Here is a 55,780-nt window from a genome sequence, read left to right as displayed (position 1 = left end):
CTTGGCCGTATTTTCCTGGAGCCGCTTGGAGACCAGCGACAACGTCTTCGACTTTGAATGGCTGGACACCGTCATGGACCTGATGCATGAGCACGGGATCGGCGTGGACCTGGCTACGCCCGATGCCGTGCCACCGGCCTGGCTCATCGAGCAACACCCGGACATCATGCCGGAGCGCCCCGACGGCAGCGTCTTTGGATTCGGATCCCGTCAACACTTTGATGTCTCCCACCCGGCGTACAGGGCCAAGTCACTGGCCCTGGCCGAGAGGATGGGGGAGCGCTACGCAAAGCATCCGGCGCTTCGCATGTGGCACGTGGGCAACGAATACGGACCGGTGTCATACGGGCCGTGGGCCGAAAAAGCGTTCCGGGAATGGCTGCAGACGAAATACTCCTCCCTCGACGAACTCAACGAGGCGTGGAGCACTTCAGTCTGGGGCCAGATCTACTCTGACTGGAACCAGGTCCGCGTCCCGGCCCAACCCCGCACCTGGTCCAACCCATCCCGCCGCCTGGATTTCCATCGCTTCACCTCGGACAGCATGCTGGCGCACTTCAAGGGCGAACGTGATGTCCTGCGGCGACACAGCCCGGACCTGCCGATCGTCACCAACTTCATGCGTTTCTACAAGACCAACGACTACTGGGCATGGGCTGCCGAAGAGGACGCCGCCGCCCTGGATATCTACCCGGACCCGCGGGACGAGGACGCCCATATTGCCGCCGCGTTGAACTTCGACCTCATGCGCTCCCTCCGCCAGGGGCAGCCTTGGATGGTCATGGAACAGGCCACGGGCGCGGTGAGCCAATGGTCCATCAACGTCTCGAAGCTTCCCGGGAAGATGCGGCTGGGTTCATACCAAGCCATCGCCCAGGGAGCAGACTCCATCCTCTTCTTCCAGTGGCGCCAGGCCAAGGGCGGCACTGAGCGCTATCACTCGGCCATGGTGAACCATGCAGGCCCGAATACCCGGATCTTCCGGGAAGTCTGCGAGCTCGGCCAGGAGTTGAAGTCACTCGGAGGGCTGACCGGCACCCGCTCCACTGCGAAAGTTGCGATCGTTTTCGATTGGGATTGCTGGTGGGCACTGGAGTTGGGGAACTCGCCGCGCTCGGACCTGAACTACACGGAAGAAGTGCTGCGGTTCTATCGCCCGCTCTTCGAAGCCAACATCACAGTGGATTTCGTCAGTGCCAACTGTGACCTCTCCCCGTACAGCCTGGTGATCATGCCGGCGTCGTACCTGCTCACCGATGCCGCCGCCGCAAGGTTCGAAAACTACGTCTCGGAGGGCGGGCGCCTGGTGGTCTCGTACCTCTCGGGCATTGTTGACCAGGACAACACCATCCGCTTGGGAGGTTACCCGGGCGCATTGCGAAACGTCTTGGGCGCCTGGAGCGAGGAAATGCATCCGCTGGCCCACGATGGCGAACAGGTAAAGCTGACAACGGCCGACGGCGGTACCTCCTCAGCTGATTACTGGACTGAGCATCTGCACACCGAAACGGCGCACGTCGTGGCCAGCTACGCTTCAGGCCGGCTGGCCGGTTCGCCGGCCGTCACCCGCAACCCGTTCGGGGAGGGCACGGCGCTGTACCTGTCCGCCAGGGTTGAGCGCCGGCTCCTCCAGCAGCTGCTCGACGACGAACTTCTCTCCGCTGGGGTGAAACCGACACTGGAAGCGCCCGCGGGAGTCCAGGTCCGCCGTCGTTCCGGCAACGGGCTGAGCTTCCTGCTGATCCTCAACCACAACGACGCGCCGGCTCTGGTGGACGTTCGCGACGGCGGCACGGACCGGATCAGCGGACGCGTGGTTCAAGGGCGGACAGAGGTACCAGCCAATGGCGTCCTGGTTCTCGAAGAAGGAGAAGATTCATGGCACTGAGACTGGACTCCGCGCCAAAGGCAGTCCTCGGCGGGAAGCCCGACGACACCAAAAAGAGGCGCAACAAGCCAGGAAGTTGGAAGCTGGCCCTCAAACGCGACTGGCGTCTTTACACGCTCTTGGTGTTGCCTCTTCTTTACCTTCTGATCTTCAGATACCTGCCAATGGTGGGCAACGTGATTGCCTTCCGCCAGTTCCAGCCTGGCGGGAGCATTTTCGGTGAGAAGTGGGTGGGCCTCAAATACATCACCCTGTTCATCAACGACCCGAGTTTCTGGCAGGCCTTTCAAAACACGATCATCCTGGGCGTGTTGACCCTGATCTTCTGTTTTCCCATGCCGATCATTTTCGCCTTGATGCTCAATGAGTTGAGGTCACAGAAATTCAAGAAGTTCGTACAGACTGTGGCGTACCTTCCGCATTTCATGTCTGTCGTCATTATCGCGGGCATGATTCTGCAGAACTTTTCCTTGAACGGCACGGTGAACCAGATCGCGGAATCGCTGTTTGGAAGCACCGTGAACTTCACCCAGGATCCGAACTGGTTCCGGCCCATGTACATCAGTTCAGAGGTGTGGCAGACCATGGGGTGGGGAGCGATCCTTTACCTCGCGGCGCTGACGCGGGTGGACGAGTCGCTCTATGAGGCGGCCCGGATTGACGGGGCCAATCGTTGGCAGCAGACCTGGCATGTGACCCTGCCCGCCATTCGGCCGACAATCATCACCTTGCTGATCCTGAACATCGGTACGTTCATGGCGGTCGGCTTCGAGAAGATTCTGCTGATTTACAACCCTCTGAACTACCAAACCTCGGATGTCATCTCCACCTACCTGTACAGGGTGGGCCTGGAATCCAGCAACTTCAGCTACGCGGCCGCTATCGGAATGTTTGAATCCGTCATCGGCCTCACGCTGATCCTCTCAGCGAACGCGATCTCCAAGCGCCTCGCAGGAACGAGCCTGTGGTGAACAAATCTTCAATTGCTGATAGGGGTGTCCTGCTCAAGGACATGAAGATCTCCCGTGGAATGCGGGTTTTCCGGGCCTTCAATCTGGTGTTTCTCCTGGTGGTGGTTTTCCTCACCGTGTATCCGTTCCTGAACATCATTGCCCAGTCATTCTCCAGTGAGGGGTTCATCAACGCCGGGCAGGTCAACCTGTTCCCCATGGGTTTCAACACGGAGACCTACAAGGTGATCCTGGCGGACTCCGCGTTCTGGAGTAACTACGGAAATACGCTGCTCTACACGGTGGTGGCCACGGCAATCTCCATGGTCCTGACCACGTCCTTTGCGTATGCCATTGCGAAGAAGGACTTGAAAGGCCGCAGCATTTTCATTGGCCTGGCCGTCTTCACCATGTTCTTCAACGGCGGGCTGATCCCCAACTACGTCCTGATCAGCTCGTTGGGAATGAGGGACACGATCTGGGCCGTAGTGCTGCCGAACGCCATCAGTGTGTTCAACCTGCTCATCATGAAGTCCTTCTTCGAGAACATGCCGCGTGAACTCGAGGAAGCGGCATCCATCGACGGCCTCACCCAGTACGGAATCCTTTTCCGGGTGGTCTTGCCGCTGAGTAAGGCAATCGTGGCAACCATGGTCCTGTTCTACGCGGTGGCCAACTGGAACTCCTGGTTCCAGGCCTTCCTCTACCTCGATAACCCGGACCTGTTTCCGGTGACCATCTACCTGCGCAACATGATCGCCGGAGTGACCACGGCCGGATCGGCGGGTGGCACGGCAGAGAACGTTGGACAGATCGCGGCCAACATCCAGTCGGTCACCATCGTGCTCACCGTCATCCCCATCCTTTGCGTCTATCCCTTCGTCCAGAAGTACTTCTTCTCGGGCGTGATGCTCGGTTCCGTCAAGGAATAACCCTCATGAAAGGAAAAGCCAATGATCACCAAACGAGAGTTTCGCAGGCGAGACTTTTTGGGTCTCGCATCGGTAGTCACCATCGGGTTGATGATGACCAGCTGCGACTCGGACTCCGGCGAAAAAGTGGATACGTCCAAGTCGCGCAAAGGAGCAATGGACAGCTTTGGAGTAGGAGACAAGTTCAAGGCAACGGTGCCGCTGACGTTCAGCTTCTTGTTCTCGGACCAGCCCACCTACCCGTACAAGAAGGACTGGCTGCTGTTCACCAAGATGGCCAGCGACAACAACGTCACACTGGAACCGACCATCGTCCCCAACAGTGACTACGAGCAGAAGCGCAGTCTCCTCATCAGCTCCGGCAGCGCCCCTGAGATCATCGCCAAGACGTATCCGGGACAGGAGTCGGCGTTCGTCTCGGCCGGCGCAGTGCTTCCTGTCAGCGACTATGTGGACTTGATGCCGCATTTCCAGGACAAGGTCAAGAAGTGGAAGCTCGAACCGGAAATTGAAGCGTTGACCCAGGAAGACGGCAAGTATTACGTCCTCCCCGGACTGCATGAGGAACTGTGGCCGGACTACTCCCTGTGTTTCCGCAAGGACGTGCTGAAAAAGGAGGGCCTGTCCGAGCCCAAGACCTGGGACGAGTTTCGTGATGTGTTGCGCTCCTTGAAGAAGGCATATCCGGATGTTGTGCCGTTCTCCGATCGGTTCAAGGGCGACAGCGTCCTCAACATCGCCAGTGCTGCTTTCGGAACTGTGGCAGGTTGGGGCTTGGTGGACGGGCTGCAGTTCGACAAGGACAAGAAGGAGTTCGGCTTCGCGGCAGGTTCCTCCAAGTTCAAGGACCTGGTGACGTACTTCAACTCACTGGTGGCCGAAGGCCTGATGGATCCGGAGAGCTTCACCCAGACGGACGATTCCGCCATCCAGAAGTTTGTGTCAGGGAAGTCCTTCGTCATCAGCGCCAACTCGCAGAACGTTATTACCTACCGGACATCGATGGAACAGTCGCTAGGCAAGGGCAACTTCGAAATCGGCAAGATCATCGTTCCCGGAGGCCCTGCGGGCGACATCATCGGTGGCAGCCGCTTGGAGAATGGCATCATGTTGAACTCGTCCGTGAAGGACAAGGACAGCTTCGTGGCGCTCATCCAGTACATTGACTGGCTCTTCTACAGTGACGCCGGGCAGGAATTCAGCAAGTGGGGAGTCGAAGGAACCACCTTTACCAAGGAAGGCGGCAAGCGCAAGCTGGCGGCCGATATCAACTTCCAGGGGCTGAACCCGGCCGGTACCAAGGATCTTCGCGTGGACTACGGTTTCTCTGGTGGCAATTTCGCCTACGGCGGTACCACGGAACTCCTGCAGTCCACTTTCAACGAGGAAGAGCTCGCCTTCCAGGAAGCGATGAAGTCCAAGACACCGCGCCCGGTCGCACCGCCGGTTCCGTTCAACGACGTTGACCGCGAACAAGCTACGTTGGCGTTGACTCCGCTGAAGGACCACGTCAAGCAGAACACCCTCAAGTTCATTACCGGCCAACGTCCCCTCGGCGAGTTTGACGCCTACGTCAAGGAACTCGACAGCAAGGGCCAGACCAAGTACGTGGAGCTGGCGAACAAGGCCTACAAAGCGTACGCGGACAAGAAGTAGGTCCGATGGCAGGCAGGAAGCCGGAATTCGGGTCCGGCCCATTGTTCAAAGCCGCAGGCACGGTGTACGGAGTCATGATCGGCAGCGCTCTTCTGGTGGTGGCCAATTTGCCGGTGGTGCTCATGCCGTTGCTGGTCGCTGTGCTGGGGCCTTGGGCGCTCGTGGGGTTTGTCCTGCTTGGGCCCTCTGTTGTGGCTTCCTGCTGTGCCTTCAATCGACTTCTTGCAGGCGGGGACAATGGGGTTTTCCGTGACTTCCTGTCCTCGTACCAACTGAACTTCATGCAGGCACTGCTCGTGTGGCTGCCCTACATGCTGTTCCTGGGCGTCATCGCATTCAACCTGAGCGTTCTCCCTGGCTCACCGGACGCTGCCTCAGGATTCGGGATGCAGCTGGCTGCACGGATAGGTCTGGTGGGTCTCGCGCTCCTTGTCTGCACTGGTGCCATGAATGCGATGCTCATCCTTGCCCGATTCAGCTTCCGCACCAGGGACATCTACCGCTTGTCCCTCTACGCGGTGGGAGCGGAGAAGAGGGTGTCGTTGGGCACGGCCGGGATCCTCTTTGTGACCGCCTTCATTCTTGGAATGACCACTGTCTGGTTGATGCTTTTTACGGCCGGTTTGGTGCTGTACCTCGTCTGCCTTAATTCCCGGCCGTTGTTGACGTTCGTTGAAGCCAGGTTCACCTAAGGACTGCGCAGGATCCTGCTTGGCGGTTTCCTATCCGAACCGACAGAAATCAATCAGCACTCTTTCAAGAGATCTGCGTCACGTTCTGGAGGGCGGCCCCACAGAAAGAGTAGGGTACTCTTCGGCCACGATCCAAGGAGTCGCAGCTCACGAGCTGGGTCACGCTATCGGACTAGGCCACGCCGGCGGCTGCGTTCTCATGACTTCCTCCACCTCCACACGAAATAGCTGTGGGGTATTTGGGCCAACCAATGATGACAACAACGGCACTATTGCCCTGTACTGATTGCTCTGTTCAGAGAGGATGCTGAAATCATGAGGACACAATTCATAAAGAAGTCCGCATTTCCACTTATGGCTTCAATGACAATCGCCCTAGTAACTACTGCGGGTCTCTCGGGATGCGCAGGTTCGCCCGATGTGGCTAATTCCAGTAGCTCCGCCAATACCGTAGGCATGGACGCCAGTTGGGCGGAGAGTTACGACAATTTGACTGATCTAAAAGCGCACAGTGCCCTGGCTGTCGAGGGAAGCTTCACGCGAATCATAGACGAATCCAAAATTAAAACTGTCCCTATCACGGATTTTGAGTTCACCGTTGGCGAAGTAATCCATGATCCCGCGGGCAACTTGAAAGAGGCGACCCGCATAACCGTGCGACAGACGGGCGGGTCTGTTGACGGGGTTCTTCATCAGATCTCAGACGACCCGTTGTTCAAGATTTCTGAAAATGCCGTCCTGTTCCTCAAAGAGCCGGAGCCTGGCCTATTTTATGTAATCGGTGGACCGTCAGGGCGCTTTGAAGTCATCAACGGAAGGGTCACACCTTTCGACGCTGAGGGAACAAAGTTTGAGGGCACCCTGGAAGACTTCATCGCAGCGGTGAAGGGTTCCTAGGTCGTCAAAACTCAGAGGGGGCATGTCGCCGAGAACTGCTTTCCTATCCAGTTTTTGGGTAAGCAGTCTTGGTGGCAGCTCCCTCAATCTTCTGTGATCTGTTCCCGCAGGATATCCGCGTGCCCGCAATGCTGGGCCAGTTCACGCAGCATGTGCAGGTACACCCAGCGTAGCGGGAGCGGTCCACGGCGGTTACCGTGCAAAAGATCGTCCAGCCCGAGACCCGACGTGGCTTTCCGCGAAGCTTCGCAGGCGGCCGAGTAGTCCGCTCGGACGCTGGCGATCGTGTCGTCTTCACCGAGGATAAAGGACTCATCCGGTGTGGCCGGAATGCCAATCTCGGCCCGGGACCTGCAGGTGATGGCTTCGTCGAACCACACCTTTTCCACGAAAGTCGCGTGTTTCACCAGGCCCAGAAGCGTCGTGCGCGACGCGACCAGCCGCCGTCGTGCTTGTTCTTCGGTGAGTCCGTCCAAACTTGCTTCCAAGGCCCGGCGGTGCTCATCCAGAAACGCCTCGAATTGCGTCCGGATGTCCTTGTGCGTGACGTCCTGCGTGGAAGCGCTCATGCGAAAACCACCGTACCGTCCTCGTCGATCCGCCAGCCGGGGTTGTACGCGATCTCCCAGACGATGCCGTTGGGATCCTTGACGTGCCCGTGGAAGATGCCGCCGAAAGCGCCTGCCTGTGCGGGTTTGACCAGCGTGGCGCCGGCAGCAACGAGTGCGTCGATAGTGCGGGAAACCTCCGCTGCGCTGCCGACGTTGTGCGAGAGTGTCACGCCGCTGACACCAACGGTTTGCGTGCCGCTGGCCAGATCCTGGTCGAACTTTTCGGCCTCGAACAGGCCGAGCATCAAACCCGGCGCAACCTGGAAGAAGAGGATTTCGCCGGGCACGTCCATAAGCGGCTCCCAACCGAGCCCGTCCTTGTAAAAGGCGCGGGCCCGGTCGAGATCAGGCGTGGCGAACGTGATGAAGTGCAGTCGCTGGTCCATACGGACATGCTAGCGACAGAGTACGACGCCGGGACTTAGGCAAGGTGCTGACGGGTACCGTTCAGGTGGGAAGCCGGGGCGTCAAAGAGTGCGGCGATGTGTTCGGCAAGTTCGTTGACGTGCGTGTAGCCGGGGAACTTGCGGTGCGGGGCGGCCTCCTTCATGGCGTCGTCCAAGAGGGCTTTCACAACGAAAACCACGGCGGCCGAGGTCTGTTCCTTGGGCTCGGTCTTGTGGCCGGATTGTGCTGCTTTGAAGCCGTCCGCGACGCCGAGGACCCATGCTTCAGAGGCGGCCTTGATGGCCGAGTAGCTCGCACCACCGGCGGTCGGGTTCGCCGCGGCCGTGGCGGAAACAATAGCCAAGCGACCGCGCGGTGATGCCTCCAAATCCGGGTAGAAGACGCGGGAGGTGTTTCGGAGCGTGGTCATGATGCTGGTGTGCAGGACGTCCCAATCGTCATCTTTCTGACCCGTGATTCCGTCGCCTCCGCGCCAACCGCCGACCAGGTGGATGAGTCCGTCCACTGGTCCCAGGTCGCTTCGAACTGCGGCCGCCAGCTTCTCCACCGACTCAAGGTTCGCCAGGTTGCACGTGTAGGGGAGGACGCCGTCGTGGTTCCGGGCGAGCTCTTCCAGGCGGGCGGCGTCGAGGTCGACGGCGGCAACGCGGGCGCCTGCAGCGAGAAGCGCGGTGACAACCGCCTGGCCGGCGGCGCTCGTGGATCCTGCCACCACGACATTCGGGCCCGGGGTGGATGCCACGTCGTTGTGGTCATTCGTAGTCGGCAAGGTGTGTCCTTCCATAGGGTGTTGAGGGTTGGAAGGAGCATACCGGCTCAACAAGTGAAACTAATGTTTTATAGGCATTAGGGCAAGAAAATCTAATGCTTCTGCGGTGCACGATACCGTTAGGCCGCTGGTGGGTGGCGCTCCTTGAAATGGGACTGTTGAGGGGTAGTCAGCGGCGGTGGGAGGATGGAGCAGTGGAACCCCTCTTCGACTTCCTTGGCAGTTACTGGTGGCTCATCTTTCCCATCGGCGGGATGGCTGGCGGGTGGGCCAGGTCATGGTCCAAAGCCAGCGAAGAGCGGCACCGTCGCAAGGTGGAACTGTTGAAGCTGCGAAACCAGTTGGCCGTTCACGAGGAAGCGAACCAGGCTGAGGTGGTTTCCCTGATGGCCGCGCACGATTCCGTGAATCACAGATGGCTGGACTACGAGCTCGACGTCGGGAACCTCATCGATTTCCCTCTCATGACAGACGTTCGTGAGCCCCTGACCGTCGCTTTCCTGCGCGCCAAGAAGGAAGCCGACGGCTTGCGTCCCGGAGTGCCGGAAGAAATTTCGACGCCGGCCCGGCTCGCCGAGTACCGCGCGGCAGTCCACAGCTACGAACTGGCATTCGACGTTGCCGAGCGGGAAGCCCGGCGTATCAAGGACGGCAACTTCTCAGGCCCCGAGCGGCAACGGCTGGCGACGGCACGGAAGTTGCTGCGCATCGCCGAGGACACCGCCGCCACCCCGGCCGAACGTCAAACGGCGTACAAGCGGGCCCGGAAGGAACTCGATGGTTTGATCGTCCTGCCGGAGGCGACGGTTGCCGCATTGGAAGGCAAAATCGCGGGGATGCTGGACGAACGGAGAGACCCGGACACGGACGCCCGGTTGGCGTAACAGGTGCGCTAGATGGACGAACCTAACTCCACGCCCATCACTGTCCGCACCGTGGAACCTTCAAGGTCATCCTCCAGGTGCCGCATCCCCAGATGCTCTGCTACGCGCCGCGAAGCCATGTTGTCTGGGTGAATGATGGCTACCAGGCGACCCGCCCCCACCACATCCCGGGCGTACTCCAGGCAGGCCAAAGCCGCTTCCGTGGCATATCCGCGACCCTGAAGCTCCACGCGCACGTGATAACCGACCTCCAGCTCCGACCGGCCATTGACGTTCTGCCACGTTAGCCCGCAGTCTCCCACGAAACCGCCGTCGTGCGTCTCGACGAGCCACAACCCGTATCCGTGGCGGGCATAGTTCCCCTGGTTCCAGGCGATCCAGGCCGCTGCTTCGTCGCGGGATTTGGGTGCCGGGTAGAACGTCATGACCTTGGGATCTCCGAGCAAAGCGCTCATCGCATCGAGATCAGGGAGCGTCATCTCGCGGAAGCGCAATCGGGCGGTCGGATGGGGGAGCATCTCCGAAGCCTACCTGCCGCTGAGCTGTGCCTTCACCACCTTCTTTGAACCTTGTGGGGCCACCTAGCAACCAAAACAGGTTTACTTTGGGCCTTGCGGAGTCCAAAGCAGGTGGGGGCGGCACGGGCCGGTGGCTACCCCAAGCGGCGCACCCGCACCGGCGTCAGCATTTCGCGATCGAAGCCCACCACGCGGCGCGGTCCGTGCAGGATCACCTCGTGGGTGGCGGCATCGAAGGTGCTGGAGGTTGACACGTGCAGCTTCACCAGCCCCGGCGTCACCACCCGCTGCAGATCCAGGCCAGTGAAGGAGGTGCGGTCTGCATGGACCGTGAACTCCACCTCAGCCGAGGCCCCCGCTGACAGCTCAACCCGTGCGTAGCCGATGAGCTCGCGGACTGGACGCACTACTTCGCCCACCGGATCCTCCAGGTAGAGCTGCACGATCTCGGCGCCACTGCGGGACCCCGTGTTCGTGACTGTACAGCTGACGGTGACGGCCTCCGACGTCGTCATTGCCGGCGAGCTGCTTTGGTGCCCTGACAGCTCAAAGCTGGTGTAGGACAAGCCGTGCCCGAAGCTGAACAGCGCCGAGGGGTCCAGCGCGCTGACTTCAGTGTGTCCCGCGAGCCGCGAGTGCAGGTAAGTTCCGGGCTGACCGCCGGACGAGCCGGGTATGGAGACCGGCAGTTTGCCGGAGGGATTTACGACGCCGGTCAGCACGTCCCAAAGCGCCTCACCGCCCGCTTCGCCCGGGAAGAAACCCTGAACGATTGCGTGGGCACGGTCAACGAAGTCGCCCAACGCATAGGGGCGCCCGCTGAGAACCACTACTACGGCCCGCGATCCGGAGTCAGCACAGGCAGCGAGGACCCGGTCCAGCATACTGTGCTGGTCCCCGGGCAGGCGGAGATCGGCGGCGTCGTTCCCTTCGCCCGAGGTGCCTCGACCGAACAGTCCGGCGTTGTCTCCGACCACCACCACGCAGGTGTCCACGGAAGCAGCCACCCGGCATGCCTCGGCGATCTGCTCCTCCGTGGCTGACTCGCAATTACCCGTCACGGACGTTGCAACGGACCCAAATCGTGCAGCCGCGACTGCCGCAACAGAGGGAACGGAGATGCCCATCGGGACATGGGGATGCGAAGCCCCGACGTGCGCATCAAAAGAGTAGCAGCCCAGCATCGCAAAGGGATCATCTGCCAGCGGCCCCACGACCCCGATCGGCCCGGCAGGCGGTAAGGGGAGCGCGGGCGTGCCGTCAAAGGATCGGTTGCTCAACAAGACCAGTGATTGCGCGGCCAATTCACGCGCCAAGGCGCGGTCCTCCACTGGATCGAGGTCAATGGAAGCGCCCAGGGCCGGCGGGGCGGCAGAAAAATCGGGGGACAGGAGCCCCAGCTCGGCCTTCTGCGTCAGCACCCGCCGCAGAGCCCGGTCCACCAAGGATTCGTCGACGGCGCCGTCGCGGACGCGCGCAAGCAACGGCGTACCGAAGCAATTTACGGTAGGCAACTCCACGTCCACGCCAGCGGTCAGAGCGAGGACCGCGGCATCCCCGGAATCGGCGGCCACCCCGTGCGTGACATCAAGGAACGCGACTCCGAAGTAGTCGGCAACCACTGTTCCGGTGAAGCCCCAGTCCTGGCGAAGCAGTCCGGTCAAGAGGGCGCGGTTCGCGGCGGCGGGTACGCCGTCGACGTCGGTATAGGCGTGCATCACCGACCGTGCGCCACCGTGCCGCAGCGCCATTTCAAAAGGCGGCAGCATGACGTCGGCGAGCTCGCGCGGGCCCATGGAGACAGGTGCGTGGTTGCGGCCGGCGCGCGACGCCGCGTAGCCAACAAAATGCTTGAGGGTGGAAACAATCCCGGTCGACTCCAAGCCCTGAACGTAAGCCGTGGCGACGGTTCCCACCAGGTACGGGTCCTCGCCGATGGTTTCTTCAACGCGGCCCCAGCGGAGATCACGGACAACGTCGAGCACCGGAGCCAACCCTTGATGCACCCCAAGGGACCTCATGCTCCGGCCGATCCGGGTGGCCATCTGCTCCACCAAAGCCGGGTTGAATGTGGCACCCCACGCCAAGGGGACCGGAAAGGCGGTCGCTTTCCAGGCTGCAAGGCCAGCCAGGCACTCTTCGTGAACCTGGGCCGGAATGCCGAAACGCGAGGCTGCCATGATCTGCTCCTGGGCGGCCGCCAACCGGCGTGCTCCTTCTTCAGGTTCAAGGGGCACCGTGCCGTACATGCGGGTGATCTGACCCAGACCTTGGGAGATGATGTCGTCCCACGCGCGGGAATCTCCGGCCATTTGGCTCTGCAGCGGAGCGACGGAATCGCCGTCCGTGGAAGCGTTGACCCACACCCCCGCCAATTGGGCCAGCTTTTCCTCCAGCGTCATTTCGCTGATGAGGTGCTCCACCACATCGGAGGCTGGAACACGGCTAAGTGCGTGCTGATCGGCGGCGCCGGTGCTCACAAGGTTCTCCTTGGTAACGGGGATGTTTCTAAGAAAGTATCAGAAACTTTAATCAAGTTACTAGGGTGATTTTTTGTTGATTTATGAGGAAATTCTCCCTAGCGTTGGTATATCTACAGACTGGATGCGTACATCGGTCCAGATAAAAATCAGAAACTTTCGGACACACTTTTACGCTCAACGGAGAGACCCTATGCAGACTTACAGAGTGGCCATCGTCGGTACGGGCGGAATCGCAGCAGTCCATGCCTCGAACCTGGCCCGCACCGACAACCGGGCTGAATTGGTGGCCGCGTGCGACGTCGACGAAGCCCGCCTCCAGGCCTTTGCTGAGGAGCACGCAATCGCAGGCCGCTACCGGAGCCTCACGGAGCTGCTCTCGGAAGCCAAGCCGGACATCGTCCATCTCTGCACTCCGCCCATGATGCACATCGACCAAGCAATCGAGTGTCTCGAAGCCGGCGTCCACGTCCTGTCCGAAAAGCCGCCGGCCCTGAGCCTTGCTGATTTCGATCGCCTCAACGACGCCCAAACGAAGGGCGGAGCGCAGTTCTCCTGCGTCTTCCAGCACCGCTTTGGCGACGCTTCGGCCGCAGCCCGGACCTTGATCGGTGGCAGCGATTTCGGCCGTCCGCTCGTAGCCCGTTGTGACACCCTCTGGTACCGGCCCGATGAGTACTTCGACCTTCCCTGGCGCGGCACCTGGAAAGCCGAAGGAGGTGGACCGACCATGGGGCACGGTATCCACCAGTTCGATCTCCTCCTCCACCTGCTGGGTCCATGGGATGAGGTGACCGCCATTGCGTCGCGGCAAGCCCGGGCCACCTCCACGGAAGACCTTTCCGCCGCGCTGGTCCGCTTTGAGAACGGAGCGGCCGCGACAGTGATCAACTCGCTGCTCTCTCCACGTGAGACCTCGGATATCCGCGTCGACTGCGAGTTCGCCACCATCGAACTCAGCCATCTCTACGGCTACGGCACCAAGGACTGGACCATCACCGCCGCGCCAGGCCACGAAGAGGCAGTGTCGGCGGCGTGGACAGCGCAACCCCTTGAGCGCGGCAGCGGCCACGCCGCGCAGTTCCTGGCCATGTATGACGCGCTCGACGCCGGATTGCCGCTTCCAGCTGGAACAGACTCAGCGAGGCAAACCCTGGAGTTCGCTGCCGCGATTTACGCCTCGGCCTTTACCGGGCGGGCTGTGCGTCGCGGCGACATTGTCCCTGGACACCCCTTCTACGGCGGGATGGATGGTGAAGGCCGTGGCACCAGTTTCCTGGCTTCCACGACCCTTGCCCCCGCCGCCCACGCCTGATCATCCATCTCAACGGAGAACCCATGACTACGCAGCCCACACTGACCCAAACCCTCAGCTACACGGACGACGGCCGTGCCTTGACCTTCACGGCAGGCGGCCAGGACATCGCCACGTACACCTACCTGCTGGCGGATGACCAGTATGAAAGCCCGCGCCCCTTTTTCCACCCGCTGACCACGTTGGAAGGAGACGAAGTAACGATTTCCAGGCCCTGGGATCACGTCTGGCACAAGGGACTGTCCTGGGCTTTGCCGAACGTCGGCGACCACAATTTCTGGGGCGGGGCCACCTATACCCGGGAGACCGGCTACGCCAACCTGGACAACAACGGAGCCATGAACCACGAGGCGTTCACGTCCATCGACGAGAGCCCGACAACGGTCACCGCCAGCGAGTCGCTGCTCTGGACAAGCCAGCCTGGTGAGGCCTCGCAAGAGGGTGCCCAACTCATCCGCGAAGAGCGTCGCTTTGCCATCCAGCTACTACCTGACGTGGATGCCTGGGCCGTACTCTTCCAAACCACCATGGCCAACGTTTCCGGTGCCACTATCACCATCGGCAGCCCCACGACCGAAGGCCGCGACAACGCAGGCTACGGCGGGCTGTTCTGGCGCGGGCCACGATCCTTCACCGGCGGAGAATTCCGCTCTGAGGCAGGGGTTGGCAGCGACGAATTCATGGGCACGCGTTCACCTTGGATCGCCTTCACCGGACAGCATGATGTCAGCTGCCGGAAGTCCAGCATTCTGTTCGTCGAAGACCAAGCGAATCTGGGTGCATCCAACCAGTGGTTCGCCCGGTCGTCCATGTTCGCCTGCCTGGGCTCGGCCCCCTTCTTCAGCGAAGTAGTCCCGCTTGAGGAGGGCAAGCCGCTCACGTACCGCTACGCCGTCGTGATTGCCGACGGGGCCTTGGACGGAGACCGGGCAGCGGCGCTCGCCGAAGCCGCCAAGAGTGCATTGGACAGGTGGACCTAGGATGGGAAGTTCCTTTCCCGGCGCGACGGCAGTGTCCGAGGTCAGCATCTACGACTGGCCGGGTCTGGACGGCGCGGCAGGCGGATCGCCGCACCTGCATACCGCCTCCACCGAGGCCTATGTGGTCCAGCAGGGCACGGGACGGTTGGAAACGCTGGACTCCCGTGGATTCACCTCAACCCCCCTGGCCCCGGGCACCGTGGTCTGGTTCACGCCCGGTACCGTGCACAGGGCCATCAACGACTCCGGTGATCTGAGGGTGCTGGTGGTGATGCAGAATGCAGGGCTGCCGGAGAATGGCGACGCCGTGCTGACTTTTCCGCCAGAGCACCTGGTGGACGCCGAAGCCTACGCCCGCGCCGCGTATCTGCCCACTGCAAACGCCGACGGCGGTGACCTGGCCGCAGAGGCGGCTGCGCGCCGTCGTCGGGATCTGGCGTTGGAGGGGTATCTCGAGCTGAAGGCGGCAGTCAAGGCCACCGGCGTCGGGGCGCTCGCCTCGTTCCATGACGCAGCGGCGCGGTTGGCCAGCGGCCGCGCCGATGTTTGGCGGGAGTATCTGGCCGGGGGAGCGCAGCGGCAGGCCACCCTGACCGGCAGGCAGCTCGACTCCCTCGATGCCGTGGAAAGTTTCTACTTGCAGGATGCGAGGACTACGATGGGCGAACGGAAAACCCGCAGGATCTATGGCATGTGCGGCCGGATCCAGGCGTGGGAACTTTCCGAAACTGACATCGCCAAGGGGTGATCCCTGGCTGGAAAGGTGGGGACCGATGGCCAAGCAGGACTCGGGGCGGGCCACGATCAGCGAGATCGCCCGGGAAGCCGGCGTCTCGGTGCCCACCGTTTCCAAGGTCCTCAACGGCCACGCCCACGTGGCAGCAGCGACGCGGGCCCGGGTCGAGGAGATCATCGCCAAGCGCGACTATGCGCGGCGGCCGGCCAAGCGGAGCAAAAAGGCCGGTCTGGTGGACCTTGTGTTCCCCGGCATGGGTTCGGAATGGGCCTGCGAAATCATCGAAGGCGTGGAGCGCGTGGCCCAGGAAGCCGGATATGGCACCGTGGTCAGCAGTCTGTCCTTGGACGGTTCGAGGATCCGCCCCTGGTTGTCCAACCTCGCCGAGCGGAAGTCCGACGGCGTGCTGCTTGCCGTTTTCGGATTGGAGTCCAAGCAGATCCAGCGCATCAAGTCCTTGGGCATCCCCGTTATCCTGATCGACCCGGTGGGTCAGCCGGGGCCCGACCTCATGACCGTGGGGGCGGCTAACTGGGATGGTGCCTTCTCGGCAACCGAGTACCTGTTGAAGCTGGGGCATACGCGGATCGGCATGATTGGTGGCCGCGAAGACCTCCAGTGCAGCGGTGCACGGGAGGACGGCTACGTGGCTGCGCTGCGAAGGGCCGGAGTGACTGTTGACCCGGCCCTGATGGTGCCGGGCGATTTCTCGACTGAGTCCGGGGCCCGGGGGACAGAGGCCCTGCTGGCACTGTCCGAGCGGCCCACCGCAATCTTCACCGGCAATGACGCGCAGGCGCTCGGAGCCTACCGGACGGCACGCTCAGCAGGGCTGCGGATACCCGAGGACCTTTCCATTATTGGCTTCGATGACATCCCCGCCGCGGAATGGATCGAACCCGGCCTCACCACCATCCGCCAGCCCGTGGTCCAGATGGCCGAAACCGCCATGCGCGCGCTCCTTCGGCACCTGGAGGGCGACGAAGAGTTGCCTCAGCGGATTGAACTGGGAACGGAACTGGTGGTGAGGGGGTCGACGGCGGCTCCGGCCGCCTAGGCTCTGTGTCTGGATCAGCCCCGGCCCATGGACGTGGACGGGTCCTCGCCGCCTTCTGAGGGGTCTGCCCGGAGGGAATCCGGATCACCTTCAGGCAAGCCTGCCGGGCCGGGGACATCGCCCGAGGCAGAAGGTACGTCCCGATCGCCTTCGCGGTCCTGGTTGATGTCGCTGTCTGTCACGCCTTGATCGTGGTGGACGTGCTCTTCATGAGTCTCGCCGTGGCCGTCCACGGCGAAAGAACGCTCATCGGCTTGTTCCTCCGGCGTTTCCGAGTCCATGGCGTTGGAGCCTTCGCTGATGGACGAGTGGACCTGAATGTCGTCGTCTTTCTCGCCGGGTTCCGGGACATTGTCCTTTTCCACGGGATCGGAAGTGCCTGCCAGATCTTCCATGGCATTTTCAGTGGCCTTGCGGATGCTGTCTTCTACGCCCATCTGATGACTCCTTTGCATGAATGGTTCATTGTTGGGCCGCGGTTTGGTGGGCCGCGCTTGCATAGTAAGCCTACTTACTTATTGTGTCTCCTGTAAACGTTGCCGGGGTTGACAAAACGGGATGTTGCTGGGGACGTTGCCGCAGGTCAGGTCGTCTTGCGATGCACTTTGTACCGGTGATCGTTGGGCGATAAGGTATTGCCAGACCGTTTTGCAGAGGGCGGCCCTTTTCGCTCCTTTGCTGTCTGCTGGGGACGCTTTTCAGTCAGTAGGAACGTGCATGGTCAACCCCCTCCCCGAGCAGGAAGCTCTCCAGAACGGATACTTTTTGGATCTGGTTCTGGGCAGCGAAGACGTTGAGGCATTTCTCAGCGATCTCGCAGCTTTCTCCGCCGAGAGTCTCTCCCACCCGGAGAGCCCCGTCTTCAGCGGCATCACCGTATTACGCCGCAAGAAGTCGGCTACCGCTGCCAGCAGCGACGAGCGTGCACGCGTCATGGATCAACTCCAGAGCACTTTTGACGGTCCCTGTCTTACGGCCATGGACAAACTCACGCCTGTGCTGGTTGAGGACCTTCTGAGCGAGCACCGCTGGCCCGAATATGTCCGGGCTGCCTCAGACCAGGGCCTGCGCTCGATCCTCAGTGTGCCGCTGATGGTCGAAGGCGACACCCGCGCTGCCCTGAACCTTTACTCAGAGAAGGTCAAGGCTTTCAGTGATACGGACGTGGAGCGCGCCGAGGTCTTTGCCCTGCACGCGTCCAAGTCCCTCCGGCTCGCCCTGAAAATCGCCCAACTCAGCGACGCCCGGAACGACATGGCAGCGGCAATGCAGTCGCGTACGGTGATTGACCTGGCGGTCGGCGCGATCATGGCCCAGAACCATTGCAGCCAAGACGAGGCGTTCACCATCCTCCGGACTGCTTCCAGCAACCGGAACATCAAGCTGCGGCACTTGGCCAAGTCCATCATCGCCGCCGTTTCCTCGGGGAAGATCACCACGCACTTCGAGGAGTGAACCCCCAGCCCCCAAAGTCCGCCCTGTGACCCCGTTTGGTAACCCGAGGCAACCATGGAGCAGACTGGGTTGGGTGACCGCCAACAAACCCCGTCCCGGGCTCGCCATTGCTGCGCTGAGCCTTGGAACGGCGCTGAATCCGCTGAACTCATCCATGATCGCCGTGGCATTGGTGGTCCTCCGGGAGCACTTTGCGCTCGATGTCGCCACGGTGACCTGGGTGATTACCTCGTTCTACCTGGCATCGGCTGCGGGCCAGCCCCTCATGGGCAGGCTGGCCGACCGATTCGGTCCCCGTCGGCTCTTCATGTTCGGCATGGCCTTGGTGGCGGTCACGTGCGCAATCGCCCCCTTCCTGCCCAACTTTGCCCTGGTCTGTGTGGCCCGCGCCCTCATGGCGGTGGGCACCGCAACCGCCTACCCGTCCGCCGTCGTGATGGTTACCGAGCTGAGCAAGCTGGCCAATCTGCCGCCCACCCGACCGCTCGGCCGGATCCAGATGGCGAATACGTCAGCCGCCGCGGTGGGCCCGGTGGTGGGCGGTCTGTTGGTGAGTTTGGTGGGATGGCAGGCCCTGTTCGCGATCAATGTGCCTATCGCCTTGCTCGCGCTCTTCGTTGTCCGTCAGACCGCTCCTGCGGATTCTGGCCGGGAAACAGGTTCCTTGGGAACTCTCATCCGCGACTCCGACATCCCCGGCATCCTTGCCTTCGTCACCTCGCTCATGCTCGCCATGATGGCCCTGCTCAACGTACTGCCGGGATACCGCTGGTACCTGCTGGGTGCCGCTACGGTGATTGGCGCGCTCTTTGCCTGGCGCGAGTTGAGGTTCCGGCCCCCGTTCCTTGACCTGCGCCTGTTGGGTCGGAACCGGCCGCTGCTGCTGGTCTACCTGCTCTTCGTCGTCTTCAGCGGCGTGTATTACTTCGCATTCTTCGGACTTCCGCAGTTGCTGCAGGAAGCAGGCCATTACGACGCCGGTGTAGTAGGGCTGCTGATGCTGCCCCTTGCGGCGTTGTCGGTTGTGGTGACGCCGCTGACGGTGCGGTTCATTGAGCGTTTCGGCGTCCGTTCGGTGTTGATCACGGGGGTGTTGATACTGACCATCGCGGCGGGAGCACTGGGGTTCCTGACTGCGACCCTGTGGGCGCCGGTGGTCTTCGTGCTCACTGCGGTGATGGGCGTTCCGTATGGGATGGTCAGCACGGCCTCCAACCAGGGTCTCTATGTGTCCGCCCGGCCGGAGGAGAGGGGAGTGGCAGCGGGTATCTTCCAGACCTGCCGGTACCTCGGGGCCATCACAGCGACTGTCCTGATCGGTGTGCTCTACGGCTCGGGCGTGAACCAGGCCAACTGGGGTTTCATGGTGCTGGTGATGCTGGGGCTCAGTGCCGTGGTGTTGGCGCTTGCGGTGATGTGGCGGAAGCCCGCCACGTAGCGGGGGCAACGAAACGGGACCTTGGCTTGTGCCAAGGTCCCGTCCGGTTCCTAACGCCTAGCGGTTGAGAAACTCCGCATGCTGGCGGTGTGCCTCGGCCACCTGCTCGCGGATCTTGTCCACGTCCTTGGCCTTGTTCCTGTACTTGAGGGGCATCTGGACGATCTGTGCTTCCTCGGCCGTCAGGGCGCGGTAGATGCGTTCGCGCTCGTTGGCGTCGGCCGTGTAGTCCAGGTCCAGGTAGTCCACCGCGTGCCGGCGGGCGTTGTTGATCGCGGTCTGGGCCTTGCCTGCCGGGCTCAGGAGCGACAGTGCAACGGTGATGATCAGCGTTCCGACGATCACCGACAACGAGAAGCCGGTGGTGATCTCGATGACGTTGACGTGCTCGCCGTCGTTGATGAACGGCAGGTTGTTCTCGTGAAGGGCGTGCAGGATCAGCTTGACGCCGATGAACGCGAGGATGGCTGCAAGCCCGTAGGAGAGGTAGATGAGGCGGTCCAGCAGGCCGTCGATCAGGAAGTAGAGCTGGCGCAGGCCCATCAGTGAGAATGCCGTGGCCGTAAAGACGATGAACACATTCTGCGTGAGGCCGAAGATGGCGGGGATGGAGTCGAGCGCGAACAGAATGTCGGTGCCGCCAATTGCCACCATGACCAGCAGCATGGGAGTCAGGGCACGCTTGCCGTTGACCATGGTGAAGAGCTTGTCGCCGTCGTACTTATCCGTGGTGTGGAAGAACTTCTTGGCCAGGCGGATGATGAAGTTGTTCGCTTGATCGTCGCCGTGGTCGCCGGGCTTGAGCAGGTTGCCGGCCGTGAGCAGCAGGATCAGGCCGAAGATGTAGAACACCCAGGCGAACGAGTTGATCAGCGCGGCGCCCAGGAAAATAAAGCCGGTGCGGGCGATCAGCGAGAACACGATGCCGAACAAGAGGACCTTCTGTTGATCCTCGCGCGGCACCCTGAAGCTCGCCATGATGATCAGGAATACGAACAGGTTGTCGACCGAGAGTGCCTTCTCCGTGATGTATCCGGCGAAGTACTCGGAGCCCATCTGGGCTCCGCCGAAGACCAGTACCAGGATGCCGAAAATGACAGCCAGCCCCACGTAAATGGAGGACCAGATGGCTGCTTCTTTGAGCGATGGGACGTGGGCTTTGCGGATGTGGAAGAAGTAGTCAAAGGCTAAAAGCGCCAGAATGACGACGATGGTGATGCCCCAGATGAGGGGTGAGACGGTCATATGATCCTGCTTTCGTGAGGCGCGCGAGTGGTGTTGCTCACCGAGGGTCAAACTCGTGGAATCAAATTTACCGGGTCCGTCACCTCGGCGAGTAACTGCAGGGCTCGTGGAAAGTACTTGACAGTTTGGAAAGTACTTTCTTAGGCTCAATGCACCAGACCAACTTCTTGGGGGAACAATGACAGAAAACATCAGCGGGCCATCCGCCGCCGAAGCCCGCGAACTCCTGGCCCGGGCGGAGGCCATCAGCGCCACGTCCACCAATGCCGCCGCGTGGCCGGTCGCGGTGACCTTTACCAGCCTTGCGATCCTGGGTTCCTTGCTCATGATCGGCATGCACATAGTGCTGGTCACCGGCTATGGCGCCGCGTTGCTGGCTTGCTCCGTGGGCGCCTGGGCTGCCGTGACGGCCAGCATCTGGCCCATGTTCCAGCGCTCCACCAAGGCCGGTTTCACCAAGCGCTTCCTGACATCCCTGTTGGCGTACTTTGCCCTGTACGTGGTGGCACTCGTCGTGGGCGCATCTGCCTTCCGCGACGGCAATCTCTGGTTCTACATACCTGCGGCGATTGCTTTGGCCGGCATCGGCCTGGCCGCGGCCTTCCGTGAGCTGCGCGCATGACGACCCCGGCGGAGCACCCGCGCCACAAGCTCAACGAACTCGTGCACTCACCCGTCCGGTTCTCCATCATGGCTGCCTTGGCGGGGGCGGAGTCGATGGACTTCAAGGACATCCGCGATGCCATCCAAGTGAGCGACTCCGTCTTGAGCAAGCAGCTGGCCACTCTGGAGAAGGCCGAGTACGTGAAGATCAAGAAGAGCTTCGCGGGCAAGATGCCGCGGACCTCGGCCAGCCTCACTGCCTCCGGGCGTGAGGTGTGGGCGGCGCACTTGCAGACGCTGCGGGAGATCGCGGGCGGCTGACGGTTGGCTCGCCGGGAAGCGTACGACGGCGAGACGCGGCTTTAGGGGCGCTTAGCCGCCGGGCGGGTAAGCGCCCGGCGGCTAAGCGCCCCTAAAGGGTTTTTTTCAGGCGGAGGTGGTCACTGCCGCCGGCGATCCGGGGTTTGGTGTGAAGCCATGCCAAGATGCCAATGAGCGGCAGGGCGAAGATCAGTAGCGCCCATACAGTTCGCGTTGCTTGGTCAAGGCGTTTGTCACCAAGAACGTCGAATAACCCCCAAATGATCGATCCCATGACAAAGAGTGCGGCGGCTCCCGCCAGGATCGCTGGTATCCATTGCAAAGCTTCCATGCCGTTCCCCCTTGAACATGCTGTTTCCCTGCAATGTAGCAGCCGGCCTAGGTGCCGAGCAGTGCCCGCACATATGAGCTAAGGTCTTTCGTGACCAAGAGCGTGGGAGCTGATGGGACTCGCGTGGCGAGCCACATGAACACTCGACCATGGGAACCGGCGACTAACCCCCGGACTTCAGGAAGTTCAAGACTCCACCCGACGGTTGCGACGCCGTTGATGGCTATGGACGTCGGCTGAGCGCTGGCACTGGCGAGTGCCCGGAGCAGTTCCGTGGGATTCGTGGCAACCATTTGACCAAGACCAAATCGAACAAGTTCCTTGGCTAGAAGGTCAATAAGCTGCCCGGCACCCAGTGGATGGTTGAGAACGGGCTTGAGGGTGACCAACCATTCTGTCGGTGGGCTGGTTTCACCTTCAATAGGCGGATGGTCGAAGCGTGCATCGACCACGAGCCCTGTCTCGACTTCCGCTGGACCCGAGATGGAGAGCGGGCTCGGCGCGGTAGCAGAGAATCCGTAGGCGAACTGGCCGAAGTCCTCCGCGCGGGAGCTGCGAGCTCGGCGGGCATCCTCCGATACTGAATAGTCGTTTGCCGCTTGATACATGGATCCACCCATACGACTGATTCTCCACCTACTTCGAGCTTTAAGCGGGAACCCGCCACCGCGGCGATCCCTAGCCGACGCTCACCAACGCCTGCTCGATCCGCCCCAACAAGCCCGGCCAACCGTTGCCCATGCCCTCGATGGCCTGCCGTCCCATGGGTGAGTCCAGGTTGAAGCCAGCGTGTTCGAAGTGAAGTGTTGTCCCGGCGTCGACCGTTTCCAGCCTCCAGGTGATGGTCGTATCCAAAGTGCCTTCGGCGAAGACGAAAGTGATCGACTCGCCCGGTTCGACGGCGGTGACTTCGCACTGCTGCTGGCCCCAGGCGCCCATGTCCATGGTGAAGCGGTGCCCCACGACGGGCGCGATGTCCCCGGGCGCCCACCAACGGGCCAGGAGCTCTGGCGTCGTAAGCGCGGCCCACACTGATTCTTTGGGGTGGGGGAAGGTGCGCTCGAGGCGGATGGCGTTTTCAGTCATGGGTGTTTTCCTGTTCAGTAGATTCGTCGTCCAGCAGATCGGCCAAGGCATCAAGCCGCTGGTTCCAGTAACGCTCGTAACGCTGCAGCCAGCCATTGACTTCACGCAGTCCTTGCGGCTGGAGGTGGTAGATCCTGTGCCGGCCTTGCCGTTCCTCGCGGATCAGCCCCGCCTCTTTGAGGACGGTCAGGTGTTCCGACGCCGATGAGCGGCTGAGCTCCAGTCGACCCGTCAGTTCGCCCGCGGTCAGGGGACCGGCGAGGAGGGTGTCGAGGATGGTCCGCCGCGAAGGGTTCGCGAGGGCGCCGAAGACGTCGGAGGGCACGTGAAGATGATATGTCGGAAATTTCCGAAATGACAAGCAGTCCGCTAACGCCAGCAGCCCGCCGTCGTGCCTTTAATGCACGACGGCGGGCTGCCGCGACTAGATCAGATGGCCGGTTGATGCTGCGTGATGCAGTGGATCCCGCCGCCGCGGGCGAAGATCGCGCGGGCGTCCACGGTGACTACCTTGCGTCCCGGATAGGCCTGCTCGAGGATCCGCCGGGCTTCGGCGTCGGCGGGGTCATCGAAGCTGCAGGCGATCACGCCACCGTTGACTAGAAGATGGTTGATGTAGCTGTAGTCCACCCAATCGAGCTCGTCGCGCAGCGTCTCAGGGGCGGGTACTTCCACGATGTCCCACGTGCGTCCCTGCGCGTCCCGGGTCCGGGCGAGCATCGCGATGATGTCCGTCGTGACCTGGAAGTCCGGGTGGGCAGGGTTGCGCTGGGAGTGGACCAGCAGGACGCCGGGTGACGGGATGGCAGCGACGATGTCCACGTGCCCTCGCGTTCCCAGGTCCTGCGCGTCACGGGTCAATCCACGCGGCAACCAAATGACGTGCATAGCGCCGATGGTTCGGGCCAGCTCGGCTTCGACGTCGGCCTTGCTCAGCTCAGGATTCCGGAACTTGTCCAGCTGCACAGTCTCGGTGACCAACACCGTTCCCAGGCCGTCCACCTGGATCCCGCCGCCCTCATTGACCAACGGGCTCGGGATCAGCTCGGCCCCGGCGTGGTGCACTACCTTCTCACCGACGTGCGAGTCCTTGTCCCAACGGGCCCAGTCCTGCTGGCCCCACCCGTTGAAGACCCAGTCCACCCCGCCCAGCCTGCCGTCGTCGCCGATCACGAAGGTGGGCCCGATGTCCCGCATCCACGCATCATCGAGGGGCGCTTCCACCAGATCAATCTCCGGCGAGAGGTAGGTCCGCGCGATCTCCACATCCGGCGGGTCAACAACCATGGTGACGGGCTCGAATTCCAGCACGGCGTGAGCCACGGCGGCCCAGGCGGTGCGGGCCTCATGGGTTTCCTCGGCAGTATTTCCTATCGAAGAACGCTCCGGCGGGAATGCCATCCAGACCCGTTCCTGGCGGGCCGTCTCGCTCGGCATCATCCAATTCATGACCGGCCCACGGTCTGAGCGGCGGACGTGGCGCCGTGCGGGTGTTCGAAGTCGACATCGCGGGTGAGTTCGGCGTACGTATCGGGACGACGGGTGGTCAGGAACGGGAACAGATCCAGCCAGTCCTTGCGCTGGTCCAGGTCGAGGTCGGCCACCAAAACGGCTTCCCGGTCCCGCGGCGCCTGGACCAGGACGCGGCCGTAGGGATCGGAGATGAACGAGGAGCCGTAGAAGGTGATGTCGCCTTCGTCGCCGGTCCGGTTGGGGACCACCATGAACGTGCCGTTCGTGATGCCGTGGCCGGTGATGACGTGCTGCCACAGCGGCTGGTGGTCGAACTCAGGGAAGGTCGGTTCCGAGCCGATCGCCGTGGGGTAGACCAGGATTTCGGCGCCGCCGAGCGAATACAGCCGCGCGACCTCCGGGAACCATTCGTCCCAGCAGGTAGGAAGTCCGACGGCGGCATGGTCCAGTTCCGCTGGACGGTACACCGGGTAGGCATCTTCGGCAGGACCGGCCCGGAATTAGGTGTCCTCGTAGTAGCCCGCGCTGACCGGGATGTGGGTCTTACGGGTCCGTGCCAGCAGTTCGCCCTGGGGTGAGACGAGGATGGCCGTGTTGAAGCCGAGTCCGTCGCTTGCGTCTGCACGCTCGTAGAGGGATGCGTGGACTGTTACGCCATGCGTGCGGGCCGCGGTGGCGGCGAACTCGAAGGTGGGGCCGGTGAGCAGGTCTTCGGCATTGCGGCCGGGGTTCTTGTCGGCCCTGACGTTTGCCGGGTACTTCGAGAGGGTGAGTTCCGGCAGGAAGACGGCGGCAGCACCGGCGTCGGACGCTTGGCCGATCGCCTGGGTGAGCACCGAGGTGAGTTCGGCCGGGTCGTTCCGCCAGTGGTGCTGGACCAGGGCCACGCGGAGCGGCTTGCGGGTGGTTTCCTGGCTCCGGGCGAAGGATACGGGCGGTTCGGTGTTGACGATGATGTCCATGGTGGTGCGTCCTAACGGGACCCTAGGGGTCCTTGCATGACGGTTCGATTCCGGCGGAATCGCGTCGTTTGATGTGTGGGAAGTTCATTTGCCCAGCCCCTGTGTTGCGGTTTGCTGGGGGCTCGCGGGGCGTGCTGCGGTGAGTGAGTCAATTGCGGTGGTCAGCAGCGACCGGGCGTGCTCGGTGGTGATGAATCCGTTGAGCCAGCGGCCGGAGATGCCCTCGACCAGGCTGGTGAGGATCTCCGCGGTCACTGCGGCTTCTTCCTCGCTGGTGCCTTCGTTGGCAGCGGCGAGAGCCTGTGCGATCTCCCGGTTCCACTCCGTAGTGGTCCGGGACAGCGGCTCTGCCAGTTCCTGTTCGAAGATGGTGCAGGCCCTGAGTTCGTTCCAGGCCACCGAATTCCTGCGGACGTCGGCGTCGTCCTTGATTTCATCGAGGAGGAGGTGCCGGACGTGGCGGGAAGGATCCACGGTGTTGGGGGAGGAGGGGTCGTCCTTGCTGACCTGCTTGTTGATGTGTTCCAGCGTTGCGGCAAGCAGGCCGGCGCGGTCAGTGAAGTGGTAGTACAGCAGGCCCGGTGAGACCCCGGCCTCTGCAGCGACATCGTTGACCCGCATTCCCCGCACGCCGCTCCGGGCGATGCACGTGGTGGCGGCGTTGAGGATCCTGACTAATTTTTCACTCATGGTTTGACAGTAATACGTGCTCACCTCCTGCCTGTGCGGACTCGGTGTTGAGGGCAGCTTCCGGCCAGATCCATTCGGCGAGCAGGTAGCCGGCACCGCCTATGAGGGTGGACCCGATGAAGCTGAGGTCGATGCCCCCGGCGAGCTGCGAGAGCGGCCCGGTGTAAAGGGACGTGTCGGTTGCCAGCAGGCCGAAGGCTGAGCCGATTGCCCACGGGATGACGGCCCGCAGATTCCAGCCGTTGCTGAACCAGTACCGGCCACGCGGGCCGTTGGCGCGGAAAAGCTGCAGATCCTTGGCGTGGTACTTGCCACGGCGGACCAGCAGGAAGCCCAGGACATTGATGGCCACCCACGGCCCTGCGAATCCGTTGAGCACAAGCGTCATGGCGGTGATGGAGTCCACCGCGTTGAAGACGAACACCCCCAGATAGAGCAGTCCGACGGCGATGACCGACGTGATGAGGGTGGTATGGATGCGGCGCAGGCGGGGGAAAAGGGCTTCAAGGTCCAGGCCGCTGGCGTAGAGGTTGAGCACACCTTGGCCGAGGCCGCCCGCCAACGCGATGATGAGGATCGGCAACAGGTACCAGGCCGGGGCTGACCTCACCAGGTCCGCGACGTAGGAACCGCCGAGCTCGGGGATGGCCGAGGCCGTGAAAGCGCCGAAAAGCGCTGTGACAAACAGGCCAAGGAAGACGCCGAGGCAGGTTGCGGCGACGACGGAACGGTCCGAGTGGTCCTTGCGGGAGATCCGCCGGCTGTAGTCGCCCAGCGTTGGGGCGTAGGACAACGGCCCTCCCACGGAAATGACGGCGGACAGGATCCAGGTGGGCCAGAAGTCGCCAAGGAGGAACTCCGCGTGCACGTTCGTGGGGCTGAAGGTCGGAGCAAAAGCGACGACGCCGATGAGCAGCAGAATGCCGACGACGGGCGCCACGAATTTCTGCATGGCTACCACCGTGCCGTGGCCGAAGAGGGCTACAAGGACGATCTCCAGGGAGATCACTGCGTAGCCGATTGCCAGGGTGGTGCCGTCGATGGGTATTCCCAACAGCCGTTCGGCGGCGGCGACCAGGGCGTCACCGGAAGTCCAGACGGCGATCGCCGCATAGGCCAGGGCGAACAACAGGGTGAGTCCGGAACCGATCAACCGTCCACGTGTACCGAAGTGCGCGGCGCTTGAAACGGTGTTGTTGGTGCCGGTCCGTGGTCCCAGCAGGGCCATGGGGGCGATGAGGGCTGTGCCCACTACCAGTCCTGTGAGGCTGGCCGTTGCGGCGCCGACGAAGTCCAGACCGAAGGTGATTGGAAGCCAGCCGAAAACGATGACGGAAAAAGCGAAGTTGCCGCCGAAGAACACCGTGAAGAGATTTCGAGGGCGGGAGGTGCGTTGGTCGTCGGGAATGTACTCGATGCCGGCCGACTCAATGCGGCCAAAGCGGTCCTTGTGCGCGGATGCTGCACCGGCGGAATCCGCGTCTTTGCGAATGCGCGTGCTGATCATGGCAAGCCTTTCGTGAGCTGCATCACTCGATGCGATGGTGACAACTGTAATCCTGACTGAATTTTCAGTCAAGACGGTTAGGAGTGGTGGGAGGCTAGGGTCGAAGCCATGGGGGAGTTGTTGAGCGGAGTTGTCGATGCCGGTTTTGACGAGTCGTTGGCGGCGGGACCGGAGGGGCCGGTTCGGCTCCGCTGGTATCGGGCGGCCTCTGGTTTGACGGCCACGGAGCTTGGTCCAACGGTGGTGTGGGCCCACGGTGGAGCCTTCTTTGCCGGCGGTCTTGATCAGCCGGAGGCGCACGACGTTGCGCTCGCACTTGCTGCTCGAGGTGTCAGGGTTGTGACGGTTGATTACCGTCTGGCGCCGGTTCCTGGGTTGCCCCGGTTCTTAGCGGGATCGGCGCGGGCGCGTTTTCCGGCGCCAATGGAGGAGCTGGTGACGGCGCTCCGACACGTAGGCTCTCGGTCTGAGGGACGTCTGATCCTTGGGGGAGCGAGTGCGGGGGCTTGCTTAGCTGCTTCGGCGGCGCTGCGTACTTTGGGGACGGGCCTGGAGCTGAGCGGCGTCGTCCTTGCGTACGGATTCTTCCATTCTGTGCACCCTCGGTCAGTTGAGATTCGACGACGGGTACGCGACCACCGCCGGGTGACGCACTCCCGCTGGGTTCTCAACGCTGTGAACCGGAACTACGCGGGATCGGATACCGCTCTGGCTGACCGATTCGCTTTCCCTGGAGGGCATGATCTCACCGGGTTCCCGTCCACGCTCATGATCGACGCCGACCGGGATGTCGTGCGCGCTTCTGGTGAACGGTTCGCGGAGGAGCTTCTGGCGGCGGGGGTCGAGGTTGAGCGCCACGTTCTCCCTGAGTCTCGGCACGCGTTCCTGAACCGGCAGCGGCTCAAAGAGTTCACGGCGGCCGTGGATCTGATGGCGGCGTGGTGTCTGAGTCAAGAGAGGCCGACGTAGGCGTGTTTAGCTGAGTCCTGGGATGACAGTCTCTTTAGCAGAACCCTAACGAAATTCTCGAATTGCTGCACAGTACGCATTGAAGTGTCGCCTCGGTCCGAGCATGACTAATATCAGAGACGGCATCTCGTTTGCCGGCCAACACGTACTGAACTTTTGCCGATTCTCATCGACGTCTAGCATTCGAGCCGCTGAGTGCCGCTTGAATGGCGTTTCTATAAACGTTGGCTGCCGGCAGGTCTACGTTCCCAAAGCGCTCCTGCAACTTTGAAACAGAGGTAGTGTGCTCGACTTCTTGTTTGAGCTTGACCGGTTCCCCGTCGACTCGTTCATCGGGGGCGACATGATCGTAGCCCATGAAAGTAATGGCGTGTGGTTGCAGGGGGACTGTGGTAAGACCCTCTTTCCCCCCCAGTCGCATCATTATGCGATCATAAACGGGGGAGGGGCAGACGAAAAATAGACCTTTTTTGCACGCCTCCTCTCGTTGCAGCAGCTGGCCTTTATAGATTAGTTGGGGGATAATTCGTTTGGAAACGTTCTCCCAATTCAAGCCCGATTTGCTTTCAACTTTTGTTCGATCTGGTTCAAGCATGGCTGTTCGGCTGGCGAGATAATTGCCGATAGTGTCAATAGTCTGCACCTCGACAGCCACAAATTCCGCGAGTGAACCGTCGGGATTGAGAAGCGCAAGAATCCAATCAACAAAATATGACCCCCCACCGGACCGCTGAGGGAGGCGTAATTCGCCACCCCATCCCTTTCCGAACACAGCGACTACCGAGTCACGGCGTTCTATGGCTGCGGCTGCAGCCTGGGCACCTGGAACCAGTTCCAGGCCAGGTCCAAAGGCCTTATTAGACACGTGCTGAAGAATTTGATGATCGTCTGCGTAAAGCCGAATAGGACAAATGATAACGGGGCGGTCGGACCTGATCATTTTTAGAGTGCACGCCCCCGTGGGCGTGCCGTCGATCACCTTAGTGCAACCCTGGTGCTGAAAAGGGCAGTCGCGGTGCTCCGCAGAATGGATAGCTTCCGGGGAACGGTCCGTGGCGCGGTATCCAAAAAACTCGAATAGATGCGCCAAGCTACACCACTCTCGTCAATTCGATGACGCTGACTCCTAGTGCACGAGAAACTGAGCGGCCAACAGCGGCGGCTAGAAGAGGGGGAACAGCATTTCCTACTTGTTCATACTGTTCCACCCGCGAACCCGTGAAAACGTAGGTGTCGGGGAAGGATTGGATTCTTGCCGCCTCCCTTACCGTGAATGCTCTGTCTTGGTCGTAATGAAAGTATGCGCCCCAGTGAGGATCACACTTAGTGAGAATTGTAGATGCCAAGCCTTCGGGGTGAACGCGACCATATCTCTTGGTATGGTCAGAACGGCGAGCCTGTTTCATACCTGACGGAAGTAGTTCGAAGGGAATATCTGTCCAGTTACCACCGGGCGGAATGTGTCGTAATCTTTCCAGATTGATCTTGCCAAGGCGGGCGGCCTCGTGGTTCCTCACACCGTCCGAACCAGCGCGCAGGACACGCTGATAGTCGTTCTGTGGTCTGGTTCGATATTGTTTCGTCTCATCACCTTCCTCACCGTTACGCAAAACAGGCAAGTCTCCAAGAGCATCATGGACTGTTGTGTGGGAAGGCAATTCAAGCGATCGGGGCATGGCCACAATGTTTCGCCCGCCAAATTTAGATGTGAAGTTGACTCGCATCGGGGCCGAGTGAATAGGATCAGGAAACGCCTCAAGGGGGTTTCCGCCGTCCCGAAGACCCAAGACAATGGTTCTCCAGCGCGTTTGTGGCACCCCAAATAAGGGCGCATATAGAATCTGTACATCCGCAGAATATCCGAGAGCGCGCAGACTTTCGAGAATAGCCTCGAGCGTCGCACCGCCTTCGAAAGAGACGAGACCAGGCACGTTTTCGATTAGTACGGCTCTGGGCTGGAATTCCTCGACAAACCGCAAATATTCCCGAAACAGGTGGTTGCGACGATCCTCTGAGCTGCGCTTCGGTGCATTGATGCTGAAGCCCTGGCATGGTGGGCCACCAGCGATGAGCGCAAGCTCTCCGCGTTTGATGTTCAGGCGGTCGCGCACCAGAGCAGCGTCGACTTTTCTGATATCGCTGCTGTCTACGATGGCATCCGGGTGATTCGCCTGAAAGGTGCGGGCGTAGGTGCCAACAAGCTCGTTGGCGTAGAGGCTCTTGAACCCTGCCTCCCTCAAACCTTCCGAAAGCCCGCCGGCCCCAGCAAAGAGGTCGATCATCTTGAGTGGCTCAGCGGCACGACGGATGGAGAGGTCACTAGGCATGGGAACTACTCTAGCGATTCCCTTGGACCTTTTCGGCGCGGCGTGCCGTGACTGTGATCCACTCCATCTGCAATCGTCGACTTCGCGCGGCCAAGTGCTGCACATGCCCTGTTGCCGAAATTTCCTTCGCTGGGGCAGTCGTCGACCACACGCGGTCTCGTTGACGGTGGATCTAGTTCGCTGCCTACAGGTGCTAAGTGACCATCACGGACCTTGACGTGGATCGCATCGATGGAAATTGCTGGCAGCATCCGTTCCAGGGCAAGGTTCTGCCACTCGCTCAATTCCGCCACGATCTTCTAGGTGATCCTGGAGACGGTGTCCTTGGAAACTTTTGCTCCGAATACATCGGCATGCGCCGAGATCTCGCGGGTCGCCTGGATCCGGGCACGGCCCGTCATGAACGCACAACCACAGTGTATGCCTTCTGCTCCAATTTGAGGCGAGGTGAGATCGGCCAAATGTAAGATCTTCGTGGGCAGCCGAGGAGTAAGTGCATAACGGTAGTTCGCTCAGGCTGTCTCCAGTTGAAATGCCCTTGCGACTTCGCTGATTGTCAGTTCGTGGCGAAGCTTGCAAGCACTGTTCTGATTGGCAAAGAGGCCCTTTTTCCAAAAAGCGTCGGCAACATTGACTGTCTTGTCCCAAATCACGGGCACCACATACTCGTTTAAATCGGATCCGTCTGACTGCGACTCTCCAGAGTCGAGACCGTAATCTGCGTGTAAGTCGAGATCGACGAACCGCGTCTGCACTCCGTTGACACCGAGGGTTGCCACTCGCGCGGGGGAAGCGGGGCCAGCAACGGTTCCAACTCCTACGTAGCCGCTGCCCGGAATGCAGACGAAAACACGCGCGCCCACGGGCAATTTCCTCAGGGAGCGTGAATACCATTCCCCACCGCCGGCGGACACGAACCCATAGGTGCGTGCATCAAGCCAATTCCGGGTGTTGTTCTCTAGTCCGAATGCGACATACCAGTCTCTCCCATTCCAAGGAGCCTTGCTCGATGCACGCTTTCCGCCGGCACTTTGAAGGTCTGGATGGGCATCTTCGATAAGCCATGTTCGTGCAAGGTACGAATTGCCTTGGTCAGCGAAGTACCGAAAGAGCATGACATTTATGGGAACGGAGTAAGAGCCACTCAGGTACTGCACGATGCGCTCCGTGCTATCGTCCAAGTCGCTGGCGACAATGGTGATGGAGTGTGCTTCGTTCAAGTCGTCGGGAGTGGGGGTGCCTCCGAATCTGTCAGAGAACGCGACATCGAAATCATCCTCGGGATGGTGTTTCTGGAATATTTCTCGCACATCATCGTTGGAGAGAAGCTGAACCCAGGAGGCGTAGTCGAGGGCTTGTGCGACGACTTCCCGAGGCGTCCTGTCACGCTTGAGTTCGATGATATGCACGGACCCCTCAACATCAATTCCTAGAATGTCGATGAACTTCCCGTAGCTGGTTAATACCTGATGGCCCAGGATTAGAAGTTCTGTTTCCAGTATTGCTGGGTCATCGAGTATAAGCTGTTCTAGGCGCGATTCGTAGGGCATCTTCGAAGGGGCGAGCTGTGTGGCTCTATCGGTAACGCGCCAAAGCCCAATCTCAAGTGGCATGGCATCAAGCATATCGGTCTTTGTTTCGAGACCCACCAAAGCCGTCGACTCTTGTCGTTTCTGAGTAGTAACCCTCTCATCCTTGCGAGAGCCAATGGGGGCTCGTCGGGCGATGAGCCGGAGTCCTACCCGGCCCGATGAGGATCGACGAACAGCGCCCGGTTCTCTTTCTGAATTTGTCTCAATATGGGGTCGTCGGCAGTTCGCGGCCACTCGAATGTTACTTGAAGTCCTTTGGACTAGGCGGTCCTTTTACTCAAAGACTTCCGCGGGAACGATCTCAGTCTCATTTATCCTGTGGCCTGGCTTGGTCAACTCCAGGCTGGCTAGGTGCTTCTGCAAGCGGTTGGACATGGGTAAGAACGTACTCAACGTAAGGCCGCCAGACAGCACCGCGCCGACGACGGGGATTGCCTTCGCCACCCCGCTGGCGAAAAGCTTCTTCGTCATACTAACTCCGAGATAGCCGGCGACCTTCTTCACAACTGGGTAGATGACTCCTTGTGTGAGGGCCTTCTGCGGCAGCTTTTTGGCGACGTTAGCGGCGACCATGGCAGCCACCTTGGACACTCCACTCTGGGCGATTTGAACGCCGAACATGACGCCGACAAAGAGGACTAACATGCTTTCCGTAGCCTCGTCGATTTCTTCACCTTCGTCGGCGAAGAGGTCCGGCCAGCTGTAGATATAGGCGAGCTTTTGGGAAATCCGTAGCATGTGGCCGAGGTACTGGATCAGGTCGGCCGGAACAGTGCCGATCATCGCAAGCCCCCCAGGGATACCTGATAGAGCTGACAAACCGGTGACCTTGCTTGTCTCATATTTGATGGAGGTGTTCGCTACCTCAGTTATGACCTTTAAAGGGATTCCAGCGGCAGCAGGGCTCTCAGCGATTGCCTTCTCAATCTGCTCCTCGGTGCAATGGCGCTTCAGCGCCGTCCGGAGATATGTGTCTCTGTTGATTCGAACCCCCGGCAATTTTGCCGCAGCATCCAAAATCTGCGTGAAATTCAAGCCTAGGCTTTCCACCTCTTGTGTTTCGGTCATTTGTAGATCGTAGCGAGAAGTTTCCGCCGCGGCGGCCTTTTCCGAAGAACAGGTCGAGCATCCTGTAGATGAGCTGCTGGCCGCGTGTCGCGGAGGACTTGGGGGCAGGTTGCGACGGCGAGGTAGGCGTCGCGGCCGGTGGCCTCTCAGGTCCAAATCGGAGGCGATCCCCGTCACATATTGACTGTGACCCACCTCACCGTCACACTAAAATGAACGCTATTCATTTCCGTTCATTAGGCGAGCGACCTCTACCCAGATCTTGCCAGCCACCCCAGCACTTCAGGATCCCGGTGACCCCGTAGATCCAGTCGCAGCTACGAAGTTCTGCAGCGTCGCAGCTTCAAAGCACATCAGCATCACGACCGAGGACCCCAAATGACCCCGACGTTCAATACAGATACACCGGCAGGCGAGAAGCCTGTGGGGCCGACATCCGACCAGCCAACCGCCCAAGGTTGGCGCCGCGTTCTGGGCGTTCCTTCGCTCGTTCTGCTGGGCCTGGTGTACATGGTGCCGCTGACCATCTTCAGTACCTACGGCATCGTCGTCGAGCTGACCGGCGGCCGCCTTTCCGCGGCCTACGCGGTGACGTTGGTAGTCATGCTGTTCACCGCCCGCTCCTATGGCCGGATGTCGCAAGCATTCCCGTTCGGGGGCTCCGCGTACACCTATGCAACCCGATCATTCGGAGCCGGACTGGGCTTCATGGCCGGATGGTCACTGCTCCTTGACTATCTGTTGCTCCCGATGATCAACTACCTCCTCATCGGCATCTACATGGAAGCTGCCTTCCCCGCGATCCCCGCCTGGGTATTCATGATCGTCTCCATCGCGGCGGTGACGGTGCTGAACATTCTCGGCATCACGGCGATCGCCAAGGCAAACTTCGTTGTCGTCGGACTGCAGGGGCTGTTCATAGTGCTGTTCGTCGCCCTGGGACTCTCGTCCATCACCGGCGCGGGAACCGTCGACTTGTTGGCGCCCTTCACTGGAGTCGACGGCGCTGACGGCCTCTCGCCGATATTCGCGGGCTCCGCCATCCTCTGCCTCTCCTACCTGGGCTTCGACGCCGTGTCCACGTTCGCCGAAGAGACCAAGGACCCGAAGCGAAACCTTCCCCGTGCCATCATGATCACCACGGTCCTCGCTGGCGTGATCTTCCTCGGTCTGGCGTACATCAGCCACCTCATTCTCCCGGTCAGCACCTTTAACGACGTCGACGCTGCCGCGATTGAAGTGATTGGCGCAGCCGGTGGAAATCTTTTGGTCGCTTTCTTCACCGCCGCATACATCGCAGGGAGCCTCGGGTCGGCTCTTACGTCCCAGGCGTCGGTGTCGCGCATCATTCATTCAATGGGTTGTAGCGGGGTCTTCCCGGCAGCTTTGGGTCGCTTGCACGAACGATTCCGCACTCCCGTACTGCCGATCCTTCTGACCTCGGCCGTTTCCCTCCTGGCCTTCGTCTTGGACCTTCTGACCATCTCGTCGCTGATCAGCTTCGGCGCGCTCGTAGCGTTCTCGGTGGTGAATCTGGCCGTCATCAAGCACTACTTCATTGACCAGAAGGCCCGCGGAGCCAGGGGAGTAGTTCACAACTTGGTGCTGCCCGCTATCGGGTTCGCGCTGACGGTTTGGCTGTGGACGAGTCTGAGCGGGTTGTCGATCGGCTTCGGTCTGGCGTGGGCTGCCATCGGCTTGGTATGGCTCGCCTACCTGACTCGTGGGTTCCGCAGGCCGGCACCTCAGCTGGACTTGAAGGAAGCCTAAAAGTCGTTGCTTCCCGCCGATGACGTTAGGCTTCTTGGACGACATCGTAGGGGGAACGATTGTGAAAATGACAACCGCGCGGAAGCTCCGTGTTCTGAATATTGCGGCCTCAGTCCTGCTGATAGCCGTCTTGACTCTGCAATTCACCAAAGTGATGGATGGGTTCTGGAGCATGGCACTCCTCGTGCTGATCGGGGCCCCGACGACGGCGGCTTGGGTGATTCTTGAGCGGCGCCAGGGCGCGGAGAAGATGAGGGACGGCGCGTAGGTCTTCCGGCGGCCATTGCCTGACAGTCCCGCCTGTGGAACCCTCGACTTGATCCTGTCGCCGGGGTGACGACGGGCAGCTGGGAAGGAACCCGCGCATGGGACGCATCCACATTGACCTGTTCACCACACTCGACGGCGTCGCTCAGGCACCTGGAGGGCCGGAGGAGGACCCTACCGACGACTTCGCATTCGGCGGCTGGCAGGCTCCACTTATTGACGAGGTTGTTGGCGAGCAGATCGATTCAGGTATGGACGGGATGGACGCGCTGCTCCTTGGACGGCGCACCTACGACATCTTCGCCGCGTACTGGCCGCACCAGGGCGGTGGAATCGCGGATCTGTTCAATCGCCTTCCGAAGTATGTGGCCTCGCGTCAGTCGCCAGAGCTTGAGTGGAAGGGCTCCACGCTGCTCGGCGCCGACACGGTAGCCGGGCTGCGGGAGCTCCGCGAGAAGCATCAGAACATTCACGTCATCGGAAGCCTCGACTTCGTCCAAACCCTTTTCGCGGAGCGCTTGTTCGATCAACTCAACCTGTGGGTCTACCCAATCCTTCTCGGAACCGGGAAGAAGGTGTTCGCCGGAGGGGTCGTGCCAACAAACCTCCGGCTTATCGAGCCAGTGGTGGCCTCGCCGAAGGGCGCAGTGATGCAGCGCTACGCAGTGGTCGAGGGAACGCCTGGCGTGGGAAATATGGCGGAGATCGATCAGGCGTAAGGGGTGCCAAAGCCGACAGCCAGACATGGCTTACGGTTACGTCGATCGAAGCCTGCGTCGTTCGCCCGCAGGAACCGCAGGATCAGTCTCTATATAGGTTGAACGCCGTCGTTCAAGGCGCGTCAACATCCCAGGGCTTGGGATGCGGGCGCTCTTACGCCGATTGCAGTGGCTACAGGCGGCAACGAAGTTTCGCAGTGACGTCGCTCCACCTTTGGACCATGGATAGAAATGATCTCCATGTTCCGCAGTTCGGGTGCAGCGCCTCCCGTAGCTCGTTTCCAATTCACAAAGTCCGCCAGCTCTGAGCATTCCTTCGCGACGCTGATACCGCGTGAACCGACGCTGCGGATCACGACGCCGAACATCGCTTGTCCGCAAGACGATAGCTACAAGTAGTAACAACGCAATGAAGACGGCAGGCGGCCAGATGGCGCTCCAGAGCCCGCCAGCTATCCCTTGTACGACGGTACCGACGGATACCGAATCGAAGTCGCGAATGTCCCGGGGCGTGGATAGGGAAAAGTAAGCAGCCCCGAAGAGCCAGAGCGCAGAGACAAGGACGAGCAGGCGAAGAAATTGACGCGTCCAATAGATACGTCGCAATTCAGATCGAAATGACTGGCCCTCGGTCATGCCGTGACGTTAGCAGCAACGCCCTCCGTTCATAAGGAGGGGCCGGGCAAACGTCAGTCCGCCGCAACCCTTCCCGCCACATACTCCGCGTCCAGCCCTACGCCGCCAACGATCGACGAGTAATGCCGGGTCAACCAAGGCAGCCCCACCACATACAGCCCGGGAAACTCCGTCACTCCCCGTGAGTGCTTCGGATAGCCCCACTCGTCCACCAAGGGCAAGTCCACGAACCCGAAGTCGAGTTGGTAGCCGGTAGCCCACAACACGGACGTAATGCCCGCCTCGGTCAGGCTCACCCGCGAAGGCTCCGCCGGCAGCCAGTCATCGGCCTCCGCAGCGGCCTGCTCCGGCGCATCGATTCCCGCTGCCGCAATGTACGCATCAATCGCCTTACCCGTCCGCTGTCCGAACGCGGACTCGACTGCCGCGAGGCGTTGGGGGAGGTCGTCGCTGAAGGTGATGGCGCCGTCGTCGACTGCTTCAAGGTGACCGTGCAGGTGCATGCCGCGGCGGCCGAGTTCGCGGAGGTGGATGCTGTGGCCGCCGTCGGTGCCGGAGAGCAGGGGATTGGGCGCGAACCGCAACGCGGGGGAGGGCAGGGCTTCGCGGGTGAGGGCGTGGATGCCGTAGTCGGGGCCGTGTTTACCGGTTTCGAGCATCCAGTAGATGAGGTCGTGGCCGCGGTATCGGCGCGGTGCTTCGGGGACGACGGAGATGGCGAGGTGGACGTCGCGGCCGGCGTCGTGGAGTTCCTCGGCGATCTGCCCGCCCGACTGCCCGGTCCCCACGATCAACACCGCGCCGTCGGGCAACTGCTCAGGATTGCGGTAGTCGTGCGTGTGCAGCTGGGTCACACCGGTTGGCAGCTTGGCGGCAGGGACCTTGGGCACCTGATATGCGCCCGTCGCCAGAACCACCTTCCCGGCCCGCACGCTACCGAGCGACGTCTCCAGCAGGAACCCGCCCTCCGGCGCGGCCGAAAGCTTGGTCACATCGACGCCGGTATGAACGGGCGCGGCAATCAGCGCGGCATACCGCCTGAAAAGGTTCACCGCAGCGTCCCGAGGGATGAACGCGTCCCGGGCGCCGCCGTCGAACGGCATCCCCGGCAGGTCCAGCGAAAGGTTGGGCGTATTCATATAGAAGCCGTCCCAGCGATCCTGAAACGCCCCGCCCAAGGTCCTCCGACGCTCCAAAACCTGATGCTCCACGCCAAGTTGCGACAGCCAGTAACTCGTGGTGAGGCCGGCTTGACCTGCACCGATAACCACCGTGTCCGGGATGCGTCCCATGAGGTGGACTTTACGCCTGGGGGCTGCACGCGAACAGGGGATCGTGGACCCTAAATCTGCTGGCCTCGCCCCGGTTTTTCAAGCAGTTCGCGGAGCACAGCCTCCACTCCAAGAGCGATCGACGGCGCCTTGCCGCCGAGCTTAAACAGCGGCAAGTAGCCCATGTGGCGGGCGGCGTGGTTCGCCATGGCGAGGGGTCCGACGTCGGCCGCTGACAACGGTTCGCGGCGCAGCAGGCGCCGAGCACCGCGCTCGCAGCCAGAGATCTGCATGATGACCTCTAGGTCGAAGTCCCTCAGCACATGACCGATACCGAAACTCCTGGGGGCGGGCACGGACGGCAGTCCGCCCTGCGGGACTTCGGTGGTACTCAATGTGACTGGCCCCCTGGCGCTCGCGGTGTTCCTGTAGGAGGAGTGCGGGGTGAGGCGGGGTCGTGACGCGGAATGCCGTCATGTCTTGCCGCCTCGGGTCACTCACAAGGGGTGCCTTGTGACATCCTTCCTCCCGGGCGCTACTTCTTCAGCCACCAAGAACGCTGGCCCGAGTTCATCGACGCCAACCACGTCTGCGAACCACTTCCGGGGAACATCGACTACATGGGCACGGTGACCTTCATGGACAGCGACGGCCTGGAGTGGGTTCGCGGCCTGGACGGAAAGTTGGAACGGGCCGGGGATAGCCAGGTTACTGCGTGAGGCGTCGGCCCTTGAGGCTTGGGCTCCGGCCTGCGTGCACATCCGATGGATAAAACATTTCCCAGCACTAGCCATACGCTCGAATCCCTGTAGACTTGACGGTGTTGTTGTGTTTGGCATTTGGTAGTTCAGGCAGTCCCGCGGTCCCTCCGGATCGCGACCTTCTGAAGTAACGGTGGAGAACACCCCACACCGGAGACCCGAAAGTCGGGAGAATCTCCACCTTCAGTAAGGACTGAAAAAATGGCTACAGGTACCGTGAAATGGTTCAACTCCGAAAAGGGCTTCGGCTTCATCTCTCCTGAAGATGGCAGCCAGGACGTTTTCGCTCACTACTCTGCAATCAACTCCTCGGGCTACCGCTCCCTCGAAGAGAACCAGAAGGTTTCCTTCGACGTCGAGCAGGGCCCCAAGGGTCCCCAGGCAGTAAACATCCAGGCTCTCTAAGCTTCGGATAACCAAGAAGCAGGGCCGGTCACTGACCGGCCCTGCTTTTTTGTCGCCCGCAGAAGGGAAGATATGTACTAGGCCCACAAAATGGATTCGAAGACATATCCACATAGCGAATTACACCCATGTAATTCTGGTTCAGCCCTCCGTAGCGTTGAAGGTATTCCACCCACAGAGCTGAGGGAGCACCCCGTGAATCATCTGGCTTCAACAACGCCCCACCACCTAGACGCCGCTCGCGAGCACCTAGATTTGCCCAAATCACCACCTAAAAACGCCCAAATCGGCCTGTGCAAGGCCGTTTTGACACCTAGTCGCGCAATCCAGATCTAACCTGCGAGGTGAGCCGCATGTCGGGCATCCACGGAAACAGAAGGTCGCGAAGAGTGTTCGATTCAGAGGTTCAGCGAATCCTGGACTTTATAGCACGGGGTATTGGTGCCCGGATTGTGGGCGCACCTGGCAGCGGAAAGACCACCGTGGTGCGCAACGTAGTGGCCAATGTGGAGAAGACCGGCGTTGCCGTGCATTTCATCAGCGGCCTCCGCACGCACCGCAACATCCCTTTCGCTGCCATCAAGGGCCTCGGTCTGGAGATGCGCCCGGGGCGCAGCGGTGTCCTGGACCTTGCTGACGTGTTTGCTGGCCAACTGGGTATGGCTGGAAAGCACCTCCTGGTGGTGGACGACCTCCATCTGGTGGACAACGAATCCTTGGCTGTCCTTGAAGCAGTCCGCCGCAGGTCCGATTGCCCGATGGTGGCGACGGCGCCGGAGACCTGGTCCTTCTCAAAGGGCCAGTTGGCAGTGCTCAACAGCCGGCCCGTGGCACACCTTCAGCTGGACCCGCTGCACTACGAGCAAGTACACACCCTCATCGCGCAAGTGCTCGGGTCGCCGGCTGACGCCGAAACGACGGCGCGCGTCCTCACCAAATCTGCGGGAAACCCGCGTCTGGTGGTGCGGATCGTGGAGACGGCCCTGCTCAGCGATCTCCTGGTCCTGGAGGAAAAGCAATGGCGGATGACATCAGACACCCTGTGGAACGACCATTTGATGGGAACACTGGAAGCCCTCCTGGCCGAGCTCACACCCGCCGAGTTCACGGCCCTTCACATCATGGCGATTTTGGGTACGGCCCGGATCGACGTCCTGCATAAGGTCATCCAACCCGATGTCCTGGAGAACCTTGAACGGAAAGGCTTCCTCACCGTTTTGGATGACCACCAAAACGGCCCCAACGCCGCGATCAGCCCGCCCGTCGTCGCCGATTACTTCCGCGGACAGAAGATGCTGAGGGACCGGCACCTCCTTCGCAGCAAGGTGGCCGGCGTGCTGGAGGCACCCCCGCAGACCGCCCCGGAGGGCGTCACCCCGGCGGACTGCGTCTCCCGGGCGCTGTCCACACTCCGGTTGGAGAAGGGCGACGACGACGCCGTCACCGCCCGCCATTTCCACGAACACAACGCATCGCGCGAGCAATCCCGCTTTGAGCGATGGGAGGCGAACAAGTCCGTTACCAACGCCGTGTCGTTGCTCAGGATCTACTGGGGCGCACCAGTCAACACGGCGCGTGCCTTGCGGGTGTGCATGGAAACGGCAGAAAAAGGAGCTGACTCCGGAGATCTCCTGTTTTTGTACATCACCAAGGCCATGCTCGCCTTGCAAACAGGACAGGGTTTGGAGCGCGCCGTCGAAATTCTCCGCGAGTTCGCTGCGAAGCACCCGGAATGCAACGACGACGTCGAGGCGTCCATCCTCTTCATTTCGGCCTCCAACGGTCCGGTGCGGGAGGACATGGGTAAACCCCAGGCCGCAAATAGCGAGCCAGCTCCTGGGATGGAAAGCCTTGTGCAGGGCCTCCTCGCTCTTTACCGGTTCCAGCCGTCAGCGGCACTTGACGCGGTGAAGGGCTCGGGGGAGGACGACATTTTCCAACAGCTGCGCCCTTTCATCCACGGGTTCGCTCTCTTTGCAGCCGGGCGAATCGATGAGTCCCTGGTGTTCGCCTTGGACTGGCGGACGGAAGCACGCAAGAACCTGGACCAGTTCGGGGTGATCACCAGCAGCTATGTGGCTTCCCACGGGTTGCTCTACCGTGGGCTCTTCGAGGAAGCCGAATACCTCATGAGCAGCGTATTCGCCATGGGCAGGCCGGGCTTCGTAGTGGACGCCCTGTACGAGGCCATGCTGCGGCTCGCCGGTCTGCGCCACACTACGTCCGCAACGCCGCCAGTGCTGTCCATCGCCGTCCAGGCTAGAACTGATGTCCCGGACTTCGGCCCCTTGCCGGGTATCGGAAAAGGGATGTACGAACTTGTGGCGGACAACAGCGACCAACCCTCGACGTTCGAGCGCAAGGCCACCAAACTCGTGCGGCGCCAGCTCAAGAGCGGCTACGTGCTCGAGGCCGCAATGACAGCGCTCCTCAGCACCTGCCTTAACCCGGGAAGGCCTGTGCTGGACCTTCTCCAAAAGATCCTGCGTGAAAGCGCCATCACCGTTCACGACCAACTCATTGCCATAGCCACCGCAGTGGTGGAAGGTGACCACAATCTTCTGGGACTCCTCCTGAAGCACTACGAACCGGATATCGACACCTACCAAGTGGGGATGCTGCTCCGGGGCGCCCTCAAAAGGCACGTGATCGAAGGAAATTCCGCTGCCGCTGACGCCCTGGCCCAAGCATCGTCCATGTTCGCCGTGCGGTTTCCAACGGCCAGTGAACAGGTGGCCTTCAACGCGTTGAGGACCACACCGCTCACGGAACGGGAGATCGAAGTGGCGGTGCTCGCGGGTTATCGAACCAACGTGGAGATCGCCGAGCACTTGGGCATCAGTGCCCGGACCGTGGAGAACCACATCTCAAACGCACTCCGCAAGACCAGGGCAACTTCCCGCAATGGTCTCTTCATGCTCGTGGGGAATTTACTTCCGCCACAGTGAGCCGGGATAGGCTGAAACCACTTCCTCACGTCGGTTCCCGGTGCCTGATCCGTACCGGTTTTTGAAGGGTTTCAGTGAGCAACCACCCGGCATTGGCCCGCAGGCTCGGTACGTTCGACGCGTCCCTCATTGGCTTGGGATCCATGATCGGCGCCGGCGTCTTCGCAGCGTTCACGCCTGCAGCCGCTGCGGCAGGATCGGGACTGTTGATCGGGCTGGTGGTGGCTGCCTTCGTGGCCTTCTGCAACGCCACCTCATCCGCCCAACTCGCCGCGGCGTACCCCACGTCCGGAGGCACGTACGTCTACGGCAGGGAACGGCTGGGACCCTGGTGGGGCTTCCTGGCCGGATGGGGCTTCGTCATCGGCAAAACTGCGAGTGCCGCAGCCATGGCGATGACGTTTGCCGCCTATGCCGCCCCGCAAGGCTGGGAACGCCCGGTGGCGATTGCCGCCGTCGTACTTTTGACCGCTGTGAACTATCACGGCGTAACCCGAACCGCAGGTCTGACGCGTGTGCTGGTCATCGCTGTGTTGCTGGCGCTGGCCATCGCCCTGACGGCCGTGTGGGGCGGTTCGGGCCATGACTTTGGCAACGTGCTGTGGGAGGGGCTGCTGGCGGAAGGTTGGTACGGCGTACTGCAATCGGCGGGCCTGTTGTTCTTTGCCTTTGCCGGGTATGCGCGCATCGCGACGATGGGGGAGGAAGTGCGCGAGCCTCGGCGCACCATCCCGAGGGCGATCACCATCGCGTTGGGGATCACGATCGTGCTCTATGCCGTCATTGCCATCACCTTGCTGGGAGTTCTGGGCCCGGAAGGCGTGGCCGGGACGCCGACACCACTGGCCGACGCGGTAGGTGCGGGCTCCATGGCGTGGGCAGGTCCTGTAGTTCGCATCGGTGCTGCGGTGGCGTCACTGGGGGCGCTGTTGGCACTGATCGCGGGACTCGGCCGAACGAGCTTGGCCATGGCCCGGGAACACGACCTTCCGCCGTGGCTGTCGGCCGTACACCCCAGGTACAAGGTGCCGCATCGCGCCGAGCTCACTATCGGTGCGGTGATCTGCCTGGTGATCGCGGTGGCTGATCTCCGGGGTGCTATTGGCTTCTCTTCATTCGGCGTGCTGCTCTACTACTTGGTGGCCAATCTGGCCGCGTACACCCAACCCAGCGAAGATCGCCGCTATCCGAAGTTCCAGCAGGTGGCCGGTGCTGTGGCCTGCGTGGGCCTGGTGGTGACCTTGCCGCCACTTTCCGTGGGCCTTGGCGTGCTGATGTTTGCCGTCGGCATCTTGTACCGTTTCCTACGGCTGCGCCAGAGCCGGCTCAGCGAGTGAATCTGGCGGGCTGGGCACGACTCCATCCAGGGGTAGTCAGGTGGAGCCGTGCCGTAGTGCCGCCTACGCCTGGAGCGGGTGGGGTTACCCGCCGGACACCGGGTTCCCGCTCCGGAGGCACAAAAGAAGACTATGGCCGGGTTTCGCTCACTAGGGGTATGAATCCCCAAAAATAGGTGGTGCTGTGGGTCAGAAATCGGCCAAAATGCCCAAAAATGAGTGGTGAGTCCGCCCCGTCTAGGTGTTGGCCCGCCGTCGAGCGTTTCTCCGCTCAACGGATTCCATGTACGTGACGATGCTCGCGAGAGTGACAGCGACTGAGCAGGTGACCGCCATTGCGGTCGGTGTTTCTTGGAAGGGCACCACCAGCAGAGGGCTCAGCATCATGGCATTCCCAAATGCCGACGCGGCAAAGACGCAGGCTTTCAGCAGCAGGCACTTCAGCGGATCCATGATCATCATGGCTACCGGTGCCACGATGCCCAACGCCATGGTGAGTACCACCGCCGTAGTCCGTAAGTCTGCAGGATCGAGCACCTTCAGCCCCTCCGGAGGGGGCGCTGTACCTAGCAGCGTGGCCGCCACCGCCGAACAAACCGCCACAACGCAGGTCAGGATGCGCAGGGCGGCTGGGTAGAAGTGCGTGATCACAGGAAGTCCTCATCGTTCGTTGGCACTACCCCCGGACATAGGGGTAGTGCCACGAACGGCGGACGTATGACGCGAAATCGGGAGGCTACTTTTCGCAGCCGATCCCGTCGTGGTCGTTGTCCAGGCCATAGATGTCCGAGCCGATCACAGTCACGGGCCCGCGAACATACGAGGGACCATTGCCCTTGCCGCCTGCACAGTCGACGTCGGAGTCAATCGGCACGCAAGCACCGGCATAATTCGGGTCGCACCCGCTTGGGGCTGCGGCCGCCGGAGGAGCCTTCGGCGCGGCATTGGCGGCAGCGTTCGCGGCAGCCTGCTCGGCTGCTGCTTTGTCTGCAGCGGCTTTGGCAGCCGCAGCCTGATCTGCGGCTGCTTTGTCTGCGGCCGCCTTGTCCGCCGCTGCCTTGTCGGCTGCTGCCTTGTCCGCCGCGGCCTTATCGGCCGCCGCCTTCGCCGCTGCCGCACGTTGGTCATTCAGGGCCTGCGCCGTAGCCGAGTCCAACCACGACAACTTTCCGGCCTGATCCACTGCGCAGACGTAGGTCTGGCCTGCAAGGACTTGGGTCTTCTTCTCTGTGGTGCACGGTGTGCCCGCAATTTTGCTGGGTGTTGGCGTCGGCGTGGCTGACGAGGTGCTGGACGGCGATCCGCTGGCGCTGCTCACTGAGCTCGCCGTTCCTATCGGTGCGCAAGCAGTCAGCGCGAGGAAAACTGATCCGATGGCGGCGATGCCAATTGCTTTAAAGCGAGGAGCCCAAGCCGATCCTGACCGTTTTTTGGCGCGCGAAATTCGTGTGTTCAATGTAGTGCCCCCTTTTTAGTGCGCCGATGCGATGGCGCGTGCTGTGACCCTAACACCCGCAGGAAAGGCTGGATAAAAAAAATCGCATATTACGTGCCAGATGGGTTTGGTCGTCCTGTGTCACCATGGGTGGATGCTTGGGGAGACTGAAACGACGACGACGCACCGGCTCTTAAGTCTTCTCGCAGAGGAGCTGCAGGCCCTCGGCCCTCAGCGCCAACTCGTCGGCATTGACGGCGTGGATGGCAGCGGGAAAACGACCTTCGCCGAGGGGCTCGCTGCTGCCATTAAGGGCCGGCCCGTACTGACAATCCACGTGGACGATTTCCTCAACCTTCAGGAAGTCCGCCACCGCCGGGGGAGGTCATCTCCGGAGGGATTCTGGCTGGACACCTACGATTACGCAGCCCTGGAAGAGTATGTCCTGACGTCGCTGGGTAAGGGTGGTGACGGTCTGTATCGTCCTGCGTCCACTGATCTGAAGCACAACGCACGGCTCCACCCTAAGCCAGTGAAGGCTCCGGACAACGCGATTGTCCTTGTGGAGGGAATGTTCCTCCATCGCGACGAGCTGGTCGGCAGGTGGGACTACTCCATCTTCTTGGATGTTCCCTTCACAGAAACTGCCAGGCGCATGTCCATAAGGGACGGCAGCAACCCCGACCCCGAGCACCCATCAATGCAGCGTTATGTCGGTGGGCAGAGGCTCTACTTTGAGCATGCACGGCCGTGGACACGTGCCACGAGGGTCATCGACAACACCCATCCCGGGCAGGCCACTTTGATGACATCGGAGGAAGCCGCCCAGCGTCACAGCTAACGGGCTACGCCCGCGCGTGCTTCTTCCCGTTGGCAGGCTTCATCGGGCCACTCGCCTCAACCACTGAAGCGCCCGTGCCCAAGCCGCGCACCGTCCATCCGGCGCTCCGCCAAGCATCCGCGTTCAGCACGTTTCGAGCGTCCAGCACCATCCGGCGTCGTACCAACGATCCCGCTACGGAAGGCGACAGCGAAACGTATTCGTCCCACTCCGTCAGCAGCAGCACCAGCTCTGCGCCCTCCAGGGCGCGCTTGGTTGATGCCTCGAAGCGGATCTGCGGGTAGCGGATCCAGGCGTTGTTGATGGCCTTGGGGTCGGTGACGGTCACGTGCGCGCCGGCATCGGCGAGTTGCTGGGCGACGTCCAGGGCGGGGGAGTCGCGGATGTCGTCGGTGTCCGGCTTGAAAGCCGCGCCCAGGATGGTGACAGTGCGGCCGGACAGGAAGCCGCGGCACATGTCGCGTGCGATCTCCACAGTCCGCGATCGCTGATCCAGGTTCACCGAATCCACCAACGCCATCCACTCATCGACGGACGGCACGTCCAGTTCCCGCGCCTGCGCCCGGAACGACCGGATGTCCTTGGGCAGGCAGCCGCCGCCGAAGCCGAGCCCGGCGTGCAGGTACCGGTTGCCAATGCGCGGGTCGAGTCCCATCGCCTCACCGAGCTCGCTGACGTCAGCACCCGACGCGTCGCACAACTCCGCCATCGAGTTGATGAAGCTCACCTTCGTGGCGAGGAACGCGTTCGACGCCGATTTGATCAGTTCCGCCGTCGCAAAATTGCAGACCAGCCGCGGGATTCCGGCCGCAATCAGGGGCTCGTACACAGCATCCAGCACGGCAGTAACAGGTGCACCGGCAGCAGCGCCCTTGCCGCCCGGTACCCCGTACACCAGCCGGTCGGGCACCAGCGAGTCCTTCACTGCGGTGCCCTGGCGCAGGAACTCAGGGTTCCAACCGAGCAGGACGTCCGAGCGTCGGGCCAGCACCGCGCGGAGCGTCTCCACTGTGCCTACCGGCACCGTTGATTTACCGACGACGGCGGCCCCCTTCGCCAGATGCGGCAGGAGGCTCTTCGTAGCGCCCATCAGGTAGGAAAGGTCCGCAGTGTCGGAAGTTTTGGACTGCGGGGTGCCCACGCAAAGGAAGTGCACCTGGGCATCCGCTGCCTCGGCGAAGTCCGTGGTGAACGACAGGCGGCCCGTAGTGCGTCCGTCCTTGAGGAGCTCGTCGAGACCAGGTTCGTGGAAGGGGGCCAACGCCTTGTTGAGCTGCTCCACCTTGGAGGAATCGACGTCGATCCCCACCACGGTGTGGCCCATGGAGGCGAGCGTGGCTGCGTGGACTGCGCCAAGGTAGCCGCAACCGATCACGGAAATCTTCATGAGGACGGTCCTTTGCTGGAGGTGAGTTCTGAAGGGCCGGCGTCGCGTGTGGGAGTGCCGGAGATGACTTCGTTGTAGTGGCGGACCAACTCCGCGCTGAGCACCGGCCACGTCCGGCCCTGAACCGAAGCGGTGGCTGCCGTTGCGAACGCGCGGCGCTTGGCGTCGTCGCCCATCAGGTCCTGGACGTAGTCACGCAGTTGCGTGAGGTTGCCGGGCTCGTACAGCCAGCCTGTGCGGGAGTTTTCCACCAGATCCAAGGGGCCGCCACGACCGGTGGCAACCACCGGCACGCCCGACGCCATGGCCTCCTGGATGGTTTGGCAGAAGGTCTCGAACTCGCCGGGATGGACGAAAAGATCGAATCCCGCGACGGCTTCCGCTAGGGAATCGCCGCCCAGGAAGCCGGCGAAATGGGCGTTGGGCAGTGCGGCTTGGAGTGCTTCGCGCTGCGGGCCATCACCAACGATCACCAGCTTGGTGTTCGGCACATCCGCCAATACCGCGAGGTCCTCGACCTGCTTCTCGACGGCGAGCCGGCCGACGTAGCCGATGATGCGTTGCCCGTCGGGCGCGACCGAGCTGCGCCACGCCGTCGAACGTTTTGCGGGGTTGAAGCGTGCGGTATCCACACCGCGCCGCCACATGTCCACGCGCAGGATGCCGCGTCCGCGTAACTGGTTCAGCGCGAAGGTGGACGGCACCAGGGTGCGGGTGGCCAGGAGGTGGATGTTGTCCACGCGGTTCCAGGCCCAGTTCTCCAGGAACGGCACACCGTAACGGCCCGCGTAGCCGGGAACCTCGGTTTGGTAGATCGCCACTGTAGGGATGCCGAGCTGGTGGGCGGCCTGCACGGCGCGCCAGCCGAGGACGAACGGCGAGGCGAGATGAACGACGTCGGGGGCGAAATCGGCAAGGATTCGCTTGACCCGATTCACACCACCCAACGCAACCCGCACATTCGTGTATCCGGCCAGCGGCACCGAGGGAAGCCGGTGCACGTACGCACCCTTCTCGACGCTCGAAACATCAGTGTCCGACGTCGACGGCGCGATCACCATCACCTCGTCCCCGCGCTCTTGCAGATGCTCCAGCACCCGCAGTATCGAGTGGGTTACCCCATTCATCAGTGGCAGGAATGATTCGGCGACGATTGCGATCCTCACGCCTTCAACGGTGGTCGCGGAGGTTGGCTTACTGGGTGCGCGAGGGTGGCCGGTGGGGGAAGAGTGGGTTAACAGGTGGGTTGGGTGAACTTGCGCAGCTAATGCGAGTGCGAATGCTGGCCTTGTCGCTACGGGCGCGGGCGAGGTGGGTTGCGCCTTCCACTTCGCTCTGCAGTAGTACTTGCGATACATACAAGCGCGACATACGCGGGAGCTGTGATGACACGCGATGATGCCTCGCATCGAGATTGACTTGGATCTCTCGGCTTACGAGACAGGGTTGTCGGCGCTGGCTGAGATACTCGGAAGCATGAAAACCTTTCTGGCCGTTCTGAATTTCGCGGCGTTCGCTGTTTCCTTTGGGGCGATCCTGTGGGCGTGGTTCGTAGTCCGTAAGGACATGCGGGCCAATGCCGCCCTGCTCGAGCGCTTGAAGGAGATTGAGCGGGCTTATGAGAATGAGCCTGCCGCTGTATTCGGTGGGGGAGATCGGCGGGCGGAGATGCGTGCTGAGCAGAAAGCTGCGGGCAAGACCATGTTCACCTACGGGGACATGAACAACATGCCTGAGCTGGTCAAGCACTTGATCTACAGCCACGCGATCAGTGGCCTTGCCTTGCAGATCTGGCTAGTGGGCGCGGGTTTAGCTATCGGCACGGTTGCGAACGTTATGTCACTGTACGTATAGGGGTGGGGGGTGGCCAGGTGCCCCCGATCGTTTTAGAGCCGCCCCCGGTAGTGATAGTGCCCTTTCCCGCATACGGATTGGAAAATAGACTTCAACGGTTGTTGGCTGGGTTGCTGTGGGGGCAGCCTCGTGGCCCCAGCGGGGAGGCCACTACCAGTGTTCGTGTGTTGCGGGTGGCACCATGAAGTGCCGCCATGCGGGATCAGCTCCTGGTCCCCCAGTGGGGACCTCTGGACCGTCATACTCCCAGCGGTCGTTAGGTGGCTCCTTGGCGCCGACGGCAAACACCCATCCCGATGTTGTCCGCCGCCACGCCCACCATTGCTGTCCATCTTCGGACGTGTGCAAGGTAATCGCTGCCCCGTGCGGGAGGCCCTTCTGAGTAAAGGACGCCTCACCGAGGACGTCAAGCATGTCGTCCCGATACCGGCCGGAGTTGCGGTAATGCCCCGCGTGGCACATGTGCAGGTAGTCGAGCGCCGCTTTGGTTTCCTTGAACTCACGTTGATCAAGCCGCTTCCCGGCTTCGTCGACCCCGTCGAGACCGGCATTGTCGATGAGTTTCTGTTCCTCGTCAGCGAGCCGCTGCTGGCGAGCAGCTTCTTTGAATCGGCCTTCATCAAAGCTGGCTATGGCTTCCCTTACAGAGGAAGCCCGCGCCATATTGAACCGTGTTGATGGACTTACCTCTGACAGCCTCCGGACGCTCATGCCAGCTCTAACGGCTAGTCCGATGACTGGTTTACGCAGCTTCGTTCCAGGAGGAACGGTGACTCGCATATGTGTCACCGCCAACTCGTATGCGGCGTACAAGGTGAGGCCGTACATGAACGGCAGAAACACTGCCGTCATTCCAACGGGTAGCAGGAACTTCCTCAGCTCGCCCAAGAAATCGATCTTTGACCATTGAGCAGTAATCTCGACGGCGCTGTGAACAACCACCAGCAAGACGAGTAGGCCGATGAGAACGTCTAGTAGCTTGCGGACGGGACGGTATTCGGGCTTGGTCCTCGCCACGGCCAAGAGAATCCCAAGGAGGATGAAACCGCCCTGAAGGAATACTTCCCCTACAAGCGGGAAGGGGTAAAGGTCGACCACAAATTGGACTACGACTGGTGCCGCCACGGCACCGAGAGCGAGCTTGCGGAAGTAACCGGCCTCCTTCATGGCCTGTGGCAGGCGGAAGAAATTGACGACGGCAGTGGTCAAGAACCAAACGATAGTTGGGGTGATTAGCTTGGCGTCCCAGACGCCTAAGCCAATGAGTGCCGCTATGGCACCGCCGGTGTAAAGGACCAGAAGCATAAAGGGCACGAGAATACGGTGATTGAAGAATGCCCTGAAGATGTCGGGTACCGACCGTCTTGAGGCCGGGATCAGTAGAAATGAAATTATGAAGAGGCCGAGCCAAATAGCGAGCGCCCATTCCCTGTTGTTGACTTCCACGATCACAGCCTAGATGTCCGTGCAGACATGATTGCTCATGAGATGTTCATGAGCGTTTTTCGGCCTGCCCGATATATAAGCGTTGCAGGCGCTCTGCGGACCTAGCCCCCACCCCGCGCCGCCTTCAAATCCTTCCGCAGCCCCCGGTTGTCCGCCCGCAGCTCCTCGTTGTGCTCACTTAGCCCGCGGTTGTCCTCGGTGAGTCCCCGGTTAGCCTCCTCCAGCTCCAGCACACGTTTCACTCCGGCCAGGTTCAGCCCTTCATCAAGCAACACTCCGATCCGACGCAGCGTCGCGAGGTCGTTTTCGCTGTAGCGGCGCGTGCCGCCGTCGGTCCTTTCGGGGGTGAGCAGGCCCTTGCGCTCATATTGCCGGATGTTCTGCTGGCCTGTGCCCACCAGCTCCGCGGCAACCGAGATCGCGTAAACGCCCCGTCCGTCATCGGAACCCGCGCCCGAAGCGGAGGCGACCAAACCGCCGTCGTGCTCCGCGGCGGCCGCCGAGCGATCCGAACCTGCCATCAAAACCTCCGAAAATCTTCCAAAACCTACTTGCACCACTCTCTCACCAGTGCTATAAAAAATCTATACCAACCACCATAGATCTGGAGGCTGGTAGCGACAACAGAATCAGCATCGAGATCCAAAGGAGTGAGAACCAAATGCTGATGCGCACTGACCCGTTCCGCGAATTCGACAGGCTCGCCCAACAGGTTTTTGGCACAACAGCACGCCCGGCCGGAATGCCGATGGATGCATGGCAGGAGGACGGACAATTCGTTGTTGCCTTCGATCTGCCAGGTGTAAGCCCTGATTCAGTGGAGTTGGACGTCGAACGCAACGTCCTCACCGTAAAGGCCGAACGCAAGTCGCCCGCGGGCGAAAACACCGAGATGATCGCCGCCGAACGCCCACAGGGCGTCTTTAGCCGGCAGCTGATCCTGGGTGACACCCTGGATACCGAAAACGTCCAAGCCAACTACGACGCCGGTGTGCTCACACTCCACATCCCGGTCGCCGAGAAGGCCAAGCCGCGGCGCATCGAGATCACATCCAGCGGGCAAAAGCAGGAGATCAACGCCTGACCCACCCGTCTTGCCGGAAGCTCACCCGGGGGTGGCCGACCGGCAGGGCAGTGACCGGGAACAACGGAGGCGGCCGCATCGGAATAGTTGGGCGCAGGCTTCGTGCCACGTCACAGCGTTTTTTAGCGCACATGAAAGCGGTCCCCGCCCGTCGTCTCCCGACGGATGGCCCCCGGCTCAGGCCGGGGGCCATCTCCTGATCAGCAGCATGAACCGGACACAGCAGTGAACACGCAACCTGACCACTACGCCACCCTCCGCGTCGCGCCCGACGCGACGGCCCGTGAGATCGCCCGCGCCTATCGCACGCTGCTTCGGACCCACCATCCGGACACCCGTCCAAAGGTCGACGACGGTGACACCACCTCCGAGGCCGACCTCCAGGAACTGCACGCCATCATGCAGGCGTACGTCGTTTTGTCGGACCCAGGGAAGCGGGCGGCATACGACCGTGCACGGCGGAACGGTTTCGGCACCGGCGGGACGCCGGTGAACGTTCGGGTGCACAAGCGTGCGCAGCAGCCGGCAAGGAACGACGGCGGGCAGTCACCGTTGTCCTTCGGGCCACCCCGTTGGGAACCTTCGTCCAGAAACCTGAGAACACCAAGGAGCAATCCATGAGTGCTTGGCGTCCCTATGACGACCACATCATTCCCGCGTTCTACGAACGGTTCGAACAACGCTGGGGCAGAGGGACAGCGCCGTTCCTGGATCCCGAAGTCCACGAACAACCTCTGCCGCGGGCCCAGTGGATCAACCCGGACACAGGGGCCGCGATCGCCGTTGTACCCATCTGGACCGACGACCCCGAACACCGCTCCTTCGGGGTGTTCTACCTGCCGCCGGCAGGGGACATCTGGATGCTGCGCCCCGGTCCAACCACGTTCATAGAGCCTCGAGGGGGAGCGAACCAGGAGCAGGTGACGCTCCGCAACGATGCATTCAAGAAGGCCGTTAACCATGCGAAGGAGTTCATCTACGGGCCGCAGCTGTAAGTGGGGTTACGGTACTCAGCCTGTACATAAGAAGGCTGGTGCAGCCTGGGAAAAATCCTAAGGCGGCTGCACCAGCTGCTAGTACGACTTTCTGTTAGAAGTTGTGACACCTATTCATTGGCCGCTCCTAGTTCCCGGCTTCGATTTTTCCGGGCCTTCAACATCAACCGGGGCCGCTCGCCCGCCCCGCGAGAACACCACCTCCCATCTTACGGCGGCCTACAGGAAAAAGCGCTGGAATTCGCGGTATTTCAGGGGCGCCTGACGGCCTTGGAGAGCTGGCCGTGGCACGATGGATCACGATGAAACTGCGCGCTGATCAGACCGGAAACCGTGGCCTCCCTATGCCCCTTTGGCTGCAGGGTGGTTTGGAAGCGGCCCAAGCGGCGTTCATTTCCGCCATCGTGGTGGTGCTTCCGCTGGTCGGGGTCTGGGCGACCGACGGTTTCCAGGACCGGAATATCGAGTCTTTGGCACGGCTCGGCGGCCAAGCATGGTTGCTGATCCATGGCGTTCCGTTGGAACTCGCCCACGTGAACATCGGCACCGCCGCCCATCCGGGATCAGGGCTCCTTTCCTTGATTCCCCTGGGCCTGACGCTCATCCCGTTCCTGCTGGCGTGGCGGGCAGGCCGGCGGCTGGCCCGTGCCTCCTACACCGACCAGCTGTGGCAGGCGTTCTTCGGAGCCTTCCTTGTTTACGCGGCCTTTGGCGCCGCCACCGGATTCGTGTGCCGCACTACTGAGGTCGTCATCAACCTGTGGTTGGCCATGGCCATCCCGCTCATCTCCTTTGGCCTGGGCATGATCGTTGGCGCCCGACGCGAGGCAGGCTCGTGGAGCCGGCTGATCGGCGTCGACGCCGTCGCCTGGCTCGCTAAAACCAGCCAGCACTCGCGGTGGGCCGGCTCGTACGTCGGCTCTGCGCTGAAGGCCGGTTTCGTGGCAGCGATGGCCGCCGTGTGCCTGTCGGCTGTGCTGCTGGCCGTCACCATCGTGTGGCACTGGACCGACATCATCGCCGTGTATGAAGGCCTCAAAGCCGGAGCCCTGGGCGGTGCCGTGCTCACCATCGCACAGCTTGGCTTCCTGCCGAACCTGGTGATCTTCGCCTTGGCGTGGTCCTCGGGGGCCGGCTTCTCGCTCGGCATCGGCTCCACGGCCGGTCCGTTGGGCACCGCCGTGGGACCCCTTCCCGCCGTCCCCATCCTTGGCAGCCTGCCCGCCGGCCAGCTCGATTTTGGGGCCATGGCACTGGCGTTGCCCGTTGTGGCAGGAGTCCTTGCCGGCTGGTGGTTCCTGCGGGAGGGCGAAAACCATTTTGATGAGTGGCTCTCCATCAAGATCAAGGCCCGCTGGTTCACGGCCACCGTTTCGACTCTCTTCCTCGGAGCCTTTATCGGCGCTGTGGCGGGCCTGCTCGGTGGGGCTCTGGCCTGGATCGCGCGTGGTTCGGCCGGCATTGGGCGGCTCACGGAAATTGGACCCCACCCGTTGTGGACGGCAGTCTGGCTGGCCGCGGAAGTGGGGATCGGCGTCGTAATTGGCTACGCAGTGGGGCCGTGGCTGGAACGCAGCCAGAAGCTGCGCGAGGCGAACCTGGAAGAAAACGCGTACGACGACGAGCACGCCTGAGCGGTCAGCTGAAGTAGCGTCGGGCTACCTGAGCGACCCCGGCATGGACTTCTCGAGGTGCATCAGGCACTGCGTCTTGGCCGACTCCGTGAGTGCTGAGCGGGCGCAATCCTGGTAGGTGCTGACCTGCCGGAAGAAGAGGGCTGACGTCAGAACCAGCAGGCACATGATGGCCGTCACCACCAACCCCGAGATCGTGCCGAACAGAATCAGGCGGGGGTGCTTGTACTTGATGGTCCGCACCAGCACAACGATGCCCAGCACCAACGCCGCCACCGTCAGGATCCCGCTCAACCACACGTAGTTCACGTTCAGGGAGAACACGAAGAACGCTCCCACCGCCGAAAAAAGGAAGGCGCGGAACAGGATCTGGGTCACACCGAGGGCGGACTTTTCAGCCTCGGAGCGGGGTTGCTGGTTCGGCGCGGAACCGACGTCGGGATTCATGTTTTCCAGCCTACGCGAGCCGCCCATAAGCTAGTGCAATGCGCATTGTTGTCCTCGTCTCCGGTACCGGTTCCAATCTTCAGGCAGTCATCGACGCCGTGAAGTCGGGTGAGCTGGATGTCGAGATTGCCGCTGTGGGCGCCGACCGTCCCGACACCTATGGTGTGGAGCGCTCTGACGAGGCCGGCATCGAGACGTTCGTGGTCAACTTCAACTCCTTCGAAACCCGCGCCGAGTGGGATGCTGCCTTGCGCGACAAGGTGCTCTCTTACGAGCCCGATGTTGTGGTTTCCTCCGGCTTCATGCGGATCGTGAGCGCCGACTTCATCGATGCCTTCGGTGGCAAGTACGTCAACACGCACCCGGCCCTGCTGCCCTCGTTCCCCGGTGCACACGGAGTCCGCGACGCCATGGCCTACGGCGTGAAGGTCACCGGCTGCACCGTTCACTGGGCCGACGCAGGCGTGGACACGGGACCCATCCTTGCCCAGGAAGCTGTCACTGTGCTTCCCGAGGACACCGAGGAAAGCCTGCACGAGCGCATCAAGGTAGTGGAGCGCCGTCTGCTGGTCCAGACCCTCGCCGACCTCGCCGCCGCCCTACCCAACTGTGAGTCTTGATCGTGGCTGGTCTGGGACTGGCTGGCAGGATGGGTGCAGGCCGTTCCGCCCGATGGATGTGACTCGGTACCCAACTGACCCGC

At 61.6% G+C, this 55,780-nt stretch carries 59 protein-coding genes and 1 pseudogene (1 of these 60 cut by a window edge); 31 read left to right on the top strand and 29 right to left on the bottom strand.

The features are described from left to right. The 7 genes in view from PQ627_RS15150 to PQ627_RS15125 are tightly spaced (at most 41 nt apart) and all read left to right on the top strand, a layout consistent with a single transcriptional unit that may run on beyond the window. A protein-coding gene (locus PQ627_RS15150; protein ID WP_274262331.1) for a beta-galactosidase crosses the window boundary here: on the top strand, positions 1–1,888 show its 3' portion. 170 nt of this gene lie to the left of the window's left edge; 1,888 of the gene's 2,058 nt are visible here — the last part of the coding sequence; its start codon lies beyond the left edge, outside the window; the stop codon is at positions 1,886–1,888. Next, positions 1,879–2,859: an ABC transporter permease gene (locus tag PQ627_RS15145; protein WP_274262330.1), complete on the top strand. Its 981-nt coding sequence runs from the start codon at positions 1,879–1,881 to the stop codon at positions 2,857–2,859. The genes PQ627_RS15150 and PQ627_RS15145 overlap by 10 nt, the downstream gene beginning before the upstream one ends. Before the next feature lie 41 nt (positions 2,860–2,900). After that, on the top strand, positions 2,901–3,770 hold the full coding sequence (locus PQ627_RS15140) for a carbohydrate ABC transporter permease (protein WP_274262394.1): 870 nt from the start codon (positions 2,901–2,903) through the stop codon (positions 3,768–3,770). A gap of 21 nt (positions 3,771–3,791) precedes the next feature. Further along, positions 3,792–5,426, top strand: coding sequence for an ABC transporter substrate-binding protein (locus PQ627_RS15135; protein ID WP_274262329.1), 1,635 nt, complete (start codon positions 3,792–3,794; stop codon positions 5,424–5,426). A 5-nt stretch (positions 5,427–5,431) separates the two neighbouring features. Beyond that, complete coding sequence (locus PQ627_RS15130; protein ID WP_274262328.1) at positions 5,432–6,118, top strand: DUF624 domain-containing protein; 687 nt, start codon at positions 5,432–5,434, stop codon at positions 6,116–6,118. Then, a complete protein-coding gene (locus tag PQ627_RS20025) occupies positions 6,099–6,404 on the top strand; it encodes a matrixin family metalloprotease (RefSeq protein ID WP_443192761.1) in 306 nt (101 codons plus the stop codon). Before PQ627_RS15130 ends, PQ627_RS20025 begins: the two co-directional genes overlap by 20 nt. A gap of 29 nt (positions 6,405–6,433) precedes the next feature. Then, positions 6,434–7,015, top strand: coding sequence for a hypothetical protein (locus tag PQ627_RS15125; RefSeq protein WP_274262327.1), 582 nt, complete (start codon positions 6,434–6,436; stop codon positions 7,013–7,015). An 83-nt stretch (positions 7,016–7,098) separates the two neighbouring features. Here PQ627_RS15125 and PQ627_RS15120 read toward each other — a convergent pair whose 3' ends face one another. The 3 genes from PQ627_RS15120 to PQ627_RS15110 are packed head-to-tail and all read right to left on the bottom strand — an operon-like array spanning position 7,099 to position 8,857. Beyond that, positions 7,099–7,584 (bottom strand): DinB family protein, encoded by a 486-nt coding sequence (locus tag PQ627_RS15120; RefSeq protein WP_274262326.1) that lies wholly within the window; start codon positions 7,582–7,584, stop codon positions 7,099–7,101. Further along, entirely contained in the window at positions 7,581–8,012 is a 432-nt protein-coding gene (locus tag PQ627_RS15115; protein WP_274262325.1) for a VOC family protein, read from the bottom strand. The genes PQ627_RS15120 and PQ627_RS15115 overlap by 4 nt, the downstream gene beginning before the upstream one ends. Before the next feature lie 35 nt (positions 8,013–8,047). Then, complete coding sequence (locus PQ627_RS15110; RefSeq protein WP_274262324.1) at positions 8,048–8,857, bottom strand: SDR family oxidoreductase; 810 nt, start codon at positions 8,855–8,857, stop codon at positions 8,048–8,050. Positions 8,858–8,997: 140 nt separating this feature from the next. Here PQ627_RS15110 and PQ627_RS15105 point away from each other — a divergent pair, with 140 nt between their 5' ends. Then, positions 8,998–9,687, top strand: coding sequence for a hypothetical protein (locus PQ627_RS15105; protein WP_262277689.1), 690 nt, complete (start codon positions 8,998–9,000; stop codon positions 9,685–9,687). 8 nt (positions 9,688–9,695) lie between these two features. Here the strand turns inward: PQ627_RS15105 and PQ627_RS15100 are convergent, their stop codons facing one another. Together PQ627_RS15100 and PQ627_RS15095 are read right to left on the bottom strand one after the other, a co-directional pair. Further along, positions 9,696–10,205: a GNAT family N-acetyltransferase gene (locus tag PQ627_RS15100; protein WP_274262323.1), complete on the bottom strand. Its 510-nt coding sequence runs from the start codon at positions 10,203–10,205 to the stop codon at positions 9,696–9,698. Positions 10,206–10,339: 134 nt separating this feature from the next. Then, positions 10,340–12,685 (bottom strand): glycoside hydrolase family 3 N-terminal domain-containing protein, encoded by a 2,346-nt coding sequence (locus PQ627_RS15095; protein ID WP_274262322.1) that lies wholly within the window; start codon positions 12,683–12,685, stop codon positions 10,340–10,342. Positions 12,686–12,878: 193 nt separating this feature from the next. On the opposite strand from PQ627_RS15095, the gene PQ627_RS15090 reads away from it, so the two are divergent. The 4 genes from PQ627_RS15090 to PQ627_RS15075 are packed head-to-tail and all read left to right on the top strand — an operon-like array spanning position 12,879 to position 16,773. Beyond that, the gene (locus PQ627_RS15090) at positions 12,879–14,000 is read left to right on the top strand and encodes a Gfo/Idh/MocA family protein (protein WP_274262321.1); all 1,122 of its coding nucleotides are present in this window, start codon (positions 12,879–12,881) and stop codon (positions 13,998–14,000) included. A gap of 23 nt (positions 14,001–14,023) precedes the next feature. Next, positions 14,024–14,980 carry a PmoA family protein gene (locus PQ627_RS15085; protein WP_274262320.1) on the top strand — a complete coding sequence of 319 codons (957 nt, stop codon included), beginning with the start codon at positions 14,024–14,026 and terminating at the stop codon, positions 14,978–14,980. A 1-nt stretch (position 14,981) separates the two neighbouring features. Continuing rightward, positions 14,982–15,728, top strand: a complete 747-nt coding sequence (locus PQ627_RS15080) for a cupin domain-containing protein (RefSeq protein WP_274262319.1) — start codon at positions 14,982–14,984, stop codon at positions 15,726–15,728. Positions 15,729–15,753: 25 nt separating this feature from the next. After that, a complete protein-coding gene (locus tag PQ627_RS15075; RefSeq protein ID WP_274262318.1) occupies positions 15,754–16,773 on the top strand; it encodes a LacI family DNA-binding transcriptional regulator in 1,020 nt (339 codons plus the stop codon). Between the two features lie 14 nt (positions 16,774–16,787). Here the strand turns inward: PQ627_RS15075 and PQ627_RS15070 are convergent, their stop codons facing one another. Continuing rightward, a complete protein-coding gene (locus tag PQ627_RS15070) occupies positions 16,788–17,210 on the bottom strand; it encodes a hypothetical protein (RefSeq protein WP_274262317.1) in 423 nt (140 codons plus the stop codon). Between the two features lie 280 nt (positions 17,211–17,490). On the opposite strand from PQ627_RS15070, the gene PQ627_RS15065 reads away from it, so the two are divergent. Continuing rightward, positions 17,491–18,228, top strand: a complete 738-nt coding sequence (locus PQ627_RS15065; protein ID WP_274262316.1) for an ANTAR domain-containing response regulator — start codon at positions 17,491–17,493, stop codon at positions 18,226–18,228. 73 nt (positions 18,229–18,301) lie between these two features. Further along, a complete protein-coding gene (locus tag PQ627_RS15060; protein ID WP_274262315.1) occupies positions 18,302–19,666 on the top strand; it encodes an MFS transporter in 1,365 nt (454 codons plus the stop codon). Between the two features lie 57 nt (positions 19,667–19,723). Here PQ627_RS15060 and PQ627_RS15055 read toward each other — a convergent pair whose 3' ends face one another. Then, on the bottom strand, positions 19,724–20,911 hold the full coding sequence (locus PQ627_RS15055) for a TerC family protein (protein ID WP_274262314.1): 1,188 nt from the start codon (positions 20,909–20,911) through the stop codon (positions 19,724–19,726). Positions 20,912–21,089: 178 nt separating this feature from the next. On the opposite strand from PQ627_RS15055, the gene PQ627_RS15050 reads away from it, so the two are divergent. Further along, positions 21,090–21,533: a hypothetical protein gene (locus PQ627_RS15050; protein ID WP_274262313.1), complete on the top strand. Its 444-nt coding sequence runs from the start codon at positions 21,090–21,092 to the stop codon at positions 21,531–21,533. Next, a complete protein-coding gene (locus tag PQ627_RS15045) occupies positions 21,530–21,835 on the top strand; it encodes a winged helix-turn-helix domain-containing protein (RefSeq protein ID WP_274262312.1) in 306 nt (101 codons plus the stop codon). The genes PQ627_RS15050 and PQ627_RS15045 overlap by 4 nt, the downstream gene beginning before the upstream one ends. Before the next feature lie 91 nt (positions 21,836–21,926). Here PQ627_RS15045 and PQ627_RS15040 read toward each other — a convergent pair whose 3' ends face one another. The 8 genes and pseudogenes from PQ627_RS15040 to PQ627_RS15005 all read right to left on the bottom strand — a co-directional run bounded on the left by PQ627_RS15040 (position 21,927) and on the right by PQ627_RS15005 (position 27,884). After that, the gene (locus tag PQ627_RS15040; protein ID WP_274262311.1) at positions 21,927–22,166 is read right to left on the bottom strand and encodes a PLD nuclease N-terminal domain-containing protein; all 240 of its coding nucleotides are present in this window, start codon (positions 22,164–22,166) and stop codon (positions 21,927–21,929) included. A 47-nt stretch (positions 22,167–22,213) separates the two neighbouring features. Then, positions 22,214–22,786, bottom strand: a complete 573-nt coding sequence (locus PQ627_RS15035) for a hypothetical protein (protein ID WP_274262310.1) — start codon at positions 22,784–22,786, stop codon at positions 22,214–22,216. A gap of 58 nt (positions 22,787–22,844) precedes the next feature. Beyond that, the gene (locus PQ627_RS15030) at positions 22,845–23,252 is read right to left on the bottom strand and encodes an SRPBCC family protein (RefSeq protein ID WP_274262309.1); all 408 of its coding nucleotides are present in this window, start codon (positions 23,250–23,252) and stop codon (positions 22,845–22,847) included. Further along, positions 23,245–23,577 carry an ArsR/SmtB family transcription factor gene (locus PQ627_RS15025; protein WP_110505828.1) on the bottom strand — a complete coding sequence of 111 codons (333 nt, stop codon included), beginning with the start codon at positions 23,575–23,577 and terminating at the stop codon, positions 23,245–23,247. The genes PQ627_RS15030 and PQ627_RS15025 overlap by 8 nt, the downstream gene beginning before the upstream one ends. Before the next feature lie 104 nt (positions 23,578–23,681). Further along, on the bottom strand, positions 23,682–24,689 hold the full coding sequence (locus tag PQ627_RS15020; RefSeq protein WP_274262306.1) for an agmatine deiminase family protein: 1,008 nt from the start codon (positions 24,687–24,689) through the stop codon (positions 23,682–23,684). An 8-nt stretch (positions 24,690–24,697) separates the two neighbouring features. Next, positions 24,698–25,687, bottom strand: a pseudogene (locus tag PQ627_RS15015) (nitrilase-related carbon-nitrogen hydrolase). Between the two features lie 84 nt (positions 25,688–25,771). Then, complete coding sequence (locus tag PQ627_RS15010; RefSeq protein WP_262277704.1) at positions 25,772–26,377, bottom strand: TetR/AcrR family transcriptional regulator; 606 nt, start codon at positions 26,375–26,377, stop codon at positions 25,772–25,774. Then, positions 26,370–27,884, bottom strand: coding sequence for a purine-cytosine permease family protein (locus PQ627_RS15005; protein ID WP_274262303.1), 1,515 nt, complete (start codon positions 27,882–27,884; stop codon positions 26,370–26,372). The genes PQ627_RS15010 and PQ627_RS15005 overlap by 8 nt, the downstream gene beginning before the upstream one ends. 108 nt (positions 27,885–27,992) lie before the next feature. On the opposite strand from PQ627_RS15005, the gene PQ627_RS20020 reads away from it, so the two are divergent. Further along, complete coding sequence (locus tag PQ627_RS20020) at positions 27,993–28,853, top strand: alpha/beta hydrolase (RefSeq protein ID WP_443192760.1); 861 nt, start codon at positions 27,993–27,995, stop codon at positions 28,851–28,853. A 166-nt stretch (positions 28,854–29,019) separates the two neighbouring features. On the opposite strand, the gene PQ627_RS14995 is transcribed toward PQ627_RS20020, so the two are convergent. The 4 genes from PQ627_RS14995 to PQ627_RS14980 all read right to left on the bottom strand — a co-directional run bounded on the left by PQ627_RS14995 (position 29,020) and on the right by PQ627_RS14980 (position 33,840). Beyond that, entirely contained in the window at positions 29,020–29,943 is a 924-nt protein-coding gene (locus PQ627_RS14995; RefSeq protein ID WP_274262299.1) for a NotI family restriction endonuclease, read from the bottom strand. A 1-nt stretch (position 29,944) separates the two neighbouring features. Continuing rightward, positions 29,945–31,180, bottom strand: coding sequence for a DNA cytosine methyltransferase (locus PQ627_RS14990; protein WP_274262297.1), 1,236 nt, complete (start codon positions 31,178–31,180; stop codon positions 29,945–29,947). A gap of 512 nt (positions 31,181–31,692) precedes the next feature. Further along, positions 31,693–32,793 carry an endonuclease NucS domain-containing protein gene (locus PQ627_RS14985; protein WP_274262295.1) on the bottom strand — a complete coding sequence of 367 codons (1,101 nt, stop codon included), beginning with the start codon at positions 32,791–32,793 and terminating at the stop codon, positions 31,693–31,695. Positions 32,794–33,045: 252 nt separating this feature from the next. Then, positions 33,046–33,840 carry a hypothetical protein gene (locus PQ627_RS14980; protein WP_274262293.1) on the bottom strand — a complete coding sequence of 265 codons (795 nt, stop codon included), beginning with the start codon at positions 33,838–33,840 and terminating at the stop codon, positions 33,046–33,048. A 378-nt stretch (positions 33,841–34,218) separates the two neighbouring features. Here PQ627_RS14980 and PQ627_RS14975 point away from each other — a divergent pair, with 378 nt between their 5' ends. From PQ627_RS14975 to PQ627_RS14965, 3 genes are all read left to right on the top strand, one after another. Continuing rightward, a complete protein-coding gene (locus PQ627_RS14975; RefSeq protein ID WP_274262291.1) occupies positions 34,219–35,610 on the top strand; it encodes an APC family permease in 1,392 nt (463 codons plus the stop codon). Between the two features lie 67 nt (positions 35,611–35,677). Next, positions 35,678–35,878, top strand: a complete 201-nt coding sequence (locus PQ627_RS14970) for a hypothetical protein (protein WP_274262290.1) — start codon at positions 35,678–35,680, stop codon at positions 35,876–35,878. A gap of 97 nt (positions 35,879–35,975) precedes the next feature. Then, positions 35,976–36,596, top strand: a complete 621-nt coding sequence (locus PQ627_RS14965; protein WP_274262288.1) for a dihydrofolate reductase family protein — start codon at positions 35,976–35,978, stop codon at positions 36,594–36,596. Between the two features lie 36 nt (positions 36,597–36,632). Here PQ627_RS14965 and PQ627_RS14960 read toward each other — a convergent pair whose 3' ends face one another. From PQ627_RS14960 to PQ627_RS14950, 3 genes are all read right to left on the bottom strand, one after another. Further along, on the bottom strand, positions 36,633–36,908 hold the full coding sequence (locus PQ627_RS14960) for an HNH endonuclease (RefSeq protein WP_274262393.1): 276 nt from the start codon (positions 36,906–36,908) through the stop codon (positions 36,633–36,635). Between the two features lie 377 nt (positions 36,909–37,285). Further along, entirely contained in the window at positions 37,286–38,524 is a 1,239-nt protein-coding gene (locus tag PQ627_RS14955; RefSeq protein ID WP_274262287.1) for a flavin-containing monooxygenase, read from the bottom strand. Between the two features lie 50 nt (positions 38,525–38,574). Next, on the bottom strand, positions 38,575–38,898 hold the full coding sequence (locus PQ627_RS14950) for a hypothetical protein (protein ID WP_274262286.1): 324 nt from the start codon (positions 38,896–38,898) through the stop codon (positions 38,575–38,577). Positions 38,899–39,009: 111 nt separating this feature from the next. Between PQ627_RS14950 and PQ627_RS14945 the strand changes: the two genes are divergently transcribed. The 4 genes from PQ627_RS14945 (at position 39,010) to PQ627_RS14930 (ending at position 43,954) form a co-directional block, all read left to right on the top strand. Continuing rightward, positions 39,010–39,222, top strand: a complete 213-nt coding sequence (locus PQ627_RS14945) for a hypothetical protein (RefSeq protein ID WP_274262285.1) — start codon at positions 39,010–39,012, stop codon at positions 39,220–39,222. A gap of 243 nt (positions 39,223–39,465) precedes the next feature. Further along, positions 39,466–39,669 carry a transcription antiterminator/RNA stability regulator CspE gene (gene cspE / locus PQ627_RS14940; protein ID WP_144662423.1) on the top strand — a complete coding sequence of 68 codons (204 nt, stop codon included), beginning with the start codon at positions 39,466–39,468 and terminating at the stop codon, positions 39,667–39,669. A 389-nt stretch (positions 39,670–40,058) separates the two neighbouring features. Next, positions 40,059–42,617 (top strand): LuxR family transcriptional regulator, encoded by a 2,559-nt coding sequence (locus PQ627_RS14935; protein WP_274262282.1) that lies wholly within the window; start codon positions 40,059–40,061, stop codon positions 42,615–42,617. A 74-nt stretch (positions 42,618–42,691) separates the two neighbouring features. Then, positions 42,692–43,954, top strand: coding sequence for an APC family permease (locus tag PQ627_RS14930; protein WP_274262281.1), 1,263 nt, complete (start codon positions 42,692–42,694; stop codon positions 43,952–43,954). Positions 43,955–44,191: 237 nt separating this feature from the next. Here the strand turns inward: PQ627_RS14930 and PQ627_RS14925 are convergent, their stop codons facing one another. Together PQ627_RS14925 and PQ627_RS14920 are read right to left on the bottom strand one after the other, a co-directional pair. Then, positions 44,192–44,605, bottom strand: coding sequence for a hypothetical protein (locus PQ627_RS14925; RefSeq protein WP_274262279.1), 414 nt, complete (start codon positions 44,603–44,605; stop codon positions 44,192–44,194). A gap of 85 nt (positions 44,606–44,690) precedes the next feature. Beyond that, the gene (locus PQ627_RS14920) at positions 44,691–45,272 is read right to left on the bottom strand and encodes a hypothetical protein (RefSeq protein WP_337993564.1); all 582 of its coding nucleotides are present in this window, start codon (positions 45,270–45,272) and stop codon (positions 44,691–44,693) included. Between the two features lie 271 nt (positions 45,273–45,543). Here PQ627_RS14920 and PQ627_RS14915 point away from each other — a divergent pair, with 271 nt between their 5' ends. Next, entirely contained in the window at positions 45,544–46,230 is a 687-nt protein-coding gene (locus tag PQ627_RS14915; RefSeq protein WP_274262277.1) for a uridine kinase, read from the top strand. A 4-nt stretch (positions 46,231–46,234) separates the two neighbouring features. Here the strand turns inward: PQ627_RS14915 and PQ627_RS14910 are convergent, their stop codons facing one another. Together PQ627_RS14910 and PQ627_RS14905 are read right to left on the bottom strand one after the other, a co-directional pair. After that, complete coding sequence (locus PQ627_RS14910) at positions 46,235–47,617, bottom strand: UDP-glucose dehydrogenase family protein (protein ID WP_274262276.1); 1,383 nt, start codon at positions 47,615–47,617, stop codon at positions 46,235–46,237. Next, positions 47,614–48,783 (bottom strand): glycosyltransferase family 4 protein, encoded by a 1,170-nt coding sequence (locus tag PQ627_RS14905; RefSeq protein WP_274262274.1) that lies wholly within the window; start codon positions 48,781–48,783, stop codon positions 47,614–47,616. The genes PQ627_RS14910 and PQ627_RS14905 overlap by 4 nt, the downstream gene beginning before the upstream one ends. A 310-nt stretch (positions 48,784–49,093) precedes the next feature. Between PQ627_RS14905 and PQ627_RS14900 the strand changes: the two genes are divergently transcribed. Next, on the top strand, positions 49,094–49,471 hold the full coding sequence (locus PQ627_RS14900) for a hypothetical protein (protein WP_274262272.1): 378 nt from the start codon (positions 49,094–49,096) through the stop codon (positions 49,469–49,471). Between the two features lie 150 nt (positions 49,472–49,621). On the opposite strand, the gene PQ627_RS14895 is transcribed toward PQ627_RS14900, so the two are convergent. Together PQ627_RS14895 and PQ627_RS14890 are read right to left on the bottom strand one after the other, a co-directional pair. Then, the gene (locus tag PQ627_RS14895) at positions 49,622–50,917 is read right to left on the bottom strand and encodes a hypothetical protein (RefSeq protein ID WP_274262270.1); all 1,296 of its coding nucleotides are present in this window, start codon (positions 50,915–50,917) and stop codon (positions 49,622–49,624) included. Between the two features lie 101 nt (positions 50,918–51,018). Beyond that, the gene (locus PQ627_RS14890; RefSeq protein ID WP_274262267.1) at positions 51,019–51,438 is read right to left on the bottom strand and encodes a MerR family transcriptional regulator; all 420 of its coding nucleotides are present in this window, start codon (positions 51,436–51,438) and stop codon (positions 51,019–51,021) included. A gap of 140 nt (positions 51,439–51,578) precedes the next feature. On the opposite strand from PQ627_RS14890, the gene PQ627_RS14885 reads away from it, so the two are divergent. From PQ627_RS14885 to PQ627_RS14870, 4 genes are all read left to right on the top strand, one after another. Further along, on the top strand, positions 51,579–52,001 hold the full coding sequence (locus tag PQ627_RS14885; protein ID WP_144662408.1) for an Hsp20/alpha crystallin family protein: 423 nt from the start codon (positions 51,579–51,581) through the stop codon (positions 51,999–52,001). Positions 52,002–52,226: 225 nt separating this feature from the next. After that, positions 52,227–52,622, top strand: a complete 396-nt coding sequence (locus PQ627_RS14880) for a J domain-containing protein (protein ID WP_274262265.1) — start codon at positions 52,227–52,229, stop codon at positions 52,620–52,622. Continuing rightward, positions 52,619–52,996, top strand: a complete 378-nt coding sequence (locus tag PQ627_RS14875) for a hypothetical protein (RefSeq protein ID WP_274262262.1) — start codon at positions 52,619–52,621, stop codon at positions 52,994–52,996. Before PQ627_RS14880 ends, PQ627_RS14875 begins: the two co-directional genes overlap by 4 nt. Positions 52,997–53,298: 302 nt before the next feature. Then, positions 53,299–54,630, top strand: coding sequence for a cell division protein PerM (locus PQ627_RS14870; protein ID WP_274262391.1), 1,332 nt, complete (start codon positions 53,299–53,301; stop codon positions 54,628–54,630). Between the two features lie 24 nt (positions 54,631–54,654). Here PQ627_RS14870 and PQ627_RS14865 read toward each other — a convergent pair whose 3' ends face one another. Further along, positions 54,655–55,104, bottom strand: a complete 450-nt coding sequence (locus PQ627_RS14865) for a hypothetical protein (protein WP_274262260.1) — start codon at positions 55,102–55,104, stop codon at positions 54,655–54,657. An 11-nt stretch (positions 55,105–55,115) separates the two neighbouring features. Here PQ627_RS14865 and purN point away from each other — a divergent pair, with 11 nt between their 5' ends. Continuing rightward, positions 55,116–55,697: a phosphoribosylglycinamide formyltransferase gene (gene purN / locus PQ627_RS14860; RefSeq protein ID WP_274262258.1), complete on the top strand. Its 582-nt coding sequence runs from the start codon at positions 55,116–55,118 to the stop codon at positions 55,695–55,697. The last annotated feature ends 83 nt before the right edge of the window (positions 55,698–55,780 follow it).

Source organism: Paenarthrobacter sp. AB444 (assembly GCF_028736865.1).
Lineage (GTDB): Bacteria > Actinomycetota > Actinomycetes > Actinomycetales > Micrococcaceae > Arthrobacter > Arthrobacter nicotinovorans_B.
Note: the sequence above shows the minus strand (reverse complement) of the source record. Positions and strands in the feature narration are given on the sequence as shown.

Coding starts and splice junctions, on each gene's coding strand:
- PQ627_RS15070 (WP_274262317.1), bottom strand. CDS start 17,210: ATGGGCGTAGAAGACAGCATCCGCAAGGCCACTGAAAATGCCATGGAA.
- PQ627_RS15005 (WP_274262303.1), bottom strand. CDS start 27,884: ATGATCAGCACGCGCATTCGCAAAGACGCGGATTCCGCCGGTGCAGCA.
- PQ627_RS15045 (WP_274262312.1), top strand. CDS start 21,530: ATGACGACCCCGGCGGAGCACCCGCGCCACAAGCTCAACGAACTCGTG.
- PQ627_RS14865 (WP_274262260.1), bottom strand. CDS start 55,104: ATGGGCGGCTCGCGTAGGCTGGAAAACATGAATCCCGACGTCGGTTCC.
- PQ627_RS15020 (WP_274262306.1), bottom strand. CDS start 24,689: ATGCCGAGCGAGACGGCCCGCCAGGAACGGGTCTGGATGGCATTCCCG.
- PQ627_RS15125 (WP_274262327.1), top strand. CDS start 6,434: ATGAGGACACAATTCATAAAGAAGTCCGCATTTCCACTTATGGCTTCA.
- PQ627_RS14875 (WP_274262262.1), top strand. CDS start 52,619: ATGAGTGCTTGGCGTCCCTATGACGACCACATCATTCCCGCGTTCTAC.
- cspE (WP_144662423.1), top strand. CDS start 39,466: ATGGCTACAGGTACCGTGAAATGGTTCAACTCCGAAAAGGGCTTCGGC.
- PQ627_RS15140 (WP_274262394.1), top strand. CDS start 2,901: ATGAAGATCTCCCGTGGAATGCGGGTTTTCCGGGCCTTCAATCTGGTG.
- PQ627_RS15100 (WP_274262323.1), bottom strand. CDS start 10,205: ATGCTCCCCCATCCGACCGCCCGATTGCGCTTCCGCGAGATGACGCTC.
- PQ627_RS14980 (WP_274262293.1), bottom strand. CDS start 33,840: ATGACCGAAACACAAGAGGTGGAAAGCCTAGGCTTGAATTTCACGCAG.
- PQ627_RS14955 (WP_274262287.1), bottom strand. CDS start 38,524: ATGGGACGCATCCCGGACACGGTGGTTATCGGTGCAGGTCAAGCCGGC.
- PQ627_RS14910 (WP_274262276.1), bottom strand. CDS start 47,617: ATGAAGATTTCCGTGATCGGTTGCGGCTACCTTGGCGCAGTCCACGCA.
- PQ627_RS14975 (WP_274262291.1), top strand. CDS start 34,219: ATGACCCCGACGTTCAATACAGATACACCGGCAGGCGAGAAGCCTGTG.
- PQ627_RS15120 (WP_274262326.1), bottom strand. CDS start 7,584: ATGAGCGCTTCCACGCAGGACGTCACGCACAAGGACATCCGGACGCAA.
- PQ627_RS15030 (WP_274262309.1), bottom strand. CDS start 23,252: ATGACTGAAAACGCCATCCGCCTCGAGCGCACCTTCCCCCACCCCAAA.
- PQ627_RS15010 (WP_262277704.1), bottom strand. CDS start 26,377: ATGAGTGAAAAATTAGTCAGGATCCTCAACGCCGCCACCACGTGCATC.
- PQ627_RS15040 (WP_274262311.1), bottom strand. CDS start 22,166: ATGGAAGCTTTGCAATGGATACCAGCGATCCTGGCGGGAGCCGCCGCA.
- PQ627_RS14885 (WP_144662408.1), top strand. CDS start 51,579: ATGCTGATGCGCACTGACCCGTTCCGCGAATTCGACAGGCTCGCCCAA.
- PQ627_RS14970 (WP_274262290.1), top strand. CDS start 35,678: ATGACAACCGCGCGGAAGCTCCGTGTTCTGAATATTGCGGCCTCAGTC.
- PQ627_RS15075 (WP_274262318.1), top strand. CDS start 15,754: ATGGCCAAGCAGGACTCGGGGCGGGCCACGATCAGCGAGATCGCCCGG.
- PQ627_RS14890 (WP_274262267.1), bottom strand. CDS start 51,438: ATGGCAGGTTCGGATCGCTCGGCGGCCGCCGCGGAGCACGACGGCGGT.
- PQ627_RS15130 (WP_274262328.1), top strand. CDS start 5,432: ATGGCAGGCAGGAAGCCGGAATTCGGGTCCGGCCCATTGTTCAAAGCC.
- PQ627_RS15080 (WP_274262319.1), top strand. CDS start 14,982: ATGGGAAGTTCCTTTCCCGGCGCGACGGCAGTGTCCGAGGTCAGCATC.
- PQ627_RS15115 (WP_274262325.1), bottom strand. CDS start 8,012: ATGGACCAGCGACTGCACTTCATCACGTTCGCCACGCCTGATCTCGAC.
- PQ627_RS14990 (WP_274262297.1), bottom strand. CDS start 31,180: ATGCCTAGTGACCTCTCCATCCGTCGTGCCGCTGAGCCACTCAAGATG.
- PQ627_RS14985 (WP_274262295.1), bottom strand. CDS start 32,793: ATGCCACTTGAGATTGGGCTTTGGCGCGTTACCGATAGAGCCACACAG.
- PQ627_RS15050 (WP_274262313.1), top strand. CDS start 21,090: ATGACAGAAAACATCAGCGGGCCATCCGCCGCCGAAGCCCGCGAACTC.
- PQ627_RS14960 (WP_274262393.1), bottom strand. CDS start 36,908: ATGCTCAGAGCTGGCGGACTTTGTGAATTGGAAACGAGCTACGGGAGG.
- PQ627_RS20020 (WP_443192760.1), top strand. CDS start 27,993: ATGGGGGAGTTGTTGAGCGGAGTTGTCGATGCCGGTTTTGACGAGTCG.
- PQ627_RS15065 (WP_274262316.1), top strand. CDS start 17,491: ATGGTCAACCCCCTCCCCGAGCAGGAAGCTCTCCAGAACGGATACTTT.
- PQ627_RS14900 (WP_274262272.1), top strand. CDS start 49,094: ATGAAAACCTTTCTGGCCGTTCTGAATTTCGCGGCGTTCGCTGTTTCC.
- purN (WP_274262258.1), top strand. CDS start 55,116: ATGCGCATTGTTGTCCTCGTCTCCGGTACCGGTTCCAATCTTCAGGCA.
- PQ627_RS15090 (WP_274262321.1), top strand. CDS start 12,879: ATGCAGACTTACAGAGTGGCCATCGTCGGTACGGGCGGAATCGCAGCA.
- PQ627_RS15055 (WP_274262314.1), bottom strand. CDS start 20,911: ATGACCGTCTCACCCCTCATCTGGGGCATCACCATCGTCGTCATTCTG.
- PQ627_RS15035 (WP_274262310.1), bottom strand. CDS start 22,786: ATGGGTGGATCCATGTATCAAGCGGCAAACGACTATTCAGTATCGGAG.
- PQ627_RS14915 (WP_274262277.1), top strand. CDS start 45,544: ATGCTTGGGGAGACTGAAACGACGACGACGCACCGGCTCTTAAGTCTT.
- PQ627_RS15085 (WP_274262320.1), top strand. CDS start 14,024: ATGACTACGCAGCCCACACTGACCCAAACCCTCAGCTACACGGACGAC.
- PQ627_RS15135 (WP_274262329.1), top strand. CDS start 3,792: ATGATCACCAAACGAGAGTTTCGCAGGCGAGACTTTTTGGGTCTCGCA.
- PQ627_RS15145 (WP_274262330.1), top strand. CDS start 1,879: ATGGCACTGAGACTGGACTCCGCGCCAAAGGCAGTCCTCGGCGGGAAG.
- PQ627_RS14870 (WP_274262391.1), top strand. CDS start 53,299: ATGAAACTGCGCGCTGATCAGACCGGAAACCGTGGCCTCCCTATGCCC.
- PQ627_RS14965 (WP_274262288.1), top strand. CDS start 35,976: ATGGGACGCATCCACATTGACCTGTTCACCACACTCGACGGCGTCGCT.